At 60.7% G+C, this 56,405-nt stretch carries 55 protein-coding genes and 1 pseudogene (2 of these 56 running past the window's edge); 40 read left to right on the top strand and 16 right to left on the bottom strand.

Annotation, left to right across the window (positions count from 1 at the left end; genetic code table 11):
* The 8 genes from CAF74_RS17325 to CAF74_RS17290 form a co-directional block, all read left to right on the top strand.
* A protein-coding gene (locus CAF74_RS17325; protein ID WP_085605806.1) for a chemotaxis protein CheA crosses the window boundary here: on the top strand, positions 1-1,148 show its 3' portion. 1,123 nt of this gene lie to the left of the window's left edge; 1,148 of the gene's 2,271 nt are visible here — the last part of the coding sequence; its start codon lies off the left edge, out of view; its stop codon occupies positions 1,146-1,148.
* Positions 1,149-1,197: 49 nt separating this feature from the next.
* Positions 1,198-2,334 carry a chemotaxis response regulator protein-glutamate methylesterase gene (locus CAF74_RS17320; protein WP_085747100.1) on the top strand — a complete coding sequence of 379 codons (1,137 nt, stop codon included), beginning with the start codon at positions 1,198-1,200 and terminating at the stop codon, positions 2,332-2,334.
* Positions 2,334-3,074, top strand: coding sequence for a flagellar motor protein (locus tag CAF74_RS17315; protein ID WP_064600715.1), 741 nt, complete (start codon positions 2,334-2,336; stop codon positions 3,072-3,074). The genes CAF74_RS17320 and CAF74_RS17315 overlap by 1 nt, the downstream gene beginning before the upstream one ends.
* A gap of 12 nt (positions 3,075-3,086) precedes the next feature.
* The gene (gene motD / locus CAF74_RS17310; protein ID WP_085747099.1) at positions 3,087-3,977 is read left to right on the top strand and encodes a flagellar motor protein MotD; all 891 of its coding nucleotides are present in this window, start codon (positions 3,087-3,089) and stop codon (positions 3,975-3,977) included.
* A gap of 43 nt (positions 3,978-4,020) precedes the next feature.
* Complete coding sequence (locus CAF74_RS17305) at positions 4,021-4,809, top strand: ParA family protein (protein ID WP_007959220.1); 789 nt, start codon at positions 4,021-4,023, stop codon at positions 4,807-4,809.
* 2 nt (positions 4,810-4,811) lie between these two features.
* Entirely contained in the window at positions 4,812-5,765 is a 954-nt protein-coding gene (locus tag CAF74_RS17300; RefSeq protein WP_085747098.1) for a CheW domain-containing protein, read from the top strand.
* Positions 5,766-5,838: 73 nt separating this feature from the next.
* Entirely contained in the window at positions 5,839-6,324 is a 486-nt protein-coding gene (locus tag CAF74_RS17295) for a chemotaxis protein CheW (RefSeq protein ID WP_007959223.1), read from the top strand.
* Positions 6,325-6,720, top strand: a complete 396-nt coding sequence (locus tag CAF74_RS17290; RefSeq protein ID WP_007959226.1) for a DUF2802 domain-containing protein — start codon at positions 6,325-6,327, stop codon at positions 6,718-6,720.
* 56 nt (positions 6,721-6,776) lie between these two features.
* Here the strand turns inward: CAF74_RS17290 and CAF74_RS17285 are convergent, their stop codons facing one another.
* Together CAF74_RS17285 and CAF74_RS17280 are read right to left on the bottom strand one after the other, a co-directional pair.
* The gene (locus CAF74_RS17285; protein ID WP_085747097.1) at positions 6,777-7,106 is read right to left on the bottom strand and encodes an EscU/YscU/HrcU family type III secretion system export apparatus switch protein; all 330 of its coding nucleotides are present in this window, start codon (positions 7,104-7,106) and stop codon (positions 6,777-6,779) included.
* On the bottom strand, positions 7,103-8,677 hold the full coding sequence (locus CAF74_RS17280; RefSeq protein ID WP_085747096.1) for a flagellar hook-length control protein FliK: 1,575 nt from the start codon (positions 8,675-8,677) through the stop codon (positions 7,103-7,105). The genes CAF74_RS17285 and CAF74_RS17280 overlap by 4 nt, the downstream gene beginning before the upstream one ends.
* A gap of 197 nt (positions 8,678-8,874) precedes the next feature.
* Here CAF74_RS17280 and ccmA point away from each other — a divergent pair, with 197 nt between their 5' ends.
* From ccmA to CAF74_RS17220, 12 genes are all read left to right on the top strand, one after another.
* Positions 8,875-9,510 carry a cytochrome c biogenesis heme-transporting ATPase CcmA gene (gene ccmA, locus CAF74_RS17275; RefSeq protein ID WP_007959232.1) on the top strand — a complete coding sequence of 212 codons (636 nt, stop codon included), beginning with the start codon at positions 8,875-8,877 and terminating at the stop codon, positions 9,508-9,510.
* Entirely contained in the window at positions 9,507-10,175 is a 669-nt protein-coding gene (ccmB, locus tag CAF74_RS17270) for a heme exporter protein CcmB (protein ID WP_011333083.1), read from the top strand. Before ccmA ends, ccmB begins: the two co-directional genes overlap by 4 nt.
* A 78-nt stretch (positions 10,176-10,253) precedes the next feature.
* Complete coding sequence (gene ccmC / locus CAF74_RS17265; protein ID WP_039769743.1) at positions 10,254-11,009, top strand: heme ABC transporter permease; 756 nt, start codon at positions 10,254-10,256, stop codon at positions 11,007-11,009.
* Positions 11,006-11,182, top strand: coding sequence for a heme exporter protein CcmD (ccmD, locus tag CAF74_RS17260; protein ID WP_011333085.1), 177 nt, complete (start codon positions 11,006-11,008; stop codon positions 11,180-11,182). Before ccmC ends, ccmD begins: the two co-directional genes overlap by 4 nt.
* Positions 11,179-11,634, top strand: coding sequence for a cytochrome c maturation protein CcmE (gene ccmE, locus CAF74_RS17255; RefSeq protein WP_011333086.1), 456 nt, complete (start codon positions 11,179-11,181; stop codon positions 11,632-11,634). The genes ccmD and ccmE overlap by 4 nt, the downstream gene beginning before the upstream one ends.
* A 3-nt stretch (positions 11,635-11,637) precedes the next feature.
* A complete protein-coding gene (locus CAF74_RS17250; protein WP_085655456.1) occupies positions 11,638-13,626 on the top strand; it encodes a heme lyase CcmF/NrfE family subunit in 1,989 nt (662 codons plus the stop codon).
* On the top strand, positions 13,623-14,159 hold the full coding sequence (locus CAF74_RS17245) for a DsbE family thiol:disulfide interchange protein (protein WP_085747095.1): 537 nt from the start codon (positions 13,623-13,625) through the stop codon (positions 14,157-14,159). Before CAF74_RS17250 ends, CAF74_RS17245 begins: the two co-directional genes overlap by 4 nt.
* Complete coding sequence (locus CAF74_RS17240) at positions 14,156-14,626, top strand: cytochrome c-type biogenesis protein (RefSeq protein ID WP_011333089.1); 471 nt, start codon at positions 14,156-14,158, stop codon at positions 14,624-14,626. The genes CAF74_RS17245 and CAF74_RS17240 overlap by 4 nt, the downstream gene beginning before the upstream one ends.
* Entirely contained in the window at positions 14,623-15,825 is a 1,203-nt protein-coding gene (ccmI, locus tag CAF74_RS17235; protein ID WP_085747094.1) for a c-type cytochrome biogenesis protein CcmI, read from the top strand. The genes CAF74_RS17240 and ccmI overlap by 4 nt, the downstream gene beginning before the upstream one ends.
* Before the next feature lie 25 nt (positions 15,826-15,850).
* Positions 15,851-16,258, top strand: coding sequence for a hypothetical protein (locus CAF74_RS17230; RefSeq protein ID WP_085611512.1), 408 nt, complete (start codon positions 15,851-15,853; stop codon positions 16,256-16,258).
* 236 nt (positions 16,259-16,494) lie between these two features.
* On the top strand, positions 16,495-16,707 hold the full coding sequence (locus tag CAF74_RS17225) for a type II toxin-antitoxin system HicA family toxin (RefSeq protein ID WP_085611511.1): 213 nt from the start codon (positions 16,495-16,497) through the stop codon (positions 16,705-16,707).
* Positions 16,707-17,111: a type II toxin-antitoxin system HicB family antitoxin gene (locus CAF74_RS17220; RefSeq protein ID WP_011333093.1), complete on the top strand. Its 405-nt coding sequence runs from the start codon at positions 16,707-16,709 to the stop codon at positions 17,109-17,111. Before CAF74_RS17225 ends, CAF74_RS17220 begins: the two co-directional genes overlap by 1 nt.
* 46 nt (positions 17,112-17,157) lie before the next feature.
* Here the strand turns inward: CAF74_RS17220 and CAF74_RS17215 are convergent, their stop codons facing one another.
* Complete coding sequence (locus CAF74_RS17215) at positions 17,158-18,345, bottom strand: MFS transporter (RefSeq protein ID WP_039769755.1); 1,188 nt, start codon at positions 18,343-18,345, stop codon at positions 17,158-17,160.
* A 241-nt stretch (positions 18,346-18,586) separates the two neighbouring features.
* On the opposite strand from CAF74_RS17215, the gene CAF74_RS17210 reads away from it, so the two are divergent.
* Positions 18,587-19,207: a DUF5666 domain-containing protein gene (locus tag CAF74_RS17210; protein ID WP_039769760.1), complete on the top strand. Its 621-nt coding sequence runs from the start codon at positions 18,587-18,589 to the stop codon at positions 19,205-19,207.
* Between the two features lie 55 nt (positions 19,208-19,262).
* Here CAF74_RS17210 and CAF74_RS17205 read toward each other — a convergent pair whose 3' ends face one another.
* From CAF74_RS17205 to gcl, 8 genes are all read right to left on the bottom strand, one after another.
* A complete protein-coding gene (locus CAF74_RS17205; RefSeq protein WP_085747093.1) occupies positions 19,263-20,261 on the bottom strand; it encodes a sulfate ABC transporter substrate-binding protein in 999 nt (332 codons plus the stop codon).
* 104 nt (positions 20,262-20,365) lie between these two features.
* On the bottom strand, positions 20,366-21,190 hold the full coding sequence (locus CAF74_RS17200) for an ion transporter (RefSeq protein ID WP_085747092.1): 825 nt from the start codon (positions 21,188-21,190) through the stop codon (positions 20,366-20,368).
* 21 nt (positions 21,191-21,211) lie between these two features.
* Positions 21,212-22,126, bottom strand: a complete 915-nt coding sequence (locus tag CAF74_RS17195; RefSeq protein ID WP_085747091.1) for an urea transporter — start codon at positions 22,124-22,126, stop codon at positions 21,212-21,214.
* Positions 22,127-22,270: 144 nt separating this feature from the next.
* Entirely contained in the window at positions 22,271-23,686 is a 1,416-nt protein-coding gene (pyk, locus tag CAF74_RS17190; RefSeq protein WP_085710519.1) for a pyruvate kinase, read from the bottom strand.
* Complete coding sequence (locus CAF74_RS17185) at positions 23,683-24,957, bottom strand: glycerate kinase (protein WP_085747090.1); 1,275 nt, start codon at positions 24,955-24,957, stop codon at positions 23,683-23,685. The genes pyk and CAF74_RS17185 overlap by 4 nt, the downstream gene beginning before the upstream one ends.
* A 177-nt stretch (positions 24,958-25,134) precedes the next feature.
* Positions 25,135-26,028 carry a 2-hydroxy-3-oxopropionate reductase gene (locus CAF74_RS17180; RefSeq protein ID WP_085747089.1) on the bottom strand — a complete coding sequence of 298 codons (894 nt, stop codon included), beginning with the start codon at positions 26,026-26,028 and terminating at the stop codon, positions 25,135-25,137.
* 42 nt (positions 26,029-26,070) lie between these two features.
* The gene (gene hyi / locus CAF74_RS17175) at positions 26,071-26,853 is read right to left on the bottom strand and encodes a hydroxypyruvate isomerase (protein ID WP_085747088.1); all 783 of its coding nucleotides are present in this window, start codon (positions 26,851-26,853) and stop codon (positions 26,071-26,073) included.
* An 88-nt stretch (positions 26,854-26,941) separates the two neighbouring features.
* Positions 26,942-28,717 carry a glyoxylate carboligase gene (gene gcl / locus CAF74_RS17170; protein WP_085747087.1) on the bottom strand — a complete coding sequence of 592 codons (1,776 nt, stop codon included), beginning with the start codon at positions 28,715-28,717 and terminating at the stop codon, positions 26,942-26,944.
* A 268-nt stretch (positions 28,718-28,985) separates the two neighbouring features.
* On the opposite strand from gcl, the gene CAF74_RS17165 reads away from it, so the two are divergent.
* Both CAF74_RS17165 and CAF74_RS17160 read left to right on the top strand, forming a co-directional pair.
* On the top strand, positions 28,986-29,426 hold the full coding sequence (locus CAF74_RS17165; protein ID WP_085747086.1) for a heme-binding protein: 441 nt from the start codon (positions 28,986-28,988) through the stop codon (positions 29,424-29,426).
* A 210-nt stretch (positions 29,427-29,636) separates the two neighbouring features.
* On the top strand, positions 29,637-30,095 hold the full coding sequence (locus CAF74_RS17160; RefSeq protein ID WP_064384024.1) for a transposase: 459 nt from the start codon (positions 29,637-29,639) through the stop codon (positions 30,093-30,095).
* A 147-nt stretch (positions 30,096-30,242) separates the two neighbouring features.
* On the opposite strand, the gene CAF74_RS17155 is transcribed toward CAF74_RS17160, so the two are convergent.
* Positions 30,243-30,848 (bottom strand): TetR/AcrR family transcriptional regulator, encoded by a 606-nt coding sequence (locus CAF74_RS17155; RefSeq protein ID WP_007959290.1) that lies wholly within the window; start codon positions 30,846-30,848, stop codon positions 30,243-30,245.
* A 134-nt stretch (positions 30,849-30,982) separates the two neighbouring features.
* Between CAF74_RS17155 and CAF74_RS17150 the strand changes: the two genes are divergently transcribed.
* On the top strand, positions 30,983-31,897 hold the full coding sequence (locus CAF74_RS17150; protein WP_007959291.1) for a DUF808 domain-containing protein: 915 nt from the start codon (positions 30,983-30,985) through the stop codon (positions 31,895-31,897).
* A 64-nt stretch (positions 31,898-31,961) separates the two neighbouring features.
* Here the strand turns inward: CAF74_RS17150 and CAF74_RS17145 are convergent, their stop codons facing one another.
* Both CAF74_RS17145 and CAF74_RS17140 read right to left on the bottom strand, forming a co-directional pair.
* Positions 31,962-32,750: a VacJ family lipoprotein gene (locus CAF74_RS17145; protein WP_085747085.1), complete on the bottom strand. Its 789-nt coding sequence runs from the start codon at positions 32,748-32,750 to the stop codon at positions 31,962-31,964.
* The gene (locus CAF74_RS17140) at positions 32,743-34,041 is read right to left on the bottom strand and encodes a serine/threonine protein kinase (RefSeq protein WP_085747084.1); all 1,299 of its coding nucleotides are present in this window, start codon (positions 34,039-34,041) and stop codon (positions 32,743-32,745) included. The genes CAF74_RS17145 and CAF74_RS17140 overlap by 8 nt, the downstream gene beginning before the upstream one ends.
* 223 nt (positions 34,042-34,264) lie before the next feature.
* Between CAF74_RS17140 and CAF74_RS17135 the strand changes: the two genes are divergently transcribed.
* Positions 34,265-34,636 (top strand): hypothetical protein, encoded by a 372-nt coding sequence (locus CAF74_RS17135; protein WP_085747083.1) that lies wholly within the window; start codon positions 34,265-34,267, stop codon positions 34,634-34,636.
* A gap of 49 nt (positions 34,637-34,685) precedes the next feature.
* On the opposite strand, the gene CAF74_RS17130 is transcribed toward CAF74_RS17135, so the two are convergent.
* Positions 34,686-36,281: a beta (1-6) glucans synthase gene (locus CAF74_RS17130; protein ID WP_085747082.1), complete on the bottom strand. Its 1,596-nt coding sequence runs from the start codon at positions 36,279-36,281 to the stop codon at positions 34,686-34,688.
* Between the two features lie 287 nt (positions 36,282-36,568).
* On the opposite strand from CAF74_RS17130, the gene CAF74_RS17120 reads away from it, so the two are divergent.
* From CAF74_RS17120 to CAF74_RS17110, 3 genes are all read left to right on the top strand, one after another.
* Positions 36,569-37,420: a glycine betaine ABC transporter substrate-binding protein gene (locus CAF74_RS17120; RefSeq protein WP_085747081.1), complete on the top strand. Its 852-nt coding sequence runs from the start codon at positions 36,569-36,571 to the stop codon at positions 37,418-37,420.
* A 230-nt stretch (positions 37,421-37,650) separates the two neighbouring features.
* Positions 37,651-37,962 (top strand): DUF485 domain-containing protein, encoded by a 312-nt coding sequence (locus tag CAF74_RS17115; protein ID WP_007959307.1) that lies wholly within the window; start codon positions 37,651-37,653, stop codon positions 37,960-37,962.
* Positions 37,959-39,617, top strand: a complete 1,659-nt coding sequence (locus CAF74_RS17110) for a cation acetate symporter (protein ID WP_064594474.1) — start codon at positions 37,959-37,961, stop codon at positions 39,615-39,617. The genes CAF74_RS17115 and CAF74_RS17110 overlap by 4 nt, the downstream gene beginning before the upstream one ends.
* A 1,033-nt stretch (positions 39,618-40,650) precedes the next feature.
* Here the strand turns inward: CAF74_RS17110 and gltA are convergent.
* The gene (gene gltA, locus CAF74_RS17105; RefSeq protein WP_007959044.1) at positions 40,651-41,940 is read right to left on the bottom strand and encodes a citrate synthase; all 1,290 of its coding nucleotides are present in this window, start codon (positions 41,938-41,940) and stop codon (positions 40,651-40,653) included.
* A gap of 364 nt (positions 41,941-42,304) precedes the next feature.
* Between gltA and sdhC the strand changes: the two genes are divergently transcribed.
* The 12 genes and pseudogenes from sdhC to CAF74_RS17045 form a co-directional block, all read left to right on the top strand.
* Positions 42,305-42,679, top strand: coding sequence for a succinate dehydrogenase, cytochrome b556 subunit (gene sdhC / locus CAF74_RS17100; protein WP_011333113.1), 375 nt, complete (start codon positions 42,305-42,307; stop codon positions 42,677-42,679).
* On the top strand, positions 42,673-43,041 hold the full coding sequence (gene sdhD / locus CAF74_RS17095; RefSeq protein WP_007977503.1) for a succinate dehydrogenase, hydrophobic membrane anchor protein: 369 nt from the start codon (positions 42,673-42,675) through the stop codon (positions 43,039-43,041). The genes sdhC and sdhD overlap by 7 nt, the downstream gene beginning before the upstream one ends.
* Positions 43,042-43,044: 3 nt before the next feature.
* Positions 43,045-44,817, top strand: a complete 1,773-nt coding sequence (gene sdhA, locus CAF74_RS17090; RefSeq protein WP_085747080.1) for a succinate dehydrogenase flavoprotein subunit — start codon at positions 43,045-43,047, stop codon at positions 44,815-44,817.
* A gap of 11 nt (positions 44,818-44,828) precedes the next feature.
* Entirely contained in the window at positions 44,829-45,533 is a 705-nt protein-coding gene (locus tag CAF74_RS17085; RefSeq protein WP_007959035.1) for a succinate dehydrogenase iron-sulfur subunit, read from the top strand.
* A 253-nt stretch (positions 45,534-45,786) separates the two neighbouring features.
* Positions 45,787-48,618, top strand: coding sequence for a 2-oxoglutarate dehydrogenase E1 component (locus CAF74_RS17080; RefSeq protein ID WP_011333115.1), 2,832 nt, complete (start codon positions 45,787-45,789; stop codon positions 48,616-48,618).
* 42 nt (positions 48,619-48,660) lie between these two features.
* Positions 48,661-49,884 (top strand): 2-oxoglutarate dehydrogenase complex dihydrolipoyllysine-residue succinyltransferase, encoded by a 1,224-nt coding sequence (odhB, locus tag CAF74_RS17075; protein ID WP_085648494.1) that lies wholly within the window; start codon positions 48,661-48,663, stop codon positions 49,882-49,884.
* A 97-nt stretch (positions 49,885-49,981) separates the two neighbouring features.
* A complete protein-coding gene (lpdA, locus tag CAF74_RS17070) occupies positions 49,982-51,418 on the top strand; it encodes a dihydrolipoyl dehydrogenase (RefSeq protein WP_085682946.1) in 1,437 nt (478 codons plus the stop codon).
* Between the two features lie 199 nt (positions 51,419-51,617).
* Positions 51,618-52,784, top strand: coding sequence for an ADP-forming succinate--CoA ligase subunit beta (gene sucC, locus CAF74_RS17065; RefSeq protein WP_007959029.1), 1,167 nt, complete (start codon positions 51,618-51,620; stop codon positions 52,782-52,784).
* Positions 52,784-53,668 carry a succinate--CoA ligase subunit alpha gene (sucD, locus tag CAF74_RS17060; protein WP_007959025.1) on the top strand — a complete coding sequence of 295 codons (885 nt, stop codon included), beginning with the start codon at positions 52,784-52,786 and terminating at the stop codon, positions 53,666-53,668. The genes sucC and sucD overlap by 1 nt, the downstream gene beginning before the upstream one ends.
* A gap of 328 nt (positions 53,669-53,996) precedes the next feature.
* Entirely contained in the window at positions 53,997-55,310 is a 1,314-nt protein-coding gene (brnQ, locus tag CAF74_RS17055; RefSeq protein ID WP_085747079.1) for a branched-chain amino acid transport system II carrier protein, read from the top strand.
* Positions 55,311-55,461: 151 nt separating this feature from the next.
* Entirely contained in the window at positions 55,462-56,199 is a 738-nt protein-coding gene (locus CAF74_RS17050) for a DUF599 domain-containing protein (RefSeq protein ID WP_085608854.1), read from the top strand.
* Positions 56,199-56,405 (top strand): annotated as a pseudogene (locus CAF74_RS17045) (MAPEG family protein); it runs 196 nt beyond the window's last position. Before CAF74_RS17050 ends, CAF74_RS17045 begins: the two are co-directional and overlap by 1 nt.

Raw genomic sequence — 56,405 nt, 5'->3', positions numbered from 1 at the left:
ACACTGCACGTCTCGACGAAATCATGAACATGGTCGGCGAGCTGGTACTGGTGCGTAACCGTCTGGTGCGCCTGGGCTTGAACAGCGGCGACGAGTCGATGCAGAAGGCCGTGTCGAACCTCGACGTGGTCACCGCCGACTTGCAGACCGCGGTCATGAAGACCCGGATGCAGCCGATCAAGAAAGTCTTCGGCCGCTTCCCGCGTCTGGTTCGCGACCTGGCACGCCAGCTCAAGAAAGAGATCAACCTGGAACTGGTGGGCGAAGAGACCGACCTCGACAAGAACCTCGTCGAGGCACTGGCCGACCCGCTGGTCCACTTGGTGCGCAACGCGGTTGACCACGGCATCGAGTCGCCGGAAGAACGTGAAGCTTCGGGCAAGGCCCGTGGCGGCAAGGTGATTCTGGCGGCCGAGCAGGAAGGCGACCACATCCTGCTGTCGATCTCCGACGATGGCAAGGGCATGGACCCGAACGTCCTGCGCGCCATCGCCGTGAAACGCGGTGTGATGGACAAAGATGCCGCCGATCGCCTGAGCGACACCGAGTGCTACAACCTGATTTTCGCCCCGGGTTTCTCGACCAAGACCGAGATCTCCGACGTGTCCGGCCGCGGTGTCGGCATGGACGTGGTGAAGACCAAGATTTCCCAGCTCAACGGTTCGATCAACATCTACTCGACCAAGGGCCAGGGCTCGAAGATCGTCATCAAGGTGCCGCTGACGCTGGCGATCATGCCGACCCTGATGGTGATGCTCGGCAACCAGGCGTTCGCGTTCCCGCTGGTGAACGTCAACGAAATCTTCCACCTCGACCTGTCGACCACCAACGTGGTGGACGGCCAGGAAGTGGTGATCGTGCGGGACAAGGCGCTGCCATTGTTCTACCTCAAGCGCTGGCTGGTCAGCTCTGCCGCTCACGAAGAGCAGCGCGAAGGCCATGTGGTGATCCTTTCGGTGGGCACCCAGCGGATCGGCTTCGTCGTCGATCAACTGGTCGGCCAGGAAGAAGTGGTCATCAAGCCATTGGGCAAGATGCTCCAGGGAACTCCGGGCATGTCCGGCGCCACCATCACCGGTGACGGCCGCATTGCACTGATTCTCGATGTTCCGAGCATGCTCAAGCGTTACGCCGCACGGCGTATTTGAATCCGGGGCGGCGGGGCGACAACGTCCCGCCGCACCTAATGGAGTGTTTATGGCAGTCAAAGTCCTGGTGGTGGACGATTCGGGTTTTTTCCGCCGCCGCGTCTCGGAAATTCTTTCAGCGGATCCGAGCATCCAGGTTGTCGGCACGGCAACCAACGGTAAAGAGGCGATCGATCAGGCCCTGGCCCTCAAGCCGGACGTGATCACCATGGACTACGAGATGCCGATGATGGATGGCATCACGGCCGTGCGGCACATCATGCAGCGCTGCCCGACCCCGGTGTTGATGTTCTCCTCGCTGACGCACGAAGGCGCCCGGGTCACCCTGGATGCGCTGGATGCCGGCGCGGTGGATTTCCTGCCGAAGAATTTCGAAGACATCTCCCGCAATCCGGAGAAGGTCAAGCAACTGCTGTGCGAGAAGGTTCACAGCATCTCGCGCAGTAACCGTCGTTTCAGTGCCTACAGTGCGCCGGCGCCTGCCGCTACACCTGCACCTGCGCCGACTCCGGCAGCAGCGCCGTCGAGCTTTGGCAGCCACAGTGCTCCGGCCCGTCCGGCACCTGCGCCTGCACCGACTCGCGCGCCAGCGGCCAGCGCTTCGTCGCCGGCCCCGAAACGCAAAAACTACAAGCTTGTGGCGATTGGTACATCGACCGGCGGCCCGGTAGCGCTGCAACGGGTTCTGACCCAGTTGCCGGCCAACTTCCCGGCACCGATCGTGCTGATCCAGCACATGCCGGCAGCCTTCACCAAGGCCTTCGCCGAACGTCTGGACAAGCTGTGCCGCATCAGCGTCAAGGAAGCCGAGGATGGCGACATCCTGCGTCCGGGCCTGGCGCTGCTGGCGCCGGGTGGCAAGCAGATGATGATCGATGGCCGTGGCGCGGTGAAAATCCTGCCGGGCGACGAGCGTCTGAACTACAAGCCGTGCGTGGACATCACCTTCGGTTCTGCAGCCAAGTCCTACAGTGACAAAGTTCTGGCGGTGGTACTGACCGGCATGGGCGCCGATGGCCGCGAGGGTGCACGCCTGCTCAAGCAGGGCGGCAGCACGGTCTGGGCTCAGGACGAAGCCAGTTGCGTGATCTACGGCATGCCGATGGCCATCGTCAAAGCTGACCTCGCCGACGCGGTGTACAGCCTGGACGATATCGGCAAGCACATCGTCGAGGCATGCGTCTGATGGATGTTCTAAGCCTTATCGGGATCATCATGGCGTTCGTCGCCATCATCGGCGGCAACTACCTGGAAGGTGGTCACCTCGGCGCGCTGGCCAACGGCCCGGCGGCGCTGATCGTGCTCGGTGGCACCGTCGGTGCCGCGCTGCTGCAATCGCCGATGAGCGCGTTCAAGCGCGCCATGCAGATTCTGGCCTGGATCTTTTTCCCGCCGCGTGTGGATCTGGCCGGCGGTATCGACCGCGTGGTCAACTGGAGCCTCACCGCGCGCAAGGAAGGCCTGCTGGGCCTGGAAGGCGTGGCGGATGCCGAGCCCGACGCCTACTCGCGCAAAGGCCTGCAACTGCTGGTCGACGGCGCCGAGCCGGAAGCGATCCGCAGCATCCTCGAAGTGGATTTCTACACTCAGGAAGCCCGCGATGTCGAAGCGGCCAAAGTGTTTGAAAGCATGGGCGGCTACGCGCCGACCATCGGCATCATCGGTGCGGTGATGGGCCTGATCCACGTGATGGGCAACCTGGCCGATCCGTCGCAACTGGGCAACGGTATTGCGGTCGCGTTCGTCGCTACCATCTACGGTGTAGCCAGTGCCAACCTGATCCTGTTGCCGGTGGCCGCCAAGCTCAAGTCAATCGCGTTGCGACAGTCGCGTTATCGCGAAATGTTGTTGGAAGGGATCTTGTCGATCGCTGAAGGTGAAAACCCACGCTCCATCGAGTTGAAGCTTCAGGGCTTCATGGATTAAGGGACTAACCTCATGGCACGTCGTCGCCAGCATCAAGAGCACGTAAACCATGAACGTTGGCTGGTTTCCTACGCCGACTTCATTACCTTGCTCTTTGCCTTCTTCGTGGTGATGTACTCCATCTCGTCGATCAACGAAGGCAAGTACAAGATCATCTCCGAAGCGCTGATCGGGGTCTTCACCGACTCCGACCGCGCGCTCAAGCCGATCCCGATCGGTGAAGAACGACCGAAGACCGTGACCCCGGCCAAGCCGCTGGTCAAGGACGCCGAACAGGTTGACGCCGGCATCGCCGGGGCCAGCGATCCGCTGAAAAGCATCGCCGATGACATCAGCGCCGCGTTCGGTGACCTGATCTCCTCGAACCAGATGACCGTGCGCGGCAACGAGCTGTGGGTCGAGATCGAACTCAACTCCAGCCTGTTGTTCGGCAGCGGTGATGCGATGCCCAGCGATATCGCGTTCAACATCATCGACAAGGTCGCAGCGATTCTCAAACCGTTCGACAACCCGATCCACGTCGAAGGCTTCACCGACGATCAACCGATCCGCACGGCGCAGTACCCGACCAACTGGGAACTGTCCTCGGCGCGTTCGGCGAGCATCGTGCGCATGCTGGCGATGCAGGGTGTCAACCCTGGCCGCATGGCGTCGGTGGGCTACGGCGAATTCCAGCCGGTGGCCAACAACGCCACCGCCGAAGGCCGGGCGAAGAACCGTCGTGTGGTGCTGGTGGTGTCGCGCAATCTTGATGTGCGCCGCAGCCTGACCGGCACCGGAACCGCCCATGCGCAACCGGATGCCGCGTTGAAGCGTGCTGGCACACAAACTGCACCGACCCCGGTCAAGACGCCGGGACGCGAGAGTGCCGTCAATTCTCCGTCGCCCGCATTAACACGCTGAACCATGTCTCGGCCGAGTATCCCGGCCGGGAGGAACGATCTGAATGAGAGTCTGGGCAGTCGCCAATCAAAAGGGTGGTGTTGGTAAAACCACTTCTTCCATCGCTTTAGCCGGTTTGCTGGCAGAGGCGGGCAAGCGCGTGGTCGTGGTCGATCTCGACCCGCACGGCTCGATGACCAGCTATTTCGGTTACGACCCCGACAGCCTGGAACACAGCAACTACGACCTGTTTCTGCACAAGGGCAGCGTGCCGCAAGGCCTGCCGGGCCAGCTGCTGCTGTCGACCAGCGATGAACGCATTTCCCTGTTGCCGTCGAGCACCGCGCTGGCCACCCTCGAGCGCCAGTCGCCGGGGCAGAGTGGCCTGGGTCTGGTGATCGCCAAGAGTCTGGCGCAGCTGTGGCAGGACTTCGATTACGCGATCATCGACAGCCCGCCGTTGCTCGGCGTGTTGATGGTCAACGCCCTGGCCGCGAGCCAGCAACTGGTGATCCCGGTGCAGACCGAGCACCTGGCCGTCAAAGGCCTGGAGCGTATGGTCAATACCCTGGCGATGATCAACCGCTCGCGCAAACAGGCGCTGCCGTTCAGCATCGTGCCGACCCTGTTCGACCGCCGCACTCAGGCGTCGATGGGCACCTTGCGCGTGCTGCGTGACAAATTCCCCGACGAGATATGGCAGGGTTACATCCCGGTCGATACCCGTCTGCGCGACGCCAGTCGTGCCGGTGTCACCCCTTCGCAGTTCGACGGCAAGAGCCGTGGCGTGCTGGCTTACCGCGCGCTGCTCAAGCATCTGCTGGCGCAGCAACTCGTTCCGCAGGTGGCTTGAGCATGAATCGGCCGATCAAGCTGACGTCGAAGCCGCAACTGGCGCTGCAGTCCTATCTGGACGGCTTGCTGCAGGAAGTGCCGGACGAGGTCGAGCAGCAAATCGCAGCCCCGGTCGAGGTGGTCGAGACCGCCGCGGCGCTCGATGAATTCCAGGCCGCCGTGCTTGAAGAGCAGGCCCGGGATGCGCAAAAAGCCGCCCGGCCGATCGCCCCGGTTGCAGCGCCTGCCGCTGTAGTAGCGAAGGCGCCTGCGACGTTGATCAAAGAGCCTGAGCCGGTGCGCGTGGTATCGACCCTGGCGCCGCTGCTGCAAACCCAGCTTCTGCAAACGCCTCCGGCTCCCGTAGTCCCAGAGCCAGAATCTGAAGCACCTGCGCCAGCCCCGGTCGAACCAACCCTGGTTGCGCCGCTGGTGGAAGTGCATCTGCCGCCCAGCAACACGCCGCCACCGGTAGAAACCGACGGTCGTCCAGCCTGGGCTTCGGAAGCGTTCGAATGCCTGCTGTTCGACGTCGCCGGGTTGACCCTGGCCGTGCCGCTGGTGTGCCTGGGCTCGATCTATTCGCTGGCCGGCCATGAGCTGACGCCGCTGTTCGGTCAGCCGGAATGGTTCCTCGGGATTCTGCCGAGCCAGGCCGGCAACCTGAAGGTGCTGGACACCGCACGCTGGGTCATGCCGGATCGCTACCGCGATGATTTCCGTCAGGGCCTGCAATACGTGATTTCGGTGCAGGGTTACGAGTGGGGCCTGGCGGTGCATCAGGTCAGTCGCTCGTTGCGTCTGGACCCGAATGAAATCAAATGGAGAAGTCACCGGGGTCAGCGGCCATGGCTCGCCGGGACGGTGATTGAACACATGTGCGCCTTGCTCGATGTTTCCGCACTGGCCGAGTTGATCGCCAGCGGTGGGGCAAAGCACATGTCCGGCAGTAAGCCGAACCACAAACCGACATAAAGACAGTACCGGCATTCAAATGCCGGCGAACGAAACACACACCGCCAGGCGCGGTTTTTCGAGGGGCTAGGGTATGAACGACAAGGCTACGGCGGCAAAGGGTTCCGAAGATCCGATCCTGCAATGGGTGACCTTCAAGCTGGACAACGAAACCTACGGCATCAACGTGATGCGCGTTCAGGAAGTCCTGCGCTACACCGAGATCGCTCCGGTTCCGGGTGCGCCAAGCTACGTGCTGGGCATCATCAACCTGCGCGGCAACGTGGTGACCGTGATCGATACCCGTCAGCGCTTCGGCCTGATGAGCGGTGAGATCAGCGACAACACCCGTATCGTCATCATCGAAGCCGACAAGCAAGTGGTTGGCATCATGGTCGACAGCGTGGCCGAAGTGGTTTACCTGCGTCAGTCGGAAATCGAAACCGCACCGAACGTCGGTAACGAAGAGTCGGCCAAGTTCATCCAGGGCGTGTGCAACAAGAACAACGAGTTGCTGATCCTGGTCGAGCTGGACAAGATGATGAGCGAAGAAGAATGGTCGGAACTGGAGAACATCTGATTGATTCTCGAGGTAGCGGTCATTGTCCTGTTCCTGTTCTGGGCAGGCACGCTGGCGATGTTTCTGGCGTACATCAAGGCGCAGCGGGTGATCGCTGCGCAACAGGCCCAAGGCGATGCGCTGCGTGATCAGCGTATCAAGGACCTGGCCAAGCGTGTCGACGATTACCAGAACGGCAACGTGCGCATGGGCGAAGCCCTGCACGAACTGCGCTCGGTCGTCGGTCCGATCCCGGACAAACTCGCCCAGCTCGAGCAGCGCGATCCATCCAGCCTGTCATTCGCCCAGGCGGCGAAACTGGTGGGGATGGGCGCGAGTGTCGATGAGCTGACCCAGTCCTGCGGGTTGACCCAGGCTGAGGCGGAGTTGATGCGCAAGCTGCACAGAAGCAGCTAAAAGCTTCAGGTGGGAACGAAAAAACGCAGTCATCGATGACTGCGTTTTTTTTGCCTTCAGTAATCGTCGCCGCGTTCGGTGACGTCTTTCTCGACCATCGGTGCATCCGGGTTGTGTCCCGCCGGGAACTTGCCCTTGAGGTTCCAGGCGAACGCGATGATCTCGGCGATCGTGCGGTACAGCTCTTCGGGGATGCTGTCGCCCAGTTCCATCCGCGCCAGCAACTTCACCAGTTCGGCGTTTTCGTAGATCGGCACTTCACAGTCGCGGGCGATCCGCAGGATTTCTTCGGCCAGTGCTTCGTCGCCCTTGGCGGTGAGGGTCGGGGCGTGGCTGCCGTCGTATTTGAGGGCGATGGCCTGGCGTGGAGCGGTGGTGTCATTCATGCGGTTTCGTCGACCCAGCGGTGTTCGAGGCGGGTTTGGATGCCTTGCGGCGGGGTGCCGAGGTGGCAGTCGATGTCGCCGACGTTCAGCCCGGAATCCAGCAGGCGCTGGCGCAGTGCAGTCAGATTGCTTTCGATCAGGCTCGCGGTGTACGGCCGCTCGGCCCATAGCTGACTGGACAGGCTGCCGCTGATCAATTGCGCCTGAATCTGCATCGGCCCCAGCGGTTCCATGTCGAACGCCAGATCGACGCGCCACAGTTGCTGCTTCGGTTCCCGCTCATCGCGGCGCTGTTCGTTGGCTTCCTGTTTCTCCGGTGCTTCTTCGCGCTGGAACTTGACCTGCAACGGCACGATGTCCTGCAGGTTGCGCATCGGGATTTCCAGTTGCCAAGTGCTGAGCAGGCGGCCGTCGTCGGTCACGCCAGTCTGTTCCAGGCTCGACAGCTGATGGCTTTGCAAGCGCGACACGGCGGCTGCGGCGAGGCGCAGCAAATGTTCCAGATCGCCTTCACCTTCCAGACTTTGCAGCAGGCGGTCGGGCAGCGGAAAACTGCTCGGCACCGGTTTCGCGCTGACCTGGCCGAGCATGCCGAGGGCGTTGCGCACGAAACTCGGCAGCGCCTGGGCCAAGGTGTTGGCGGCGATAATTGCGTTCAGGTTGGTGTTGCCGGGCAGGCCGGGTGTGAGCTGGGCGATCAGCTTGAGCAGATCGGCTTTCATGTCCGGGGCCAGTGTCGGGTTCTGTCCGGTCAGCAGTTTGGTTTCGAGGAACACGCCGCTGTTGGCCAGCGCCTGGGCCAGACCTTTTGGGGTGCTCAGTTGCTGCACGTCCGGCAGGTTGGCGAGCAGTTTGTCCACGGCGGCACGCAAATCCTGGGAGGTCTGATCGGTGGCGGGGGGCAGGCTCTGGAGCATTTTCAGCAAGCCGTCGAGCGAGCCCTGACGGCTTTGCTGACTGACCAGTTGCTGGCTGACCGCCAGTTGTTCCTGGCGATTGCTCAGCGGCAGGAACTTCAGGGTTTGCGAGTCCTGCACCAGCGCCGACAGCAAGGTGCCGATACGCAACGGTTGCGGGCTGTCGATGCTCAGGGTGGTGCCGCTCAACGCGGTGTTGAGCAGGCTGACCATCGAGCGATACACCGTCGGTTGCCCCGGCACCTGCGGCAAGACCTGAGCCGTCAGCACCTTGCCTTGTAGCAGCGTGCCGACCGGCAGTTGCGCGGTGTCGATGCGGGTGAGGGTGGCGACGCTGCTGGCGATGGCCTGTTGCACGGTGATCGCCAGATTGCCCGCCGACGGCTGGGTGATCGCCAGGCTGGTGCCCTGAGGCAGCGGCAGATTGCTGGTCGCCTGCACGGTGGTCTGACGGCCGCTGTCCAGCGTCACCTTGAGCAGCAACTGAAAGGTCTGATCCGCCTGCTTGAGCGACAACACCTCGGCCTTGGCGCTCTGGCCGGCGGCAATCAGCCCGTCGACCGGCGTCAGCAACTTCAGCAGCTCACCCACCTGCGGGCGAACGGTCGCCGGGGTGGTGGGCGGGAGCGGGAGGATGTTCATTTCGCCTGTCATACGCGGACACAACCTGAGGAAAATGCACTCTGGAGAGAGGATGGCGACATGTATAATGCCGCCCGTCGTTCCAGGAGTGGCGAAAACATTGCAATTGTTTGACGCAGCTCTCTAGATCGAGCCGTCAATGCATCTATGCTGCAACTCTTTAACGGCCGCGCCAGAGCCGACTTGAACCGTATAAGGCCCGTGAACCCTTGACCAGTCCTGTCCTGCAAACCGTTGCCCTCGCGTGTGAACGTGATCTCAGACTGCTCTTCGACAATCTCGAATTGAGACTGGCCAGTGGCGATATGGTGCAGATCAGCGGCCCCAACGGCAGCGGCAAGACCAGCCTGCTGCGTTTGCTGGCCGGTTTGATGCAGCCGACCGACGGTCAGGTACTGCTCAACGGCAAGCCGCTGGGCGAGCAACGCAGCGAGCTGGCGCGCAACCTGCTGTGGATCGGCCATGCCGCCGGGATCAAGGATCTGCTCACGCCGGAAGAAAACCTCGCCTGGCTCTGCGCCCTGCATCAACCCGCCGAACGCGACGCGATCTGGCAGGCCCTGGCGGCGGTTGGATTGCGCGGTTTCGAGGATGTTCCCTGCCACAGTCTGTCCGCCGGCCAGCAGCGCCGCGTGGCATTGGCGCGGTTGTATCTGGACAGCCCGCCGTTGTGGATTCTCGACGAACCGTTCACCGCCCTCGACAAACAGGGCGTGGCACAGCTTGAAGAACACCTGGCCGGGCACTGCGAACGGGGAGGGCTGGTGGTGCTCACCACGCACCATACGCTGAGCCGGATGCCGGCCGGTTATCGCGACATCGATCTGGGGAATTGGGCGGTATGAGTGTGTTCGGCCTGCTGGTTGCCCGTGAATCCCGACTGCTGTTCCGTCGCCCGGCGGAGCTGGCCAATCCGCTGATTTTCTTCGCCATCGTCATCGCGCTGTTCCCGCTGGCCGTCGGACCGGAAACTCAAGTATTGCAAAACTTGTCCCCGGGGTTAGTCTGGGTGGCGGCACTTTTGTCGGTCCTGCTCTCGCTGGACGGGCTTTTCCGCAGTGATTTCGAAGATGGCTCCCTTGAACAGTGGGTCCTTTCGCCGCACCCCCTGCCACTTCTGGTATTGGCCAAGGTGCTGGCACACTGGCTTTTTTCCGGGCTGGCACTGGTTTTGCTCTCGCCGTTACTGGCGTTGATGCTCGGGTTGCCGGCTGCGTGTCTGCCGGTTTTGCTGCTTTCGTTGCTGCTGGGAACACCGGTGCTGAGCTTGCTCGGCGCGGTGGGCGCGGCGCTGACGGTCGGTCTGAAACGCGGTGGCCTGTTGCTGGCGCTGCTGATTCTGCCGTTGTACATCCCGGTGTTGATCCTCGGCAGTGGCGCCTTGCAGGCGGCGTTGCAGGGCATGCCGGCGCTTGGTTATCTGTTGTGGCTTGGCAGCCTGACCGCCCTGGCGATAACCCTGACACCTTTTGCAATAGCGGCTGGCCTGAAGATCAGCGTCGGCGAATAATGAGGTCTGGTTAAAATTTAACCAGCAAAGACCCTGAGACTGCTCACACCGATGAGCGGCACCCGTGATGGAAACAGTATGAACTGGACCTGGTTTCACAAGCTCGGCTCGCCCAAGTGGTTCTACGGCATCAGCAGCAAGTTTTTGCCGTGGTTGAGCCTCGCCGCGTTGTTGCTGATCTGCGTTGGCGTCATCTGGGGCCTGGCCTTCGCGCCGCCGGACTATCAGCAAGGCAACAGCTTTCGCATCATCTATATCCACGTGCCCGCCGCGATGCTCGCTCAGTCGATCTACGTGATGCTGGCGGTGTGCGGGGTGGTCGGGCTGGTGTGGAAGATGAAACTGGCCGATGTCGCCCTGCAGTGCGCCGCACCGATCGGTGCGTGGATGACCGCCGTGGCGCTGGTCACCGGGGCGATCTGGGGCAAACCGACCTGGGGTTCGTGGTGGGTCTGGGACGCGCGTCTGACCTCGATGCTGATTCTGCTGTTCCTGTATTTCGGCGTGATCGCGCTGGGCAACGCCATCAGCAACCGCGACAGCGCCGCCAAGGCCTGCGCGGTGCTGGCCATCGTCGGCGTGATCAACATTCCGATCATCAAATACTCGGTGGAGTGGTGGAACACTCTGCACCAGGGCGCGACCTTCACCCTCACCGAAAAACCGGCGATGCCCGTCGAGATGTGGCTACCGCTGCTGCTGACGGTGCTGGGTTTCTACTGTTTCTTCGGCGCCGTGCTGTTGCTGCGCATGCGCCTTGAAGTGCTCAAGCGCGAAGCCCGCGCCAGTTGGGTGAAAGAAGAAGTGCAGAACAGCCTGGAGGCCGCTCGATGAGTTTCGCGTCATTCGGCGACTTCCTCGCCATGGGCCATCACGGCCTGTATGTCTGGTCGGCCTACGGCATCTGTCTGGCGGTACTGATCCTCAACGTGGCGGCGCCGATCGCGGCCCGCAAGCGTTATCTGCAACAAGAGGCGCGTCGTCTGCGCCGGGAGAACGGCAAGTGAATCCGCTGCGTAAAAAGCGTCTGATCATCATCCTGGCAATTCTGGTCGGGGTCGGCGCTGCCGTCGGCTTGGCCCTGAGCGCCCTGCAGCAGAACATAAACCTGTTTTACACCCCGACCCAGATCGCCAACGGCGAAGCGCCGCAGGACACCCGCATCCGCGCCGGCGGCATGGTCGAGAAGGGCTCGCTGCAACGCTCCACGGATTCGCTGGACGTGAAATTCGTGGTCACTGACTTCAACAAGTCCGTGACCATCACCTACCGTGGAATCCTGCCGGATCTGTTCCGTGAAGGGCAGGGCATCGTCGCACTGGGCAAGCTCAACGCCGATGGCGTGGTAGTCGCCGATGAAGTACTGGCCAAGCACGACGAGAAATACATGCCGCCGGAAGTGACCAAAGCCCTGAAGGACAGCGGCCAATCCGCGCCAACCCCTGCGAAGGAGGGTTGATCGATGACATCCAGCATTTTCATTCCTGAGTTGGGCCATCTGGCCATGATCCTCGCGCTGTGTTTTGCGCTGGTGCAGGCCGTGGTGCCGTTGCTCGGTGCCTGGCGCGGCGACCGTCTGTGGATGGGGCTCGCCCAACCGGCGGCGTGGGGGCAGTTCGCATTTCTGCTGTTCGCCTTCGGTTGCCTGACCTACGCCTTCATGACCGACGATTTCTCCGTGGCTTACGTCGCGATGAACTCCAACAGCGCGCTGCCGTGGTACTACAAGTTCAGCGCGGTGTGGGGCGCCCACGAAGGGTCGCTGCTGCTGTGGGCGTTGATCCTTGGCGGCTGGACCTTCGCCGTGTCGGTGTTCTCCCGGCAACTGCCGCAAGTGATGCTCGCTCGCGTGCTGGCGGTGATGGGCATGATCAGCACCGGTTTCCTGCTGTTCCTGATCCTCACCTCGAACCCGTTTTCGCGGATCCTGCCGCAGATCCCGGCCGACGGTCGTGACCTCAACCCATTGCTGCAGGACATCGGCCTGATCGTGCATCCGCCGATGCTCTACATGGGCTACGTCGGTTTCTCGGTGGCGTTCGCCTTCGCCATCGCCGCGTTGCTCGGCGGTCGTCTCGATGCCGCGTGGGCACGCTGGTCGCGTCCGTGGACCATCGTCGCCTGGGCCTTCCTCGGCATCGGCATCACCCTCGGTTCGTGGTGGGCTTACTACGAACTCGGCTGGGGTGGCTGGTGGTTCTGGGACCCGGTGGAAAACGCCTCCTTCATGCCATGGCTGGTGGGCACGGCGCTGATTCACTCGCTGGCGGTCACCGAGAAACGTGGCGTGTTCAAGAGCTGGACGGTGTTGCTGGCCATTGCCGCGTTCTCCCTGAGCCTGCTCGGCACCTTCCTCGTGCGTTCCGGCGTGCTGACCTCGGTGCACGCGTTTGCCTCCGATCCTGAGCGCGGCGTGTTCATCCTGATCTTCCTGCTGTTCGTGGTCGGTGGTTCGCTGACCCTGTTCGCATTGCGCGCTCCGGTGGTCAAGAGCCAGGTCGGCTTCAACCTGTGGTCGCGGGAAACCCTGCTGCTGGGCAATAACCTGGTGCTGGTGGTGGCAGCGTCGATGATCCTGCTCGGCACCCTGTATCCGCTGATTCTCGACGCGATCAGCGGCGCCAAGCTGTCGGTCGGCCCGCCGTACTTCAACGCGTTGTTCATTCCGTTGATGGCGCTGTTGATGCTGGTGATGGCGGTCGGCGTGATCGTGCGCTGGAAAGACACCCCGGTGAAATGGCTGGTCAGCATGCTGACCCCGGTGCTGCTGGGCAGCGTTGCGCTGGCGGTGGTAGCCGGCGTCGCCTACGGCGATTTCAACTGGGCCGTCATCGCGACGTTCCTGCTCGCGGCCTGGGTGTTGCTGGCCGGCGTGCGCGACATCTTCGACAAGACCCGCCACAAAGGTCTGATCAAAGGCCTGCCGACCCTGACCCGCAGTTACTGGGGCATGCAGATCGCCCACCTCGGTATCGCCGTCTGTGCGCTGGGCGTGGTGTTGTCGAGCCAGAACAGTGCCGAACGCGACCTGCGTCTGGCACCGGGCGAGTCGATGGATCTGGCCGGTTATCAGTTCGTGTTCGAAGGCGCCAAGCACTTCGAAGGCCCGAACTTCACCTCCGACAAGGGCACCGTCCGGGTGATCCGCAACGGTCAGGAAATCAGCGTGCTGCACCCGGAAAAACGTCTGTACACCGTGCAGAACTCGGTGATGACCGAGGCCGGGATCGACGCCGGTTTCACCCGTGACCTCTACGTCGCTTTGGGTGAACCGCTGGGCGATGGCGCCTGGGCAGTGCGGGTCCACGTCAAACCGTTCGTGCGCTGGATCTGGTTCGGCGGCCTGCTGACCGGTTTCGGTGGTTTGCTGGCGGCGCTGGATCGGCGTTATCGAGTGAAGGTCAAAGCCAAAGTGCGTGAAGCGCTGGGCATGGAAGGAGCCGCTGCATGAGACGTTGGTTGATGCTGGTGCCATTGGCGATTTTCCTGCTGGTGGCCGTATTCCTTTATCGCGGTCTGTATCTGGATCCGGCGGAGCTGCCGTCGGCGATGATCAACAAGCCGTTCCCGGAGTTTTCGCTGCCGGCGGTGCAGGGCGACAAGACCCTGACCCGCGCCGACATTCTCGGCAAACCGGCACTGGTCAACGTCTGGGGCACCTGGTGCATTTCCTGCCGGGTCGAGCACCCGGTGCTGAACAAACTCGCCGAGCGCGGCGTGGTGATCTACGGGATCAACTACAAGGACACCAACGCCGATGCGTTGAAGTGGCTGGCCGAATTCCACAATCCGTATCAACTGGACATCCGCGACGACGAAGGCTCGCTGGGCCTGAACCTGGGTGTCTACGGTGCGCCGGAAACCTTCTTCATCGACGCCAAGGGCGTCATCCGCGACAAGTACGTCGGCGTAATCGACGAGCAGGTCTGGCGCGAAAAACTGGCGGCCAAGTATCAGGCGCTGGTCGACGAGGCCAAGCCATGAAGCGCTTTTTAGCTGCCATGGTGTTGGGCTTGAGCCTGGCCGGTGTGGCCCACGCCGCCATCGACACCTACGAGTTCGCCAAAGAAGGCGATCGCGAGCGTTTCCGCGAGCTGACCAAGGAACTGCGCTGCCCCAAGTGCCAGAACCAGGACATCGCCGACTCCAATGCACCGATTGCCGCCGACCTGCGCAAAGAGATTTTCCGCATGCTCGGCGAGGGCAAGGACAATCAGCAGATCATCGACTTCATGGTCGATCGCTACGGTGATTTCGTCCGCTACAAACCGGCGCTCAATGCCAAGACCGCGTTGCTCTGGTTCGGCCCGGCCGGCCTGTTGCTGGGTGGCTTCGTGGTGATTGCCGTGATCGTCCGCCGCCGTCGCGGGCAACGCGCCGAGACGCCGCAATCGCTGTCCCCTGAAGAGCGTCAGCGCCTCGACCAACTGTTGGATAAAAACCAAGAATGATTGATTTCTGGCTTGCCGCAGGGCTGTTGCTTCTGGTCGCCCTGAGTTTTCTGCTGATCCCCGTCCTGCGTGAACGTCGCGCCCAGCGTGAAGAGGATCGAACCGCCCTCAACGTAGCGCTGTATCAGGAACGCGTCGCCGAACTGCAATCGCAGCAGGCCGAAGGCGTCCTCGATGCTGCGCAAATGGACAGTGGCCGTGCCGAAGCGGCCCGTGAGTTGCTTGCCGACACTGAAGGTGTGGCGCCGGCGCGGGTTTCGCGTCTGGGCAAGCCGTTGCCGCTGCTGGCAGCCGTGCTGGTGCCGGTGTTGGGACTCGGTCTGTATCTGCATTTTGGCGCGAGCGACAAGGTCGAACTGACCCGCGAGTTCGCCCAGGCGCCGCAGTCGATGGAAGAGATGACCCAGCGTCTGGAGCGCGCAGTTGCCGCACAACCGGATTCGGCTGAAGGCGTGTATTTCCTCGGTCGTACCTACATGGCTCAGGATCGCCCGGCGGACGCGGCGAAGATGTTCGAACGTGCCGTCAATCTCGCCGGTCGCCAGCCGGAACTGCTCGGCCAGTGGGCGCAGGCCCAGTACTTTGCCGACAACAAAAAATGGTCGGACAAGGTTCAGGCCCTGACCGACGAAGCGCTGAAAGCCGATCCGAAGGAAGTCACCAGCCTCGGCCTGTTGGGCATCGCCGCGTTCGAAGGCGAGCGTTATCAGGAAGCCATCGACTACTGGAACCGTCTGCTGGCGCAACTGCCGCCACAGGACAAATCCCGCGAGGCCCTGCAGGGCGGCATCACCCGCGCCACCGAAAAGCTGCAGGCCAGCGGTGGCAAGGTCGCCTCGGCGCCAGCAGCGAAAGCGGCGGCGTTGTTGAAAGTGCGTGTGGATCTGGCCAGCGAGCTCAAAGCCAAGGTGCAACCGGGTGACAGCGTGTTCATTTTTGCCCGCGCCACCTCGGGCCCGCCGGCACCGCTGGCAGCCAAGCGCCTGACCGTCGCCGATCTGCCGGTGACTGTCGAACTGGGCGATGCCGACGCGATGATGCCGCAATTGAAACTGTCGAACTTCCCCGAAGTCCAACTGGTTGCGCGCATCTCCCGTGCCGGTGAGCCGACCGCCGGTGAGTGGGTCGGTCGCAGCGGGCCTCTGGCCAGCAGCACCACCGCGCCGCAGACACTGACCATCGACAGCCCGGACAAATAGCCGGAACCAACAGGAAAGTACCGCCATGAACGCCATCGCCCGAATCACAGTCCTCACACTGGCCCTGGGCTTGAGCGCATGTGCGGTGCAACGACCGGAGCCGACCACCAGGCTGCCGCCTATCCCGCCGTCACAACCCAGCCCGACCCCGTCGACCAGCCCGACGCCGAGCAAGCCCGGCATCCCGGCCAAACCCGCCAAACCTGTCCCGCGCACCTCCGCCAGCTTCGCCCCGCCCCCTGGCGGCAACAGCCACTGGGACCAGAAACTGGGCGTTTACGTGCTCGACGACCAGACCAACACCTTCTACCGTCAGCGCACCTACTACCGCTGGAACAACGGCTGGAGCCGCTCGATCAGCCCCAACGGCCCGTGGGAAGAAACCAACATCCACGGCGTACCGGCGGGACTGGGCAAGCAGTTCGGGGAGTAATGAAAAACGGCGATCTCAGGATCGCCGTTTTGCTGTCTGGGGTGATGAGCAATGCCTCACTCGTATCCTGTCATCAACGCCTGAGCTTGCTTTGCGAGAAGCGCCAATGCCAGCTCGCTGGGGCAGTGCATCAATCACATGCTGCAAAACAACCGAACGTCGTGCTGCGAATTTCTGTGCTTGAGTAAAGATAACTCTAGGGTTACTTTTGTTAAGCCGAAGCAAGGAGGCGGTTGGTGCAGAGCAGGTTATTGATCAAGGAGCTGGAGGAGGCAGGCTGGACGCTGGACCGGATAACCGGCAGCCACCACATCTTCACGCACCGTTACAACCCATACACGATTCCCGTCCCGCATCCGAAAAAGGATTTGCCGGTCGGGACGGTCAAGAGCATCAGGAGGCGTGCCGGGTTGTACAACCCGCCAGCCAGTTACAGAGGAGATCCGTAATGCAATACCCAATCTGCATCGAATGGGGTGACGAGAACACCGCCATCGGGATTCAGATCCCCGATATTCCCGGCGCGATTACTGCCGGAGATACGTTTGAGGATGCCTACAACGCGGCCGTCGAGATTGCCCACATCATGCTGCAGGAGATTGCGGCCGATGGCGACTCGATTCCGATGCCGACTTCGGCGGCCACCCATCGCAACAACCCGGAGTTTGCCGACATGGGCTGGGGCATGCTCGAGCTGGACATCTCGCCGTACATGGGCAAGACCGAAAAGGTCAATGTGACGTTGCCGGGCTATGTCATCCAGCGCATTGACCGCTACGTGCGTGAACACAATGTCAAAAGCCGCTCCTCTTTTCTGGCGGATGCCGCCATGGAAAAACTGGTTCGGCATTGAGCCTCGAGCACTGTCGGATCAGCGATCCGGCAGTGCTTTTCAGAGTCTAGGCCGTTGCCAGAACAGGCTTCTGCGAAGCACTCAAAAACCGCACAAGCGCCAGCAGCGGGAACGCGCTGCCAACAATCACGATCCACAACCAGCCGCCATGCTCGTACACCGCACTCGCCACTGACGAGCCGAAGGCGCCGCCGACGAAGATGCTGGTCATGTACAGCGCGTTGAGGCGGCCGCGGCTTTTGGCGTCGAGGGAGTAGACCGCGCGCTGGCCGAGCACCATGTTCATCTGCACGCAGAAATCGAGCACCACGCCGGTCACGGCCAGGCCGATCACGCTGTAGGCCGGGTGGATGAAGGCGGGCAGGAAGCTCAGGCTGGCGAACAGCATGGCCAGCAACGAAGCGATGCGGGTGTGGCCGGCGTCGGCCAGGCGTCCGCTGATCGGGGCGGCGATGGCACCGATGGCGCCGACCAGGGCGAAGATCGCGATTTCACTCTGGGACAGGCCATGGTTGCGCGCCAGTTCCAGCGGTACGGCGGTCCAGAACAGGCTGAAGGTGGCGAACATGCAAGCCTGATAAAACGCCCGCTGACGCAGCACCGGTTGTTTGCGCAGCAGCGTCCACAACGAACCCAGCAACTGGCCGTAGGAGGCGCTGTGATCCGGCTGGCGCTTGGGCACAGTCAGCGCCAGAACCACGCTGATCGCTGCCATCAAGGCTGCGGCGATCATGAACATCGCCCGCCAGCCGAGATGGTCGGCGACCACGCTCGACACTGGCCGCGCCAGCAGAATCCCCAGCAGCAAACCGCCCATGATCCCGCCGACCACCCGGCCACGGGATTCTTCCGGCGCCAGATGAGCCGCCAATGGAATCAACACCTGCACCGACACCGAGCTGAACCCCACCAGCAACGAAATCAGCAGGAACACATTCGGTTGATCGGTAAACGCCGCACCCAGCAGGCTGGCAATTGCCACCACGGTGGTGATGATCATCAACCGGCGGTTTTCCAGCAGGTCCGCCAGCGGCACCAGGAAGAACAGGCCCAGCGCATACCCGATCTGGGTCAGCGACACGATGAAGCTGGCCATGGTGTCGGTCAGGCCGATGTCTGGCGCGATGAGGCCGATGATCGGCTGGGCGTAGTAGATGTTGGCAACGATGGCGCCGCAGCAGAAAGCGAACAGCAGCACCATGCCTCGGGTCATTGTGTGAGTTGTGGCGGTCATAGGGTTTCTCGATCCAGCGAAAAGGAATGCGGTGAGGCTAAGGGACGGGCCGAGCCGGCAGTAGAGGCTTCTGATCGATATCAGTTATTCCGTTGCGGAACAGGTGGCGCCGAACAATCCATTGTTCATCGGCGAACCTTGCGTCCGACCGTTGAGCGTCGATGATACATTCACTTACATCTTGTTCGATAGCGTGCTTATGTTGTGACCGGGTTTCAGCATTCATCAACGGAGGATTGCGATGTTTCGTCAGTTGCTTCGCCACACCACAACGATTGCCCTGATCAGTCTGCTCGGCGCCACGGCCGTGCAGGCCGCCGAAGCGCCCGGCATGCGCATGGGCGTGCGCGGCGAGATCACCGGGGTCAGCCCCGACTCGCTCAAGGTTCACGTCAACAGCGGTGAAAACGTCGTGATCCAGTTGACCCCGGACACCAAGGTCCGCGCGGTCACCCTGGCCAACATCGAAGACATCAAGCCCGGCAGCTACATCGGCTCGGCCGCCATTCCCCAAGAGGATGGCACGCTCAAGGCGCTGGAGGTTCACGTGTTCCCGCCAGAGCTGGCCGGCAGCGGCGACGGTCATCGGCCGTTCGACCTGGCCAAGGGCAGCAGCATGACCAACGGCAGCGTCGGCGATTTGGTGGTGAGCAACGGCCGGGTGCTGACCGTCAACTACAAGGGCGGCCAGCAGAAGATCCTGGTGCCGGAGGACGTGCCGATCGTCAACCTGACGCCGGGTGATCGCAGCCTGCTCAAGGTCGGGGTGAAGATCGTCACCTTCGTGACCCAGAGCGCGGATGGCACGCTGACTGCGCAATCGATCTCGGCGGGCAAGGATGGCGTCAAGCCGCCGATGTAGCCGGCCACAAAAAAGGCGACCTCTGCAGGTCGCCTTTTTCATGTCAGCTCAAGCCTTACTGGCCGCTGTAGATCTGGTCGAAGATCCCGCCATCGTTGAAGTGGGTCTTCTGCACGGTGCGCCAGTCGCCGAAGGTCTTCTCGACCGACAGGAAGTCGACTTTCGGGAAACGGTCGGTGTACTTGGCCAGCACCGCCGGGTCACGTGGACGCAGGTAGTTGGCGGCCGCGATTTCCTGACCTTCCGGCGACCACAGGAACTTCAGGTATTCCTCGGCAGCGGCGCGGGAGCCTTTCTTCTCGACCACTTTGTCGACCACCGACACTGGCGGCTCGGCTTCGGCGGAGACGCTCGGGTAGATGACTTCGAACTGGTCGCGGCCGAACTCGCGGGCGATCATTTCGGCTTCGTTTTCGAAGGTCACCAGCACGTCGCCGATCTGGTTGGTCATGAACGTGGTGGTCGCGGCGCGGCCACCGGTATCCAGCACCGGTGCCTGTTTGAACAGCTTGCCGACGAAGTCCTTGGCCTTGTTCTCGTCACCGCCGTTTTTCAGCACGTAGCCCCAGGCCGACAGGTAGGTGTAGCGGCCGTTGCCCGAGGTTTTCGGGTTCGGCACGATAACCTGCACGCCGTCCTTGAGCAGGTCCGGCCAGTCTTTCAGGGCTTTCGGGTTGCCTTTGCGCACGATGAATACGGTCGCGGAGGTGAATGGCGCACTGTTGTTCGGCAGACGGGTGACCCAGTCCTTCGGCACCAGTTGGCCGTTGTCGGCCAGGGCGTTGATGTCGGTGGCCATGTTCATGGTGATCACGTCAGCCGGCAAACCGTCGATCACGGAGCGAGCCTGTTTGCTCGAACCACCGAAAGACATCTGCACCGTGATGTTTTCGTTGTGTTCGGCCTGCCAGTGTTTCTGGAACGCAGTGTTGTAGTCCTTGTAGAAATCGCGCATCACGTCGTAGGACACGTTGAGCAGGGTCGGTGCGGCCTGAGCCACGCTGCCGAAGGCAAGACCTGCGGCGAGAAGTGAGGCGCCAAAGAGTTTTTTCACTGCGCATTCCTTGTTCTGTGGGGGTGTTTTTACAAAGATGAGGCCATTTGCCAGCGACTATAGCGGGGCGCGCATAGTCGTTTAAAGATTAAAAAGAACTTTGCTTATTCTATTTTCTTGAATAACTGATTGCCGCAGCGCGAACAGAATGCCGCGCCGCTTTCATGGCTCTTTTTCTGGCAAACCGGGCAGTCGTGTTGCAACTGTTCACCACGCATCGCATTGGCCAGTTCGGCGGTGAAGATTCCGGTGGGTACCGCGATGATCGAGTAACCAGTGATCATCACCAGCGACGAAATCACCTGGCCCAATGGAGTCTTCGGCACGATGTCGCCGAAGCCGACGGTGGTCAGGGTCACGATAGCCCAATAGATGCCCTTGGGAATGCTGGTGAAGCCGTGTTCCGGGCCTTCGATCACGTACATCAACGTACCGAACACCGTTACCAGTGTGCAGACGCTCACCAGAAACACCACGATCTTCTGCTTGCTGCCGCGCAGCGCCGACATCAGGTAGTTGGCTTGTTTGAGGTAGGGACTGAGTTTGAGGACGCGGAAAATTCGCAGCATACGAATGATCCGGATAATCAGCAGGTACTGCGCATCGCTGTAGTACAGCGCGAGAATGCCCGGCACGATCGCCAGCAGATCCACCAATCCATAAAAACTGAAGGCATAGCGCAGCGGTTTGGGCGAGCAGTACAGACGCAGAATGTACTCGCCGGCAAAGATGATGGTGAACCCCCACTCGATATACGCCAGCACATCGGCGTAATTGCGGTGAACGCTGTCGATGCTGTCGAGCATCACGATCACCAGGCTGGCCAGAATGATCAGCAGCAGAATGCCGTCGAAACGTCGCCCGGCGGGGGTGTCGCTCTGGAAAATCATGACGTAAAGCTGTTCACGCCAGTGCTGGTTACTGTCCATGGATCACGCCTGAATCAAAGATCAGCGCAGCCTAGGTTGATTCTCCCCGTGAGCGCAAGGCGCGCCGTTGATCTGCGGTTGCTGCATCAGGCGAATGCCGGTGCGCAGCAGCCAGCAGGCAAGAATGAACGGTGCAGTGAGAGTCGCCAGACCCAGGGCACTGAACAGCGGCGTCAGCAGCAGCGCCAGGCCGATGCCGAACAGCGGCAGCCACGGTTGCTGGCGCTGGGCGCTGAAGGCGAGGGCGGCGAGCACCGCGTTGTAGCCACCCAACCCCAGCAACGCGACCTGGCTGTCGTGGTGCAACAGACTGGAACCCAGACCGATTACCGAAGCCAGCAGCGCCCAGGCAAAGGCCCGGCGATCGGCGATCAGCAAACCGGCGGCGATCAATCCACCGGCCAACGGATGGTCGAGGAACATCACCTGACCGAAGCCTTTCAGGGCGGCACCGAGCAGGTTCACGGTGTTCAGCTCAAGCGCCGGAGCCGGCGTCGAAGGCTCGGCGAAACACAGGAACACCCAGCTCAGCAGCACGAACGGCGCGGTGTAGGCGGGCAGGTACTCGGTGAGGCGTGCGCGCTTGAGCCATTGCTGCGTGATCATCGCGCTCAGACCGCCGGCCGCCAGAATCAGCGGCGGCAGCATCGGCGACCAGGGGAAATACAGGCTCAGCAACAGACCGACCAGCACGCCGTTGTAGCTGAACAGTCCGGCCTGGCGATCCGCCTTGGCGTAGTTGCGCCGTTGCGCGGTGAGCAAACCGGCGACCGCGCCCAGCAGCGCGCCGGCAAACAGCACCGGCGCGGTGAATAAAATGGCCAGAAGGCACAGGAGTCCACACAGCGGATGACGCTGGAGGAAGATTTGACTGAAGCCGTTGAGCAAGGCCTCGGCCCAGTCAGGGCAGTGGGTGTTGAAATGATTGGCAGGCATGTCTGGAGAATCTGGGCAGTGGGAAAATCAAAAGGTCTTGCTTGAAGCGGTGGCGAGGAGCTCGTGCCCGGTGAATGCGGTGTCTCTTGTGGAAACCGTCATGCCGGGCGGCGGGAGCACGCTCCCTCGCCACACAGGTGTTGCTTAAATCAATGTTTCGATCCGCAGCGAATTAGTCGACCCCGGCTGCCCGAACGGCACACCCGCGGTGATCAGCAACGTATCGCCACGCTCGGCCATTCCTTGCGCCTGAGCGATTTCCAGCGCGGTCGAGCACACTTCATCCACCTGACGCAGGCGATCATTGACCACCGAATGAATGCCCCACGCCACGCTCAACCGGCGCGCGGTCTGCAGGTTCGGCGTCAGGTTGAGGATCGGCGCTTTTGGCCGCTCCCGCGCCGCACGCAGACTCGATGCCCCGGACTCGCTGTAGTTGACCAGCACCGCCACCGGCAGCACGTTGCTGATCCGGCGAATCGCGCAGCTGATGGCATCGGACACGGTCGCTTCGGCTTTCGGCCGGCTGACGTCGAGTTGGGTCTGGTAGTCCGGACCGTTCTCCACCTGACGGATGATCTTGCTCATCATCTGCACGGCTTCCAGCGGGTACTCGCCGGATGCGGTTTCGGCCGACAGCATCACCGCATCGGCGCCTTCGGCTACGGCGTTGGCGACGTCGGTGACTTCAGCGCGGGTCGGCGCCGGCGAGAAGCGCATCGACTCGAGCATCTGCGTCGCCACCACCACCGGTTTGCCGAGCTGGCGGCACGTGGTGATGATGTTTTTCTGGATCTGCGGCACGCTCTCGGCCGGCACTTCCACGCCCAGGTCGCCGCGAGCCACCATGATCGCGTCGCTCAGTTCGGCGATCTCGCGCAGTTGCTCGACGGCCGACGGCTTCTCGATTTTCGCCATCAGGAACGCCTTGTCGCCGATCAGTTCGCGGGCCTCGATGATGTCTTGCGGGCGCTGCACGAACGACAGCGCGACCCAGTCCACACCCAGCTCCAGACCGAAGCTCAGGTCGCGACGATCCTTGGTGGTCAACGGGCTCAGGTCGAGCACCGCTTGCGGCACGTTCACGCCTTTGCGGTCCGACAGTTCGCCGCCGTTGAGCACGGTGGTGTCGATCGCGTCGGAGTATTTGGTGACGACGCGCAGACGCAGTTTGCCGTCATCGAGCAGCAGATCCATCCCGGCTTCCAGCGCGGCGATGATCTCCGGATGCGGCAGGTTAACCCGGCGTTCGTCGCCCGGTGTTGCGTCCAGATCGAGGCGGAAGGCCTGACCGCGATGCAACTGAACCTTGCCGTCAGCGAACTTGCCGACCCGCAGTTTCGGCCCTTGCAGGTCCATCAGGATCCCGAGCGGGTAGTTGAGCTGGCGCTCGACTTCGCGGATCCACTGATAGCGCTTGGCGTGGTCGGCGTGATCGCCGTGGCTGAAGTTGAGGCGGAAGATATTGACCCCGGCCTCGACCAGCTCGCGGATGTCTTCGATGCCGTCGACGGCAGGCCCGAGGGTGGCGAGGATTTTGACCTTTTTATCAGGCGTCATGATTTAGAGCTCTCGAGGATCAGGATGGCGCGGAAGTCGTTGACGTTGGTGCGGGTCGGCTCGGTGACGATCAGCGCATCGAGCACCTCGAAGTAGCCGTAGCCGTTGTTGTTATCCAGCTCGTCGCTGGCGCTCAGGCCCAGGGCGGCGGCGCGGGCGTAGCTGTCCGGGGTCATGATCGCGCCGGCGTTGTCTTCCGAGCCGTCGATGCCGTCGGTGTCACCGGCCAGCGCATAAACGCCGGGCTGGCCCTTGAGGCTGTCGGTGAGGCTGAGGAGGAATTCGGCGTTGCGGCCGCCACGGCCATTGCCGCGCACGGTCACCGTGGTTTCACCGCCGGAGAGAATCACGCACGGCGCTGCCAGCGGCTGGCCGTGATGAATGATCTGGCGCGCGATGCCGGCGTGGACTTTCGCCACTTCGCGGGATTCGCCTTCCAGGTCGCCGAGGATCAGCGTGCTGAAACCGGCCTGACGGCATTTCACTGCCGCGGCATCCAGCGATTGCTGAGGGCGGGCGATCAACTGGAAGTGACTGCGGGCCAGGCTCGGATCGCCGGGTTTGACGGTTTCCGATTCAGGGCTTTGCAGCCAGGTGCGCACTGAGGCCGGAATCTCGATGCCGTAGCGCTTGATGATCGCCAGCGCTTCGGCGCTGGTGCTCGGGTCGGCCACGGTCGGGCCGGAGGCGATGACCGTGGCGAGGTCGCCCGGTACATCGGAAATCGCGTAGGTATAAACAGTCGCCGGCCAGCAGGCCTTGCCCAGGCGTCCGCCCTTGATCGCCGAGAGGTGCTTGCGCACGCAGTTCATCTCGCCGATGGTCGCGCCGGATTTGAGCAGGGCTTTGTTGATCGATTGTTTGTCGGCCAGGGTGATGCCTTCGGCCGGCAGCGCCAGCAGGGCAGAGCCGCCGCCGGACAACAGGAAGATCACGCGGTCGTCTTCGGTCAGGTTGCTGACCAGTTCCAGCACGCGTTTGGCCACGGCCAGACCGGCAGCGTCCGGTACCGGGTGCGCGGCTTCGACCACTTCGATTTTTTCGCACGGGGCGCCGTGACCGTAGCGGGTCACCACAAGGCCCGAGACTTCACCTTCCCAGCAGCGCTCGACCACTTGCGCCATGGCAGCGGCAGCCTTGCCGGCGCCGATGACGATCACGCGACCTGTGCGATCAGCCGGCAGATGCGCTTCGAGGACCTGGTTCGGATGGGCCGCGTCGATGGCTGTGGCAAACAGCTCGCGCAGCAGTTGTTGCGGATCGACCGACATGGCGGGCTCCCAATCTTATTGTTCTTGGTTAGTGCAGGTGATCGTTCCCACGCTCTGCGTGGGGATGCCTCAATGGACGCTCTGCGTCCGCTTCGGAAGGGACGCGGAGCGTCCCGGGCTGCATTCCCACGCAGACGGTTCGACGCCTCGACGTGGGAACGAGCGACGGGGCAGGGCTTACTTCTTGTCGCGAATCGAGAAGTTGGCCATGTGTTCCAGGCCCTTGATCAGCGCCGAGTGGTCCCAGTTGCTGCCACCGATGGCCGCGCAGGTGCTGAACACTTGCTGGGCGTTGGCGGTGTTCGGCAGGTTGATGTTCAGCTCCTTGGCGCCTTGCAGGGCCAGGTTCAGGTCCTTCTGGTGCAGGCTGATGCGGAAGCCCGGATCGAAGGTGCCCTTGATCATGCGCTCGCCGTGCACTTCGAGGATCTTCGAGGAGGCGAAACCGCCCATCAGCGCTTCACGCACCTTGGCCGGATCGGCACCGTTTTTCGAAGCGAACAGCAGGGCTTCGGCGACAGCCTGAATGTTCAGGGCAACGATGATCTGGTTCGCCACCTTGGCGGTCTGACCGTCGCCATTGCCACCGACCAGGGTGATGTTCTTGCCCATGGCCTGGAACAGCGGCAGTGCGCGTTCGAAGGCATCGGCATCGCCACCGACCATGATGCTCAGGGTCGCGGCTTTGGCACCGACTTCACCACCGGACACCGGGGCGTCGAGGTATTGCGCGCCTTTCTCGTTGATCTTCGCAGCGAAAGCCTTGGTGGCGGTCGGCGAGATCGAGCTCATGTCGATCACGACCTTGCCTTTGCCGATGCCGGCCGCGACGCCGTCGGCGCGGAACAGCACGTCTTCGACCTGCGGGGTATCCGGCACCATGACGATGATGAATTCGGCTTCTTGAGCCACGTCACGCGGGTTGGCCAGAGCGACGGCGCCAGCGGCGACCAGGTCGGCAGGGGCGGCGTCGTGGTGCGCCGACAGGAACAGGCTGTGACCGGCTTTCTGCAGGTTCGCCGCCATTGGGTGGCCCATGATGCCGGTGCCGATGAATCCGATTTTAGCCATGAGAAATTCCTCTTGTTTTTGTCTTGCTCAAGCAAATAGGGGTCAGATCGCGTTGTGGGTCTTCAGCCAGCCGAGGCCTGCTTCAGTAGTGGTCAGCGGTTTGTACTCGCAACCGACCCAGCCCTGATAACCGATGCGATCGAGGTGTTCGAACAGGAAGCGGTAGTTGATCTCGCCAGTGCCCGGCTCGTTGCGGCCCGGGTTGTCGGCCAGTTGCACATGGTTGATCTCGGCCAGGTGCGATTGCAGGGTGCGGGCCAGATCGCCTTCCATGATTTGCATGTGATAGATGTCGTATTGCAGGAACAGATTGGCGCTACCGACCTGCTCGCGAATCGACAGGGCCTGCGCCGTGTTGTTCAGGTAGAAGCCCGGGATGTCGCGGGTGTTGATCGCTTCCATCACCAGTTTGATGCCCACGGCTTGCAGCTTGTCGGCGGCGTACTTGAGGTTGGCGACGAAGGTCTTTTCAACAGTGGCATCGTCCACGCCCTGCGGACGGATACCGGCCAGGCAGTTGACCTGGGTGTTGCCCAGAACCTGTGCGTAAGCGATGGCCAGATCGACCCCGGCACGGAACTCGTCGACCCGGTCCGGCAGGCACGCGATACCGCGCTCGCCCTTGGCCCAGTCGCCGGCCGGCAGGTTGAACAGCACTTGGGTCAGACCGTTGGCGTCGAGTTTGGCCTTGATTTCGGCAGAGCTGAAATCGTACGGGAACAGGTACTCGACACCGCTGAAGCCAGCCTTGGCGGCGGCGTCGAAACGGGCAAGGAAATCCTGTTCGGTGAACAGCATGGACAGGTTGGCTGCGAAACGCGGCATGGTGGTCTCCTAAAACAGTTTTGACACGGTTGGTCAGACTGAACGCGATCAAGTCCCCTCTCCCGGAGGGAGAGGGAGCCGGTTACGTTCAGTCGAGCAACGAAATCGCCGTAGGCGCATCGTTGCCGACCAGCGCCAGGTCTTCGAATTCGTTGACGGCGTTGATCTCGGTCCCCATGGAGATGTTGGTCACACGCTCCAGAATGATCTCGACGATCACCGGCACCTTGAACTCTTCGATCAGCTCTTCGGCCTTGCGCAGGGCAGGGGCGATGTCAGCCGGTTCGAACACACGCAGCGCTTTACAGCCCAGGCCTTCGGCGACTGCGACGTGGTCGACACCATAACCGTTGAGTTCCGGCGCGTTCAGGTTATCGAAGGACAGCTGCACGCAGTAGTCCATATCGAACCCGCGCTGGGCCTGACGGATCAGACCCAGGTACGAGTTGTTCACCACGACGTGGATGTACGGCAGTTTGAACTGAGCGCCGACCGCCAGTTCTTCGATCATGAACTGGAAGTCATAGTCCCCCGACAGGGCCACGACTTTACGGTTCGGATCGGCCTTCACCACGCCCAGCGCTGCCGGAATGGTCCAGCCCAACGGGCCGGCCTGGCCGCAGTTGATCCAGTGACGCGGCTTGTAGACGTGCAGGAACTGCGCGCCGGCAATCTGCGACAGACCAATGGTGCTGACGTAGCAGGTGTCCTTGCCGAACACCTGGTTCATTTCTTCGTAAACGCGCTGCGGCTTGACCGGCACGTTGTCGAAGTGGGTCTTGCGATGCAGGCTGGCCTTGCGCTGCTGGCAGTCCTGCAGCCAGGCAGAACGGTTTTTCAGCTTGCCGGCGGCTTGCCATTCACGGGCGACTTCGATGAACACGGTCAGCGCGGCTGCGGCGTCGGAAACGATGCCCAGGTCCGGGGTGAACACGCGGCCGATCTGGGTCGGTTCAATGTCGACGTGAATGAACTTGCGGCCTTCGGTGTAAACGTCGACCGAACCGGTGTGACGGTTGGCCCAGCGGTTGCCGACGCCCAGTACCACGTCGGATTTCAGCATCGTGGCGTTGCCGTAGCGGTGCGAAGTCTGCAGACCGACCATGCCGACCATCAGCGGGTGATCGTCAGGAATGGTGCCCCAGCCCATCAGGGTCGGGATTACTGGAATGCCGGTCAGCTCGGCGAACTCGACCAGCAGTTCGCTGGCGTCGGCGTTGATGATGCCGCCGCCGGCGACCAGCAATGGACGCTCGGCCTGGTCCAGCATCGCCAGGGCTTTTTCGACTTGCACACGGGTCGCGCTCGGCTTGGCCAGCGGCAGTGGCTGGTAAGCGTCGATGTCGAATTCGATTTCAGCCATCTGCACATCGAACGGCAGGTCGATCAGCACCGGGCCCGGACGGCCGGAGCGCATTTCGTAGAAGGCTTTCTGGAAGGCGTAAGGCACCTGGCCCGGCTCCAGAACGGTGGTCGCCCACTTGGTCACCGGCTTGACGATGCTGGTGATGTCGACGGCCTGGAAGTCTTCCTTGTGCATACGGGCGCGGGGGGCTTGCCCGGTGATGCAGAGGATCGGGATCGAGTCCGCGGAGGCGCTGTACAGACCGGTGACCATGTCGGTACCGGCCGGGCCGGAAGTACCGATGCACACGCCGATGTTGCCGGCCTTGGTGCGGGTGTAGCCCTCGGCCATGTGCGAGGCGCCTTCAACGTGGCGAGCGAGGACGTGATCGATGCCACCGACTTTCTGCAAGGCGGAGTACAGCGGGTTGATTGCAGCGCCTGGAATGCCAAAAGCGGTATCAACCCCTTCACGGCGCATCACCAGAACGGCGGCTTCGATTGCTCTCATTTTGCTCATGGTTTTGTGCCTCTTTACGTTTTGTAATTGTATACAAGTGGCTTTGCGCAGAGTGTATTCACGGCGGACGGCGCAGGTCAATCCATTTTCTCAAGCGCCTGTTTCATTCGTCGGAAGCCTTTTCTGCTGTGGCTTTTCGTCGCATGGGGCGCTTTTCGAGAATTATTGTATACAAAAAAATAATTCATTGTGTTCTATTTGTTGCATCGGGCTGCGGCAGAAAAGCGCAGCCCAACGACTTTCCCAATAACAAAATGAGGACGGCACCATGAGCGCTTTAACCTTGAAAGTCGCAGTCAAGCTGGTCAACGAAGCCATCAATGCAGGGCGGGGCATCTCCGCCGCGCCGCTGACCATCGCGGTACTGGATACCGGCGGCCATCTGGTCACCTTGCAACGCGAAGACGGCGCCAGCCTGCTGCGCCCGAACATCGCCATCGGCAAAGCCTGGGGCGCCATCGCGCTGGGCAAGGGCTCACGCCTGCTGGCGCTGGACGCGCAACAACGCCCGGCGTTCATCGCCGCACTTAACAGCATGGGGCAGGGCAGCGTCGTGCCGGCACCGGGTGGTGTGCTGATTCGTGATCAGGCGGGGAACGTGCTGGGTGCGATCGGCATCAGCGGCGATCTGTCGGATATCGATGAGCAGGTGGCAATCAAGGCCGTGGAGGCCCTGGACCTGCGGGCGGATGCGGGGGTGGCTGCGTGATTTGCGGCGTTTGATCGAAAGTCATCGCTGGCAAGCCAGCTCCCACACATTGTGCGTTGCATTCAAACTCTGCGAACGGCACCAAACCCTGTGGGAGCTGGCTTGCCAGCGATGGCGGCCTGACTGACACATCAAGAAAAAAGACTTACCCAGTCAAACAGCACACTGAGGTCTAGCCTTCTGATGAACTCATCATGAAGGGGCAACGGATTGCCTGATCTTCCTGCTTCGCATCGGCTGCGAACCGGTCGCTATGCCGAGCCGAATCAAATCTATTTACTGACTTCAAACACTCTTGATCGAGAACCGATCTTTGCCGATTTCGCGTTGGGCAGACTGGTTGTTCATCAACTTCGTCGCGCACAGGACCACGGAATGGCGAAATCGTTGGCGTGGGTTGTGATGCCCGATCATTTTCACTGGCTGGTCGAGCTGGAAAATTGCTCTCTCCGCAAACTGATGCGCGAGACCAAATCCCTGATTGCGCGAGAGGTGAATCTGCACAGTGGCAGACATGGGCCGTTATGGCAGCAGGGTTACCATGACCGGGCGTTGAGGCGGGAAGATGACTTGGTGAAAATGGCACGGTATGTAGTGGCCAACCCTTTGCGCGCTGGGCTGGTGGGTAAAATCGGCGACTATCCGCTGTGGGATGCAGTTTGGCTTTAGCAACTTTGAACCGAGTTGCCTTCATCGCTGGCAAGCCAGCTCCCACAGGGGATTTGTGTTGTTTGCTAAATCTGAATTCAGCACAGAAACCTGTGGGGGCCCCGGTGCGACGATTCGACTTGCTCGAGATAGTCGCACCGCGAATTTTCAGTCCGGCTCGCAGCCCTTGAGCACCAACCGGATGATGGTTTGTGCTGCCGCTTCATAGTCGGCTTCGTCGAGCTTGTCCTTGCCGGTGACGGCGGAGATCTGCCAGTCGAAGTCGGCGTAGGTCTGGGTTGCGGCCCAGATGCTGAACATCAGGTGGTTGGGGTCGATCGGGGCGATCTGGCCGCGGTCGATCCAGGTCTGGATGCAGTCGATGTTGTGCTTGGCCTGGCCGTTGAGCTGCTCGACCAGGTCGGCGCTCAGGTGCGGGGCGCCGTGCATGATTTCGCTGGCGAACACCTTGGAGGCGAAAGGCAGGTCGCGGGAGATGCGGATCTTCGAGCGGATGTAGCCGCTCAGCACTTCGCTCGGTACGCCGTCCGGGTTGAACGGGGTCGAGGCCTGCAGGATCGGCACGATGATACTTTCCAGCACCTCGCGGTAGAGGTTTTCCTTGGACTTGAAGTAGTAATAGACGTTGGGCTTGGGCAGTCCTGCCTTGGCGGCGATGTCGCTGGTTTTGGTGGCAGCGAAGCCCTTGTCGGCAAACTCTTCACTGGCTGCACGCAGGATCAGTTCTTTGTTGCGCTCGCGGATTGTGCTCATAAACCCGGTGGTTCCTTGCCTGTTCTGGCGGTTGCGCATGGTAGCACCGGCCTCGCGCGGCGCTCAACAATGCCCCGTGTGGCCTGCAGTCGCGGTATGCTGCGCGGCATTATTCACATAAGGAAACAAGATTCATGGCAGGAAGCAGTTTGCTGGTGCTGATCGACGACATCGCCACCGTTCTGGACGACGTTGCGTTGATGACCAAAATGGCTGCCAAGAAGACCGCCGGCGTGCTCGGCGACGACTTGGCGCTCAACGCCCAGCAGGTCTCCGGCGTACGCGCGGAGCGGGAAATTCCCGTCGTTTGGGCGGTGGCCAAGGGCTCGTTCGTCAACAAACTGATTCTGGTGCCGTCGGCGCTGGCGATCAGTGCGTTCGTGCCGTGGCTGGTGACGCCGCTGCTGATGGTCGGTGGCGCCTACCTGTGTTTCGAGGGTTTCGAAAAGCTCGCGCACAAGTTCCTGCACAGCAAGGCCGAAGACGAGGCCGAGCATGCGCAACTGGTCGAGGCCGTGGCTGATCCGGCAACCGATCTGGTGGCGTACGAGAAGGACAAGATCAAAGGCGCGATCCGCACCGACTTCATCCTCTCGGCGGAAATCATCGCCATCACCCTCGGCACCGTGGCCGATGCTTCGCTGACCCAGCAAGTGATCGTGATGTCGGGCATCGCCATTGTCATGACCGTGGGCGTTTACGGCCTGGTGGCCGGTATCGTCAAACTCGATGACCTCGGTCTGTGGCTGACTCAGAAGCCCGGCCAGATGGCCAAAAGTATCGGCAACGGCATCCTGCGCGCCGCGCCCTACATGATGAAAAGCCTGTCGGTAATCGGCACCGCAGCGATGTTCCTGGTCGGTGGCGGCATCCTGACCCACGGCGTGCCGGTGGTGCATCACTGGATCGAAAGCGTCGGCGCAGCGGCCGGTGGCGCCGGGTTTGTGGTGCCGATGCTGTTGAACGGCGTGGCGGGGATCATCGCGGGTGCGGTGGTGCTGGCGGGCGTGTCCGTGATCGGCAAAGTCTGGAAAGCGCTGAAGGGTTGAATCCTGAGGCAAACAAAAAGGCCATTCGACTCGCATCGAATGGCCTTTTTTGTGGCCGGCGTTTTTACTCGGCGATCTGCAACTTGCGCGACTCGGTGTAGACGTAGCGCACCTTCTCGTACTCGAACGGTGAGTTCAGCTGACCGTAGCGGAAGCTGGTCTGGTAACGCTTGTCGATGCCACGCAGTACCCACACTTCCGGATGGTTGGAGCTGACTTCCGAGACGTTGAGGAAGTTGATCGCGGACTCGGCGGTGTAGTCCACGGCCAGACCTGCAGTATCCCGCAGATTCGACGGGCCGAGGATCGGCAGCACGAAGTAGGCGCCGCCCGGTACGCCGTAGAAGCCCAGGGTCTGGCCGAAGTCTTCGTTCTGACGCGGCAGGCCCATGGCGGTGGCCGGATCCCAGAGCCCGGCGATGCCGATGGTGGTGTTGAGCAGCAGGCGCGCGGTGGTTTCCATCGAGCGCTTGCCCTTGAACTGCAACAGGCTGTTGACCAGGTTCGGCACGTCGCCAATGTTGTTGAAGAAGTTGCTCACGCCGGTGCGCACGAAGCTCGGAGTGATGTAGCGATAGCCATCGACCACCGGCAGGAACACCCATTGGTCAAAGCGGTAGTTGAAGTGGTAGACGCGGCGGTTCCACTCTTCCAGCGGGTCGTAGACGTTCAGCGCGTTGAGGGTCGAGCGCTCGAACTCGCGCTGATCCAGCCCCGGGTTGAACTTGAGTTTGGACAGCGGCTCCTTGAAGCCGTCGCTGTCGATGACCACCGGTGCATTGGCTTTGCTGTTGTCGGCCTGGGCCATACCTGCACTGAGGAGCGCTGCAATCAGCAGGAGATATTTAGCCACGGAAGAACTCCAGCATGGCGTCGCTGTTGACGCGGTAGTTAAGGTTGCCGCAATGGCCGCCCAGCGGGTAAACGGTCAGGCGATCGCCGAAGGTGCGGCGCAGGAAACCGAGGTCGCCCGGGCCGAGGATCACGTCGTCGGCGTTGTGCATGACGGCGATTTTCGGGCTGTCGTGCAGGTAATCCTTCAATGCGTACAGGCTCACCTGATCGATCAGTTGCAGCAGGCTGCCGCCGTCGGTGCGGGCGCGCCACATCGGGATTACCTGTTCGGTGAGGTAGCAGTCGAAGTCGCATTGCAGCGCACGCTTGAGGAACGGCGTGAGGCTGGTGCCTTCGGTGATCGGGAATTTCGGCGGGGTGATCAGGCCGCGACGGTTGATCAGGTCCGAAGTGAACGCGATATCCGCCGCCGAGAAGCGGAACGAAGTGCCGATCAGCATCGCCATCTGCTCGTTGCTCAGGTGCTGCTTGGACTGCTGGAAGTCGTAGAGCAGCGCATCGTTGAGGTCGATGTAACCCTTCTGCTGGAAGTAACGGGTCAGTTTGCTCAGCACCAGTTCATAGAAGGTGGTGCTGTTGTTGATGCCCTTGACCTCGGTCTGCACCAGCTTGTCGAGGTTGGTGATCGAGGTGTAGAGGTTGACCGGCGGATTCAGCAGCAGGACTTTCTTGAAGTTGAAGCTGCGGCGGGTTTCATCCAGGTGGGCAACGAACGCCGCGTCCAGCGCGCCGAGGCTGTAGCCGCTGAGGTAATAGTCGGTGACCGGCAGTTTCGGGTTCTGCGCCCGCACGGCCTGCATCACCCGGTACATGTCTTCGGCGTCTTCCTTGGTCACGCCGGGGGTGGCGAAACGCGAGGCGGCGCTCATGAAGTCGAAGCTGGTCGGCGATGACAGCTGCACCACGTGGTAGCCAGCCTTGTAATAAAGCTTCTTCAGGTATTCGTTGAGCGTGCTGTCGTAGCGCGCGCCGGTGCCGGCGATCAGGAAGATCAGCGGCGCGGCCTTGTCCTGGGTGGCGATGCGGTAGGTGAGTTTTTTCACCGGCCAGAAATTGTCCGGCAGGATGAATTCGCGCTCGGGGCGCAGGGTGACGCTGCGATCGGCCTGATCGATGTCGTCATCCAGTGGCAGTTCAGGGCGCAAGTCCGGCGGCGTGGTGGCGATGGTCGCCTCGAACGGATTGGTCAGGGGATAGCCATAGCTGGCGGCGTCGATATCCACCGCCAGCGCGGACGCACTCAGAATAAGGCCGCCAAACAGGGCGGCGAAGCGCAAGGAACGGAGCATGACTAGATCCCTTAGAGGAAGGTGCCGAATGAGGTTCGCAGGCTATGACCACCGGGTTTGCGCCAAAGTGCCATGCCACGGCACCAAACTGACGGAATTCGGAGTAATAGTAGCCGGACGATACACTTTGCAAGGAAGGAATGACCAGTTAAGAGTTGTTAGTCCTTGCGTATGCGCGGCGGCAGATTAAGCTGGCCGCCGATTTCATCGATTGGAGTGTTCCATGTCCCGCCGCTTGCCCGTGATTCTGCTGCTCGTTCTGTTGCCGTTGTGGCTGGCCGCCAGTTATGGCGCGCGTTATGGCTTCATGGAAGATGCGCAGTGGGTGGGCATCTGCGTGGATGAGGCGAGCCGCTGGGAATGCTCGGTGCGCTCGAACCTGGGCCTGATGATTCATTTCCAGATGCTGGGCTGGGCGGCGGTCGCGGCTGCGGTGATCGGTTTTGTCGTGCCGGGATGGGCAGGGTGGTGGCTGGCGGTGCTGGCGCTGGTGTTCGGGTTGCCGGCGCTGGCGCTGTACAACACGACGCTGGCGGTGTTTGCGGTGGTGATTGCCGGGTTGCGACTGGTGCGGGAATCGCGCGACGCCAAGTAGTCATGCATCGCGGGCTCGCCCGCGATGCAATGCTTTCAGATGCTGAAGGTCAGCCCTTGCGAGCCCGCAGGCAGCGCCAAAGTGCAGCCACCATCAACACGCTGACCAGCGCCCAGCCCCACGCCTGCTGATTCTGCAGTCCTTCACGGAACAACTGCGGCGCAATGCCGGGGCCGATTATGAATGTCAGCAGGGCGATCTCCCGACGGGCCACGGGCACCGGGCGGCACAGGTAAACCAGCGCCGGCAGAATGAACGCCACGCTCGGAAAGCTGCGATAGCGCGGATCGAACACCAGCTCCAGCATCATCACGGCAGCGGCGAAACCGGCTGCCGCCACCAGCCAGCCGGCCCGTCGCTCGAAAGCGTTGAACGCCTGTTCACGCCAGCCACTGCGGGCGCTCAAGGTCAGCGCGGCATGGGCCAGCACCAACAGATTCAGAGCCGTCAGCAACCCGACCCACAGCCATTCGCTGGCAAATCGCGTGGTCACCCGGGCCAGATCACCCCAGGCACCAATCGAGCAGGCGGCGAGGGCGCCGAGCAGCGGCAGGATCAGCGCCGAACGCGTCGTACGAACCCGACCACCCAGCAGCAGTGTTCCGAGGAAAATCAGTCCACCGACCGCCAGCCACTGCGACCAGTAGGGTACGTTCGACACTGGACCGGCCAACACGCCCTTGTCCTGGCGATTCGCATCGAACAGCCCCCAGTAACCGCCGACCGCGCCTTCGCTGCCGCGCTTCCACGGCTGGTCGAACGCTTCGATCAGGTTGTAACGCCAGCCTTCCTGTTCGGCGAGGGTGACAAAACCACGAATGAACTTGGCCTCGTTGACCCGGCTCGGCAGCGCGGTCTCACGCTGGCGGCCTTCGCTCGGCCAGCCGGTTTCGCCAATCATCACGTCTTTTGGGGCGAACTTGTTGCCGAACACCTGACGCACTTCGGCCACATGATGCAGGGCCGCGTCGATGTTCGATGGATCGTCTTCCCAGTACGGCAGCAAGTGAATGGTCAGGAAATCCACCGCCGGCGCGACTTCCGGGTGCTTGAGCCAGAATTCCCAGACATCGGCGTAGGTCACCGGCTGCTTGATGTGGCTCTTGACCTTGTTGATCAGCTTCACCAACTGGGTCGCGGTGACCTCTTTGCGCAGCAAGGCCTCGTTGCCGACGATTACGGCGCTGACCACGTCCGGGTTGGCGTTGGCCGAGGCAATCAGCAGATCGACTTCCTTCTCGGTGTCCACCGGATTGCTGTTGACCCACGCGCCGATCATCAACTTCAAACCGTGCTTGCGCGCCAGATCCGGCAGCGCTTCGAGGCCCGTCATTGAGTAGGTGCGGATGCATTCGAAACGGGTGGCGAGCAGGGCGAGGTCGGCGTCCATGCGCTCCGGGCGCAGCTTGAACGGCACGTCGAACGGCGACTGGTCCTTGTCGAACGGGGTGTAGGAGGCGCATTGCAGCTTGTGGCTCGGGGTGGCGACGTCCGGCAGGATCACCGGTTTGCCGAGGCCGTACCAGAAACCGCACAGGGCAAACAGCCCGAGCAGGCAGGCGAACACATAAGGAAGAAAGGGGAAGCGGGAAGTCGCGGACATGGTCAGGCCGAGTGGCTGCAAAGCGACGCATGTTACCTGCATTTATAAGCAGGTTGGTGGCCCGCACGATTTTGACATGCAAAGTTCGGGCGGATTGTCTGGCGCCAAATATCCTGACGCAGTTAATGGCTTTCTGATGTCGTTTCTCGTTGCTTCGAGGTCGCTGGCAGAGCAGGTCTTAACGGGCGTCAGGTTGATGATCGGACTCATCAGTACTCCGCTGATGATCTAACGAGTTTGCGGTCAGGCGTGATGGGGGCGCTGTGCACCATAACAATACGTTGACGATGCCCGGCATTCGTCGGGCGCAGCATTTCGGGGAAGTAACGATGAAGATGCGACGACTTTTAGGCGCAGGTGCCGCTTTGGTGCTTGCGATGAGCTCCACTTTCGCCAGCGCTGAAAAACAGACCCTGAACATCGGTTACGTTGACGGCTGGTCCGACAGCGTCGCGACCACCCACGTGGCGGCCGAAGTGATCAAGCAGAAACTCGGCTACGACGTGAAACTGCAAGCCGTCGCTACCGGCATCATGTGGCAGGGCGTTGCCACCGGCAAACTCGACGCCATGCTCTCGGCCTGGCTGCCGGTGACCCACGGCGAATACTGGACCAAGAACAAGGATCAGGTCGTCGATTACGGTCCGAACTTCAAGGACGCGAAAATCGGTCTGATCGTGCCGGAGTACGTCAAGGCCAAGACCATCGAAGACCTGAAAACCGACGACTCCTTCAAAAAGCGCATCGTTGGCATCGACGCCGGTTCAGGCGTGATGCTCAAGACCGATCAGGCGATCAAGGATTACGACCTGACCGGCTATCAACTCAAGGCCAGTTCCGGCGCCGGCATGATTGCCGAGCTGACCCGTGCCGAGAAGAAAAACGAATCCATCGCCGTCACCGGCTGGGTGCCGCACTGGATGTTCGCCAAGTGGAAACTGCGCTTCCTCGACGACCCGAAAGGCGTGTACGGCGCGGCTGAAACCGTGAACAGCATCGGCAGCAAGGAACTGGCGACCAAGGCGCCGGAAGTGGCCAAGTTCCTGAAGAACTTCCAGTGGGCTTCGAAAGACGAAATCGGCGAAGTCATGCTGGCGATTCAGGACGGTGCAAAACCTGACGCAGCGGCCAAGGATTGGATTGCCAAACACCCGGAACGTGTTGCCGACTGGACCAAGTGATTTAAGCCGAAGCGTCTAATCTGCGCTTCCCGGGGCCGCCCGACATGACAGTCGGGCGGCCTTTTTTGTTTGCCCACTATTAATAAGCAGCGTTGGCCGTTTTCGGCTTGTCTGGAAATTGGCAAAAACGTCATGGCGTTCTACTACTAAGGTCGTCTGGAACCCGGCTCGCAGCCGCATACAGTGGATATGTTCCAAAAATAAAAATCTGTGCTGCGAGGATAAAAACAATGAACGACAGCATTTACCTCTCGATTCAGAACAGCCCGCGCTTCAAGGAGCTGGTCAAGAAAAGAGAAAGGTTCGCCTGGATACTCTCGGCGATCATGCTCGGGCTCTACTCCGGCTTCATCCTTCTGATCGCGTACGGGCCGCAAGTGCTCGGCACGAAAATCAGTCCTGAATCGTCCATCACCTGGGGCATCCCGATCGGTGTCGGACTGATTATCTCGGCCTTTATCCTGACCGGCATTTACGTGCGCCGCGCCAATGGCGAGTTCGACGACCTGAACAACGCGATTCTCAAGGAGGCTCAGCAATGATCCGGCGTCTACTGGCTCTTTTGAGCATCGCAGCGTTCGCTCCAGCCGTCTGGGCCGCTGACGCCCTGACCGGCGAAGTCCACAAACAACCACTCAACGTTTCCGCGATCGTCATGTTCGTCGCGTTCGTTGGCGCAACCCTGTGCATCACTTACTGGGCGTCCAAACGCAACAACTCGGCGGCCGACTACTATGCGGCGGGCGGCAAGATCACCGGTTTCCAGAACGGTCTGGCGATTGCCGGTGACTACATGTCGGCGGCGTCCTTCCTGGGTATTTCCGCGCTGGTGTTCACCTCCGGCTACGACGGCCTGATCTACTCGATCGGCTTCCTGGTGGGCTGGCCGATCATTCTGTTCCTGATCGCCGAGCGTCTGCGTAACCTGGGCAAATACACCTTTGCCGACGTGGCGTCCTACCGCCTCGGGCAAACCCAGATTCGCACCCTGTCTGCCTGCGGTTCGCTGGTGGTGGTGGCGTTCTACCTGATCGCGCAAATGGTCGGTGCCGGCAAGCTGATCCAGCTGCTGTTCGGTCTCGACTACCACGTTGCGGTGATTCTGGTCGGTATCCTGATGTGCATGTACGTGCTGTTCGGCGGCATGCTGGCGACCACCTGGGTGCAGATCATCAAGGCGGTGCTGTTGCTGTCCGGTGCCTCGTTCATGGCGCTGATGGTGATGAAGCACGTCAACTTCGACTTCAACACCCTGTTCTCCGAAGCCATCAAGGTTCACGCCAAGGGCGAAGCGATCATGAGCCCGGGCGGTCTGGTCAAAGATCCGATCTCGGCGTTCTCCCTGGGTCTGGCGCTGATGTTCGGTACCGCCGGCCTGCCGCACATCCTGATGCGCTTCTTCACCGTTAGCGACGCGAAAGAAGCCCGTAAGAGCGTGCTGTACGCGACCGGTTTCATTGGCTACTTCTACATCCTGACCTTCATCATCGGCTTCGGCGCGATCCTGCTGGTCAGCACCAACCCGGCCTTCAAAGATGCGGCGGGCGCTCTGCTCGGCGGCAACAACATGGCAGCGGTGCACCTGGCCAACGCCGTGGGCGGCAGCGTGTTCCTCGGCTTCATCTCGGCGGTGGCGTTCGCGACCATTCTGGCAGTAGTGGCCGGTCTGACTCTGGCCGGTGCTTCGGCGGTGTCTCACGACCTGTACGCCAGCGTGATCAAGAAGGGCAAGGCCAACGAGAAGGATGAGATCCGCGTTTCGAAGATCACCACCATCGCACTGGGCGTTCTGGCCATCGGCCTGGGCATCCTGTTCGAAAGCCAGAACATTGCGTTCATGGTGGGTCTGGCGTTCTCCATCGCGGCGAGCTGCAACTTCCCGGTGCTGCTGCTTTCGATGTACTGGAAGAAGCTGACCACCCGTGGCGCCATGATTGGCGGCTGGTTGGGTCTGGTGAGTGCGGTGGGTCTGATGATCCTTGGCCCGACCATCTGGGTGCAGATTCTGCATCATGAGAAGGCGATCTTCCCTTACGAGTATCCGGCGTTGTTCTCGATGATCATTGCGTTTATCGGGATCTGGTTCTTCTCCGTTACCGACAAGTCGGCGGCGGCTGAGAACGAGCGTGCGGCGTTCTTCCCGCAGTTTGTGCGTTCGCAGACTGGGTTGGGGGCTAGTGGGGCGGTTTCGCACTGAGGCTTTGTAAGTTGAGTTGAATGGAAAATGCCCTGGTCGAGAGATTGGGGCGTTTTTTTGTGGGCGGTTATCGGGCTTTCTTTGGGGTGGTTTTGGTTTGTGTGTATATCCGTTGCTGCGGTAACGGCTTCTTAGGGTTCCGCCCTTACGGCGGGTCACTTTTGGCAAACGCCCCAAAAGTAACCAAAAGGTCTTTAACCCTGACGTACGGCCCCTCGCTAAGGCTCGGGGTTCCTTCGCTCCGGGATCGATCCGGGGGCATCGCCTACGGTTTGCTTCGCTGCACCTCCTCTCGATGCATGCGGCTGCGCCGCACGGTCGCTGCGCTCCCACCCCCGGATCAATCCCTCCACTCAGCCTGCCGACGGGCCCTGCGATCAAAAGCGGTACTCGAGCTAACGCTCATCGTGTTGAGTGGTGAGGGGCGGGTGTTCGGCTTTGGTTTTGTGGTGGGTTTACCCCTCACCCCAGCCCTCTCCCCGAGGAGAGGGGGCCGATTTTTGTGCTTTTCAAAACTTGAGTTCGACTCGGTATTGCACGTCGGCGTAGCTCTGCCATACACCTCGATCAGTTCCCTCTCCCTACGGGCGGTCCGACGTTTCGGGAGGGATAGGGTGAGGGGGGGGCTCTTGATCTGGCTTTTGCTCTGGCTTTTGATTTTTTGCCCCTTCGGCAGGCCGAGCGGAGGTGTCCATCAGGGGGGAGGCGCGCAGCGCCGTGCGGCGAAGCCGCATACATCGAGAGGAGGTGCAGCGAAGCAAACCGTAGGCGATGCCCCCTGATGGACACCGTAGCGAGGGAACACTGAGCCTAAGCGAAGTGCCGTACGCCGGGGCTCAGCCTTTTTGGTTACTTTTTCGGCGTTTGGAAAAAGTGACCCGCCGTAAGGGCGGAACCCTAAGAAGCCGTTACCGCAGCAACGGATATACACCCAATCCAAAGATCGCAAAAAAACCGCAAAAACAAAAAACGGCCCCCATTCTCATGGAGGCCGTTCCCGGTACAACGCTAAGAGGCTATCGCAAGACAGCTCTTATTTGCGGTCTTCCAGCTTGGTGATATCCCGCGACTCGTAGCCAGTGTAAAGCTGACGCGGACGGCCAATCTTGTACGGGCTGGAGAGCATTTCCTTCCAGTGCGAAATCCAGCCGACAGTACGTGCCAGGGCGAAGATCACAGTGAACATGCTGGTCGGAATGCCGATCGCCTTGAGGATGATCCCCGAGTAGAAGTCGACGTTCGGGTACAGCGAGCGCTCGATGAAGTACGGATCGGTCAGAGCGATCTCTTCCAGACGCATGGCCAGTTCGAGTTGCGGATCGTTCTGGATGCCCAGTTCCTTCAACACTTCGTCGCAGGTCTGCTTCATTACAGTCGCGCGAGGGTCGCGGTTCTTGTAGACGCGGTGACCGAAGCCCATCAGCTTGAACGGATCGTTCTTGTCCTTGGCCTTGGCGATGAACTTGTCGATGTTCGAAACATCGCCGATTTCATCGAGCATGGTCAGCACGGCTTCGTTCGCACCGCCGTGGGCAGGGCCCCACAGTGCGGCGATGCCGGCGGCGATACAGGCGAACGGGTTGGCACCCGAAGAGCCCGCCAGACGCACGGTGGAGGTCGAAGCGTTCTGCTCGTGGTCGGCGTGGAGGATGAAGATCCGGTCCATGGCCTTGGCGAGTACCGGGCTGATCGGTTTGATCTCGCACGGGGTGTTGAACATCATGTGCAGGAAGTTTTCCGCGTACGACAGATCGTTGCGCGGGTACATCATGGGTTGGCCCATGGAGTACTTGTAAACCATCGCGGCCAGGGTCGGCATCTTGGCAACCAGGCGGATCGCGGAGATTTCGCGATGCTGCGGGTTATTGATGTCGAGGGAGTCGTGGTAGAAGGCCGAGAGGGCGCCGACTACACCACACATGACGGCCATCGGGTGGGCGTCACGGCGGAAGCCGTTGAAAAAGGTTTTCAGCTGCTCGTGAACCATGGTGTGGTTCTTCACGGTGCCGACGAACTGGGCCTTTTGCTCTGCAGTCGGCAGTTCGCCGTTCAGCAGCAGGTAGCAGGTTTCCAGGTAGTCCGACTTTTCAGCCAGCTGTTCGATCGGGTAGCCGCGGTGCAGCAGGATGCCGTTGTCGCCGTCGATATAGGTGATCTTCGATTCGCAGGAAGCGGTCGACATGAAACCGGGGTCGAAAGTGAAGCGGCCCGTGGCCGTCAGGCCCCGAACATCGATAACATCGGGACCAACGGTGCCGGTTAAAATGGGCAGCTCGACGGGGGCTGCGCCCTCGATGATCAACTGCGCTTTTTTGTCAGCCATGTGGCCTCCTATTTATGCTTGAAATCATCAGACAGACCCCCCACGCAGGGCCCGCACCACTATAGTGAGATAAATTCGAATGTCAATTTGCCTAAAGTCTTGCTCCAGAAGGCTTTAACCGTACTTTTTCCTCGAAATTGCCTGCCATTTACGCCTTTTATACGACTTGTGCAATCCGCTATTGGGGGTAGGCGATTGCGTTGTCATTAGTAGCCTAACTGTCTATACTCGGCGACCGACCGCCAAGGGCTTTTGGGCTTGCTTTCATTGGGGGTCGCATCCCTGGGTGGTGGTTACCTGACCAGTGCACTCCCCAACAACTTTGCCCTGATTGTTAGGGGCTCTTCAGTGTGAAAAAAAAGCCGTGAAAAGCCAACGACCTGTAAACCTAGACCTAAGGACCATCAAACTCCCCATCACCGGCGTTACGTCGTTTCTTCACCGTGTTTCCGGCATCATCCTCTTCCTGGGCCTTGGCATCATGCTCTATGCATTGGGCAAATCCCTGGGTTCCGAGGAAGGTTATGTCGAGGTGAAGGCATGCTTGACCAGCCCGCTGGCCAAGTTCGTAGCATGGGGCCTCCTGTCCGCTCTTCTGTATCACCTGGTTGCCGGTGTGCGCCACTTGATCATGGACATGGGCATCGGTGAGACGCTGGAAGGCGGCCGCCTGGGCTCGAAACTGATCATCGCCGTTTCCGTGGTGCTGATCGTTCTGGCAGGAGTTTGGATATGGTAACCAGCGTTACAAACCTTTCGCGTTCGGGCCTCTATGACTGGATGGCACAGCGTGTGTCTGCGGTCGTTCTCGCGGCTTATTTCATATTCCTGATCGGCTACCTCGCCGCGAACCCGGGCATTGGCTACGACCAATGGCACGGCCTGTTCGCCCACAACGGAATGCGTATCTTCAGTCTGCTGGCACTGGTTGCCCTGGGCGCTCACGCCTGGGTCGGCATGTGGACCATCGCGACCGACTACCTGACGCCAATGGCGCTGGGCAAGTCCGCGACTGCAGTACGTTTCCTTTTCCAGGCAGTATGCGGCGTCGCGATGTTCGCTTACTTCGTCTGGGGTGTGCAGATTCTCTGGGGTATCTGATTCATGGCTAACATTCCAACGATTTCTTTCGACGCCATCATTATTGGTGGCGGCGGTGCCGGCATGCGCGCAGCGCTGCAACTGGCACAGGGCGGTCACAAGACTGCGGTGATCACCAAGGTTTTCCCGACCCGTTCGCACACTGTGTCCGCGCAGGGCGGCATCACATGCGCCATCGCGTCGGCCGACCCGAACGATGACTGGCGCTGGCACATGTACGATACCGTCAAGGGTTCCGACTACATCGGTGACCAGGACGCTATCGAATACATGTGTCAGGAAGGCCCGGCTGCCGTTTTCGAGCTGGACCACATGGGTCTGCCGTTCTCGCGTACCGAGCAAGGCCGTATCTACCAGCGTCCGTTCGGCGGTCAGTCGAAGGATTACGGTAAAGGCGGGCAGGCTGCCCGTACCTGCGCCGCTTCCGACCGTACCGGTCACGCGCTGCTGCACACCCTTTATCAGGGCAACCTGAAAGCCGGTACCACGTTCCTGAACGAGTACTACGCTGTCGACCTGGTGAAAAACCAGGAAGGCGAATTCGTCGGTGTGATCGCGATCTGCATCGAAACCGGTGAAACCACCTACATCCGCGCCAAAGCCACCGTACTGGCTACTGGCGGTGCAGGTCGTATCTATGCATCCACCACCAACGCCCTGATCAACACCGGTGACGGCGTCGGCATGGCTCTGCGTGCTGGCGTGCCGGTACAAGACATCGAAATGTGGCAGTTCCACCCGACCGGCATCGCCGGCGCCGGTGTGCTGGTTACCGAAGGTTGCCGTGGTGAAGGTGGTTACCTGATCAACAAGCACGGTGAGCGTTTCATGGAGCGTTATGCTCCGAACGCCAAAGACCTTGCCGGTCGTGACGTTGTTGCCCGTTCGATGGTTAAGGAAATCATCGCCGGCAACGGTTGCGGTCCGAATGGCGACCACGTGATGCTCAAACTCGACCACCTGGGCGAGGAAGTGCTGCACAGCCGTCTGCCAGGCATCTGCGAACTGTCGAAGACTTTCGCCCACGTTGACCCGGTTGTTGCGCCGGTTCCGGTTGTTCCGACTTGCCACTACATGATGGGCGGCGTTGCCACCAACATTCACGGCCAGGCGATCACCCAGGACGCCGAAGGCGTGGATCAGATCATTCCTGGTCTGTTCGCGGTAGGTGAAGTGGCTTGCGTATCGGTTCACGGTGCCAACCGTCTGGGCGGCAACTCGCTGCTCGACCTGGTGGTATTCGGCCGCGCTGCCGGTCTGCACCTGGAGAAGGCGCTGACCGACGGCATCGAATACGACGACGCTACCGAAGCCGACATCGACGCTGCCCTGGCGCGTCTGAACGCCCTGAACAACCGTACCGACGGCGAAGATGTCGCTACCCTGCGTCGCGAGCTGCAAAGCTGCATGCAGAACTACTTCGGTGTATTCCGTACCGGCGAATACATGCAGAAGGGTATTGCCCAGCTGGCCGATCTGCGCAAGCGCATCGCCAATGTGAAGATCAACGACAAGTCGCAGGCGTTCAACACTGCACGTATCGAAGCGCTGGAACTGCAAAACCTGCTGGAAGTGGCTGAAGCTACTGCCATCGCTGCCGAAGTACGTAAAGAGTCCCGCGGCGCTCACGCCCGTGAAGACTTCGAAGACCGTGACGACGAAAACTGGCTGTGCCACACCCTGTACTTCCCGGGTGAGAAACGCGTCGCCAAGCGTGCCGTGAACTTCTCGCCGAAGACTGTTCCGACTTTCGAACCTAAAGTCCGGACTTATTAAGGGTGACCGCCATGTTGCAAGTCAGTGTTTATCGTTACAACCCTGATCAGGACGCTGCGCCGTTCATGCAGGAATTCCAGGTCGATACCGGTGGTAAAGACCTGATGGTGCTGGACGTGCTCGCCCTGATCAAAGAGCAGGACGAAGGTTTCTCCTATCGTCGCTCCTGCCGTGAAGGCGTCTGTGGCTCCGACGGCATGAACATCAACGGCAAGAACGGCCTGGCGTGCATAACGCCGCTGTCCGCTGTCGTCAAAGGTAACAAGCTGATCGTTCGTCCGCTGCCAGGTTTGCCGGTTATCCGTGACCTGGTTGTCGATATGAGCATCTTCTACAAGCAATACGAGAAGGTTAAGCCATTCCTGCAGAACGACACGCCGGCTCCGGCCATCGAGCGTCTGCAGTCCCCTGAAGAGCGTGAAAAGCTCGACGGTCTGTACGAGTGCATCCTGTGCGCCTGCTGCTCGACCTCTTGCCCGTCCTTCTGGTGGAACCCGGACAAGTTCCTGGGTCCAGCTGCACTGCTGCAAGCGTACCGCTTCCTGGCAGACAGCCGTGATACCAAGACGTCCGAGCGTCTGGCGTCCCTCGATGACCCGTTCAGCGTCTTCCGCTGCCGGGGCATCATGAACTGCGTCAACGTATGTCCGAAAGGCCTGAACCCGACTAAGGCCATCGGTCACATCCGTAACATGCTGCTTTCGAGCGGCGTGTGATTCAGCTGCTGTAACCGCTGTACCCGCAGAGGGCTTAGGCGCGGGCTTCAACCCGCGCCATGGCTATAACCAGAGCAGCAGCCATAAGCTGCGGCTCTTATTTTGAAGAAATGAGACAAGCAGGGGCATCCGGGCTGGTACCCGGACTATCAGTGTGATCCTAAGTGGCTTGTTTTGGTCGCTGCATTCGGACTTCTGCAAGCTTGCTCGGTGTCGGCACCGATGGTGTTCCCCTAACCGAGGGTGACCAAGCATGCAAGAAAGCGTGATGCAGCGCATGTGGAACAGCGCCTACCTTTCAGGTGGAAACGCTGCCTATGTGGAAGAGCTCTACGAGCTCTACCTGCACGACCCTAACGCTGTGCCAGAAGAGTGGCGCACCTACTTTCAGAAGCTGCCTGCCGACGGCAGCTCTGCCACCGATGTTTCGCACTCCACAATTCGCGATCATTTCGTGCTGCTGGCAAAGAACCAGCGCCGCGCCCAACCGGTTTCCGCCGGCAGCGTGAGCAGTGAGCACGAGAAGAAGCAAGTTGAAGTGCTGCGATTGATCCAGGCCTACCGTATGCGTGGCCACCAGGCAGCCCAGCTTGACCCGCTGGGGCTGTGGCAGCGTCCTGCACCTGCAGACCTGTCGATCAATCACTACGGCTTGACCAATGCCGATCTTGATACGACCTTCCGTGCCGGCGACCTGTTCATCGGCAAAGAGGAAGCGAGCCTACGCGAAATTCACGAAGCGTTGCAGCAGACATATTGCCGCACCATCGGCGCTGAATTTACGCACATCACCGATTCCGAGCAGCGCCAGTGGTTCCAGCAGCGTCTGGAAAGCGTGCGTGGCCGTCCGGAATATTCCGCGGACATCAAGAGCCACCTGCTCGAGCGCGTGACGGCCGGTGAAGGCCTGGAAAAATACCTGGGCACCAAATACCCGGGCACCAAGCGTTTCGGTCTGGAAGGCGGCGAAAGCCTGATTCCGATGCTCGACGAACTGATCCAGCGTTCCGGTTCCTACGGCACCAAGGAAGTCGTCATCGGCATGGCCCACCGTGGCCGTCTGAACGTACTGGTCAACACCTTCGGCAAGAACCCGCGCGAGCTGTTCGACGAGTTCGAAGGCAAGAAGAAGGTCGAGCTGGGTTCCGGTGACGTTAAATACCACCAGGGCTTCTCGTCCAACGTAATGACCACCGGCGGTGAAGTTCACCTGGCCATGGCGTTCAACCCGTCCCACCTGGAAATCGTTTCCCCGGTGGTCGAGGGTTCGGTTCGCGCCCGTCAGGATCGTCGCAACGACCCTACCGGTGAGAAGGTTCTGCCGATCTCCATCCACGGTGACGCGGCATTCGCCGGTCAAGGCGTGGTGATGGAAACCTTCCAGATGTCGCAGACCCGCGGTTTCAAGACCGGCGGTACCGTGCACATCGTGATCAACAACCAGGTTGGTTTCACCATCAGCAACCCGCTGGACTCGCGTTCCACCGAGTACGCGACCGACGTTGCGAAAATGATCCAGGCGCCGATCCTCCATGTGAATGGTGATGATCCGGAAGCCGTATTGTTCGTGACCCAGCTGGCCATCGACTACCGCATGCAGTTCAAGCGTGACGTGGTGATCGACCTGGTCTGCTACCGCCGTCGCGGCCACAACGAGGCCGACGAGCCGAGCGGCACCCAGCCTCTGATGTATCAGCAGATCACCAAGCAGCGCACCACCCGTGAGCTGTACGCTGATCGTCTGACCCAGGCCGGTGTGCTGGACGCAGAGCGTGTTCAGGCGAAAGTCGACGAATACCGCAACGCGCTGGACAACGGTCTGCACGTAGTGAAATCGCTGGTCAAAGAGCCGAACAAAGAGCTGTTCGTGGACTGGCGTCCGTATCTGGGCCACGCCTGGACTGCGCGTCACGACACTCGTTTCGACCTCAAGACCCTGCAGGAACTGTCCGCCAAGCTGCTGGAAATTCCGGAAGGCTTCGTGGTTCAGCGCCAGGTCGCGAAGATCTACGAAGACCGTCAGAAGATGCAAGCCGGCGGCCTGCCGATCAACTGGGGTTACGCCGAAACCATGGCGTACGCGACCCTGGCGTTTGAAGGTCACCCGATCCGCATGACCGGTCAGGACATCGGTCGCGGTACGTTCTCGCACCGTCACGCTGTGCTGCACAACCAGAAAGATGCCGGTACCTACATTCCGCTCAAGCATCTGTATGAAGGTCAGCCACGCTTCGACCTGTACGACTCGTTCCTGTCGGAAGAAGCCGTACTGGCGTTCGAATACGGTTACTCGACCACCACGCCGAACGCGCTGGTGATCTGGGAAGCCCAGTTCGGCGACTTCGCCAACGGTGCACAGGTCGTTATCGACCAGTTCATCACAAGCGGCGAGCACAAGTGGGGCCGTCTCTGCGGTCTGACCATGCTGCTGCCACACGGCTACGAAGGTCAGGGCCCTGAGCACAGCTCGGCACGTCTTGAGCGTTACCTGCAGCTGTGCGCCGAGCACAACATTCAGGTGTGCATGCCGACCACTCCGGCCCAGATCTACCACTTGCTGCGCCGTCAGGTGATTCGCCCGCTGCGCAAGCCATTGGTCGTTCTGACTCCAAAGTCGCTGCTGCGCCACAAACTGGCCATCTCGACCCTGGAAGATCTGGCCGAAGGTTCGTTCCAGACCGTTATCCCGGAAATCGATGCCCTGGACCCGAAAAAGGTCGAGCGCGTTGTTCTGTGCAGCGGCAAGGTTTACTACGACCTGCTGGAAAAACGTCGTGCCGAAGGCCGCGAAGATATCGCCATCGTGCGTATCGAGCAGCTGTACCCGTTCCCTGAGGACGACTTGAAAGAAGTCCTGGCTCCTTACACCAACGCCAAAGCGGCCGTGTGGTGTCAGGAAGAGCCGATGAACCAGGGCGCCTGGTACTGCAGCCAGCACCACCTGCGTCGCAGCATCAGCAACCTCAACAAATCTCTCGTACTCGAGTACGCGGGCCGTGAGGCTTCTGCTGCCCCAGCATGTGGTTACGCATCGATGCACGCCGAGCAGCAGGAACAACTGCTGCAAGACGCGTTTACCGTTTAACGCCTTCGCGCACCTGAAACCGAATTTAAGGAACCACAGATAATGGCTATCGAGATCAAAGCCCCCACTTTCCCGGAATCGGTTGCCGATGGCACCGTTGCCACCTGGCACAAACAACCGGGCGACGCCGTCAAGCGTGACGAACTGATCGTCGACATCGAAACCGACAAAGTCGTACTGGAAGTGCTGGCTACCGCCGACGGCGTGCTGGGCGCAATCGTCAAGGGCGAGGGCGAAACCGTCCTGTCCGACGAAGTGCTGGGCTCCATCGTTGAAGGCGGCGCTGCTGCTGCCGCCCCGGCTGCCGCTGCTGCTCCGGCCGCAGCCGCCGCTGCACCTGCTGCCGCTGATGGCGAAGACGACCCGATCGCCGCTCCTGCCGCGCGCAAGCTGGCTGAAGAGAACGGCATCAACATCGCTTCCGTTGCCGGCACCGGCAAAGGCGGTCGCGTGACCAAGGAAGACGTGGTTGCAGCCGTTGCTGCCAAGAAAGCCGCTCCGGCTGCCGCGCCTGCCAAGGCTGCTGCTCCGGCCGCCGCCGCTCCTGTGTTCGCCGCTGGCGACCGCATCGAGAAGCGCGTTCCGATGACTCGCGTTCGTGCCACCGTTGCCAAGCGTCTGGTTGAAGCTCAATCGAACATGGCGATGCTGACCACTTTCAACGAAGTCGACATGACCGAAGTCATGGCCCTGCGTTCGAAGTACAAGGACCTGTTCGAGAAGTCCCACAACGGCGTACGCCTGGGCTTCATGTCGTTCTTCGTGAAGGCTGCCACCGAAGCGCTGAAACGCTTCCCGGCGGTCAACGCTTCGATCGACGGCAACGACATCGTTTACCACGGTTATGCCGACATCGGCGTCGCAGTTTCCAGCGACCGTGGCCTGGTAGTTCCGGTTCTGCGTAACGCCGAACACATGAGCCTGGCTGAAATCGAAGGCGGCATCGCCACCTTCGGCAAGAAAGCCCGTGACGGCAAACTGTCGATGGACGAAATGACCGGCGGCACCTTCACCATCACCAACGGTGGTACCTTCGGTTCGATGATGTCGACCCCGATCGTCAACCCGCCGCAGGCAGCGATTCTGGGCATGCACAACATCATCCAGCGTCCGATGGCCATCAACGGTCAGGTCGTGATCCGTCCGATGATGTACCTGGCACTGTCCTACGATCACCGTCTGATCGATGGCAAAGAAGCTGTAACCTTCCTGGTGACCATCAAGAACCTGCTGGAAGATCCGGCTCGTCTGTTGCTGGATATCTGATAGAAGCAGTCACGCGCTGCAAGCTTCAAGCTGCGGGAAAACGCAGCCTGGCTTGCAGCGCGCGGCTTGAAGCTTTTCGCTAAAGAGGATTTTTTGAATGTCGCAGAAATTTGACGTAGTAGTGATCGGTGCGGGCCCTGGCGGCTACGTGGCTGCCATCAAGGCCGCGCAACTCGGCCTGAGCACTGCCTGCATCGAGAAGTACACCGATGCTGAAGGCAAGCAAGCCCTGGGCGGCACCTGCCTGAACGTAGGCTGCATTCCTTCCAAGGCGCTGCTGGACAGCTCCTGGAAATACAAGGAAGCGAAAGAAAGCTTCAATGTCCACGGTATCTCGACCGGCGAAGTCAAAATGGACGTCGCTGCGATGGTTGGCCGCAAGGCTGGCATCGTCAAGAACCTGACCGGCGGTGTTGCCACCCTGTTCAAGGCCAACGGCGTAACTTCGATCCAGGGCCACGGCAAACTGCTGGCTGGCAAGAAAGTCGAAGTCACCAAGCCGGACGGCTCGGTTGAAGTCATCGAAGCCGAAAACGTCATCCTGGCTCCAGGCTCGCGTCCGATCGACATTCCACCGGCTCCGGTCGATCAGAAAGTCATCGTCGATTCGACTGGCGCACTGGAATTCCAGACCGTACCCAAGCGTCTGGGCGTGATCGGTGCTGGCGTGATCGGTCTGGAACTGGGTTCGGTCTGGTCGCGTCTGGGTGCAGAAGTAACTGTCCTGGAAGCACTGGACACCTTCCTGATGGCAGCGGACACCGCTGTTTCCAAGGAAGCGCTGAAAACCCTGACCAAACAGGGTCTGGACATCAAACTGGGCGCTCGCGTAACCGGCTCGAAAGTGAACGGCGACGAAGTCGTTGTGAACTACACCGACGCCAACGGCGAACAGACCATCACTTTCGACAAGCTGATCGTAGCCGTTGGTCGCCGTCCGGTGACCACTGATCTGCTGGCTGCCGACAGCGGCGTGACCCTGGACGAGCGCGGTTTCGTGCACGTTGACGATCACTGCGCCACCACCGTACCGGGCGTTTACGCTATCGGTGATGTGGTTCGCGGCATGATGCTGGCTCACAAGGCCTCGGAAGAGGGCATCATGGTTGTAGAGCGCATCAAAGGCCACAAGGCCCAGATGAACTATGACCTGATCCCTTCGGTTATTTATACTCACCCGGAAATCGCATGGGTCGGTAAAACCGAGCAGGCCTTGAAAGCTGAAGGCGTTGAAGTTAACGTCGGCACCTTCCCGTTCGCAGCATCCGGCCGTGCCATGGCCGCCAACGATACCGGTGGTTTCGTCAAGGTCATCGCCGATGCCAAGACTGACCGCGTATTGGGCGTGCACGTGATTGGCCCGAGCGCCGCAGAACTGGTTCAGCAGGGCGCGATCGGTATGGAATTCGGCACCAGCGCTGAAGACCTGGGCATGATGGTTTTCTCCCATCCGACCCTGTCTGAAGCCTTGCACGAAGCAGCTTTGGCAGTGAATGGCGGCGCCATCCACATTGCCAACCGCAAGAAGCGTTAAGACACAATAAGAAACCACGGCGGTACGGCCCGTCGTGAGCCTTGCGTGCAAGACTCACCGCGGAATGTCCGCTGGACGCAGCCTTGCGTAGCTGCACCGGGTATCCGGAAAGGCTACGCAAGCAGCAGTCACAGGTGGCGCGGCACTCATAAAGAGCGCAGCGCCGAATGCGCAGTACCTAACGAAGACGGTAAAAAGCATGAATCTTCACGAGTATCAGGGTAAGCAGCTGTTCGCTGAATACGGCCTGCCAGTTTCCACTGGTTTCGCAGTAGACACCCCGGAAGCAGCAGCAGAAGCTTGCGACAAAATCGGCGGCAACGAGTGGGTTGTCAAAGCCCAGGTTCACGCCGGTGGTCGCGGTAAAGCGGGCGGCGTCAAGCTGGTTCGCAGCAAAGAAGACGCCAAAGCCTTCGCACAGCAGTGGCTGGGCAAGCGTCTGGTGACTTACCAGACTGACGCCAACGGCCAGCCAGTCACCAAGATCCTGGTTGAATCGTGCACTGATATCGCTAAAGAGCTGTACCTGGGCGCTGTCGTTGACCGTTCGAGCCGTCGCATCGTGTTCATGGCTTCCACCGAAGGTGGCGTGGACATCGAGAAAATCGCTCACGACACTCCAGAAAAAATTCTGAAAGCCACTATCGATCCACTGGTTGGCGCTCAGCCATTCCAGGGTCGCGAGCTGGCATTCCAGCTGGGTCTGGAAGGCAAGCAGGTTGCTCAGTTCGCCAAGATCTTCGTAGGTCTGGCCAAGCTGTTCAAGGATCACGACCTGGCTCTGCTGGAAGTGAACCCGCTGGTGATCAAGGCTGACGGCGATCTGCACTGCCTGGACGCCAAGATCAACATCGACGCCAACGCAATGTACCGTCAGCCTAAGCTGAAGACTTTCCACGATCCGTCGCAGGACGATCCGCGCGAAGCGCACGCTGCCAAGTTCGAACTGAACTACGTAGCGCTGGAAGGCAACATCGGCTGCATGGTGAACGGTGCCGGCCTGGCCATGGGTACCATGGACATCGTCAACCTGCACGGCGGCAAGCCAGCCAACTTCCTCGACGTAGGCGGTGGTGCTACCAAAGAACGCGTAACCGAAGCTTTCAAAATCATTCTGTCCGACAGCAATGTCGCTGCAGTACTGGTTAACATCTTCGGCGGCATCGTTCGTTGCGACATGATTGCCGAAGGCATCATCGGTGCAGTGAAAGAAGTCGGCGTGAAAATCCCGGTTGTTGTTCGTCTTGAAGGCAACAACGCTGAACTGGGCGCTAAAGTACTGGCAGAAAGCGGTTTGAACATCATCGCTGCTACCAGCCTGACCGACGCTGCTCAACAAGTCGTTAAAGCTGCGGAGGGCAAGTAATGAGCGTCCTGATCAATAAAGACACCAAAGTAATCTGCCAGGGCTTCACCGGTGCGCAGGGTACTTTCCACTCCGAGCAAGCCATTGCCTACGGCACCAAAATGGTTGGCGGCGTGACTCCAGGCAAAGGTGGCACCACTCACCTGAACCTGCCTGTGTTCAACACCGTGAAAGAAGCTGTAGAAGCCACTGGCGCCACCGCCAGCGTCATCTACGTTCCGGCTCCTTTCTGCAAGGACTCGATCCTGGAAGCTGCTTTCGGCGGCATCAAGCTGATCGTCTGCATCACCGAAGGCATTCCTACCCTGGACATGCTGGACGCCAAAGTTAAGTGCGACGAACTGGGTGTTACCCTGATCGGCCCTAACTGCCCAGGCGTGATCACCCCAGGCGAATGCAAGATCGGCATCATGCCAGGTCACATTCACTTGCCAGGCAAGGTCGGTATCGTTTCCCGTTCCGGCACCCTGACCTACGAAGCTGTGAAGCAGACTACTGACGCCGGTTTCGGTCAGTCGACTTGCGTCGGCATCGGCGGTGACCCGATCCCGGGTTCGAACTTCATCGACATCCTGAAGCTGTTCCAGGAAGACCCGAAGACCGAAGCGATCGTAATGATCGGCGAGATCGGCGGTTCGGCTGAAGAAGAAGCGGCTGCCTACATCAAGGCACACGTGACCAAGCCGGTTGTTTCCTACATCGCTGGTGTGACTGCTCCTCCGGGCAAGCGCATGGGCCATGCTGGCGCAATCATCTCCGGCGGCAAAGGCACTGCAGACGAGAAGTTCGCTGCTCTGCAAGACGCAGGCGTGAAAACCGTGCGTTCGCTGGCAGACATCGGCAAGGCCCTGGCCGAGCTGACTGGTTGGGAAGTGAAGAAGTAAGCTTCGGCTGACTTCTCTGCTCCAGCAACAAAGGCCACCTTAGGGTGGCCTTTGTCGTTTCTGGCGTTCGGGTGGACGATGGCAATTTATAAGCACTCACCCAATAACATGCAAAAACGCGACACAGAAACGTCGCGTATCGGATAGTTCGCCCTCTAACAGTGCGTTTGTCGGGCAAATTCGTTAGGCTAGCCGCCATTTTGCGTCTGCCGCCCACAAGGCATGCAACGCGCTAAACGGGTCAGTCTTATACGGATTGACAGCATTTCCCTAACCCCACAGGGAAATCCCCCTCTAAATTCCGATTCAGTAGTGTGGTATTTCCTTAATGAAAGTTTTGAAAGGTCAGGACATCCTGGCACTTGGCTTTATGACATTCGCCCTGTTCGTCGGGGCCGGCAACATCATCTTCCCGCCTATCGTCGGTTTGCAGTCCGGGCCAAACGTCTGGATGGCGGCGCTGGGCTTCCTGATCACGGCGGTCGGTCTGCCGGTGGTCACTGTGGTCGCACTGGCCAAGGTTGGTGGCGCAATGGACGCCCTGAGCAGCCCGATCGGCAAGATCGCCGGTGGTGTACTGGCTGCAGCGTGCTATCTCGCGGTCGGTCCGCTGTTCGCCACCCCGCGTACCGCGACCGTTTCCTTTGAAGTGGGGCTGGCGCCGTTGACCGGCGAGAGCCCGCTGGCACTGTTCCTCTACAGCTCGGTGTACTTCCTGCTGGTGTTCTTCATTTCGCTCTACCCTGGGCGTCTGCTGGACACCGTCGGTCGCTTCCTCGCGCCGCTGAAGATCATCGCCTTGGCTGTGCTCGGCATCGCCGCATTCGCACTGCCGGCCGGTGATATCGGTGTGGCTACCCCGGAATATGTCGCAGCACCGTTCTCCCAAGGGTTCATCAATGGTTACCTGACCATGGATACCCTCGGCGCGCTGGTGTTCGGCATCGTCATCGTCAACGCGATCCGCTCCCGTGGCGTCGAGTCGCCGGCGCTGATCACCCGTTACGCGATCATCGCCGGGCTGATTGCCGGTGTCGGTCTGGCGCTGGTGTATGTCAGCCTGTTCCGTCTGGGTTCCGGCAGCCATGAAGTGGCGGCGGGCGCGACCAACGGCGCGGCAGTGCTGCACGCTTACGTGCAACACACCTTCGGTTCGCTGGGCAGTGGCTTCCTTGCCGTGCTGATCTCCCTGGCGTGCCTGGTGACCGCTGTCGGCCTGACCTGCGCCTGTGCCGAATACTTCAGCCGCGTACTGCCGCTGTCGTACAAGACCCTGGTGATCATCCTGGCGGCGTTCTCGCTGCTGGTGTCCAACCTGGGCCTGACCAAGCTGATCGCGTTCTCGATCCCGGTGCTGACCGCAATCTACCCGCCGTGCATCGTGCTGGTGGCGCTGAGCTTCTGTGCAGGGTTCTGGCATGAGCAGAGCCGCATCATGGGCCCGGTGATGCTGGTGTCGTTCGTGTTCGGCACCATCGATGCGTTGAAAGGCGCCGGTCTGGCGGACTGGATGCCATCGCAATTGGCCCACCTGCCGCTGAGCGAGCAAGGTCTGGCGTGGCTGGTGCCGTGCGTGATGACCCTGGTGGTTGCCGTGGTTTGCGACCGCCTGCTGGGCAAGCGCGCCGAAGCACTCGCCTAAGATTGCCGGGCCGCCACGAGCGGCTGCCGAGCGATTAAACAGAAATGCCCCGTATCAATCGATACGGGGCATTTTTTATGGGCTTCAGGCAGTGTCTTTTTCCCTCGACTAACGTCGAAGGGGAGCCGAAATCTTCATCACAGGGAATTGCATGTCGTTCATCCAAGCCAACCTGATCCACCTGCTGGCCGCGCTCTGGTTTGTCATCTGCTGGGGCGGTTACACCCGTTATGCCACCTGGAAGGCCCGTGACACCGCGTGCCTGGCCAGCGTGCTGCATCTGTACCGCGAAGACTGGATGCGCCGCATGCTGCTGCGTGACAACCGTATTGCCGACGCCAGCGTGATCGGCAACCTGGAGCGCAACGCCTCGTTCTTCGCCTCCAGCACGCTGATTATCCTGGCGGGCATCCTGACCGTGCTCGGCGCGTCCGAGCGCGCGGTGTCGCTGCTGGCGGACATTCCGATGGTGCAACAGGCCTCGCAGGGCATGTCGGAGATCAAGTTGCTGTGCCTGGCGCTGGTGTTTGTCTATGCCTTCTTCACTTTCAGCTGGTGCATGCGCCAGTACAACTTCGCCGCCATTCTGGTCGGCTCGGCCCCGATGATCGGTGAGCGGCAAGTGTCGGAGCAGGAGCGCAAGGCGTTCGCCTCGCGGGCGGCTCGAGTGATTTCGATGGCGGCCAACCAGTTCAACTTCGGTCTGCGTTCCTATTACTTCGGCATGAGCATGCTGGCGTGGTTCGTCAGCCCGTGGCTGTTCATGTTGATGAGCGCCGGTGTGGTGCTGGTGTTGTATCGCCGGGAGTTTCATTCCGACGTGCTCGATGTAATGGTCTATACCCCTACAGAGGCGCCATTGCCCGAAGCGAACAAAGAGGCCGCTTGATGAGTATTCCGTTCTGGTGTGTGTTTATCAGTGCATTGTTGATCTACGTGGCGCGGATGCCGGTCGGCAAGGCCATGAAAGAGCAGGGCGGTTACAACAACCATCTGCCGCGTCAGCAACAGGCGCAGCTTACCGGTTACGGCGCCCGTGCGCTGGCGGCGCATCAGAACAGCATCGAAGCGTTCATCCTGTTTGCGGTTGGCGTG

This window comes from Pseudomonas sp. R45(2017), from assembly GCF_002112305.1.
Classification (GTDB): Bacteria; Pseudomonadota; Gammaproteobacteria; order Pseudomonadales; family Pseudomonadaceae; genus Aquipseudomonas; species Aquipseudomonas paraglycinae.
Note: the sequence above shows the minus strand (reverse complement) of the source record. Positions and strands in the feature narration are given on the sequence as shown.

Bases quoted from the DNA above. Each gene is read 5' to 3' on its own strand.
- CAF74_RS17085 (WP_007959035.1), top strand. From the start codon at position 44,829: ATGTTGCAAGTCAGTGTTTATCGTTACAACCCTGATCAGGACGCTGCG.
- CAF74_RS17250 (WP_085655456.1), top strand. From the start codon at position 11,638: ATGACATCCAGCATTTTCATTCCTGAGTTGGGCCATCTGGCCATGATC.
- gltA (WP_007959044.1), bottom strand. From the start codon at position 41,940: ATGGCTGACAAAAAAGCGCAGTTGATCATCGAGGGCGCAGCCCCCGTC.
- odhB (WP_085648494.1), top strand. From the start codon at position 48,661: ATGGCTATCGAGATCAAAGCCCCCACTTTCCCGGAATCGGTTGCCGAT.
- hyi (WP_085747088.1), bottom strand. From the start codon at position 26,853: ATGCCGCGTTTCGCAGCCAACCTGTCCATGCTGTTCACCGAACAGGAT.
- CAF74_RS17315 (WP_064600715.1), top strand. From the start codon at position 2,334: ATGGATGTTCTAAGCCTTATCGGGATCATCATGGCGTTCGTCGCCATC.
- CAF74_RS17305 (WP_007959220.1), top strand. From the start codon at position 4,021: ATGAGAGTCTGGGCAGTCGCCAATCAAAAGGGTGGTGTTGGTAAAACC.
- ccmI (WP_085747094.1), top strand. From the start codon at position 14,623: ATGATTGATTTCTGGCTTGCCGCAGGGCTGTTGCTTCTGGTCGCCCTG.
- CAF74_RS17115 (WP_007959307.1), top strand. From the start codon at position 37,651: ATGAACGACAGCATTTACCTCTCGATTCAGAACAGCCCGCGCTTCAAG.
- CAF74_RS17050 (WP_085608854.1), top strand. From the start codon at position 55,462: ATGTCGTTCATCCAAGCCAACCTGATCCACCTGCTGGCCGCGCTCTGG.
- CAF74_RS17180 (WP_085747089.1), bottom strand. From the start codon at position 26,028: ATGGCTAAAATCGGATTCATCGGCACCGGCATCATGGGCCACCCAATG.
- CAF74_RS17240 (WP_011333089.1), top strand. From the start codon at position 14,156: ATGAAGCGCTTTTTAGCTGCCATGGTGTTGGGCTTGAGCCTGGCCGGT.
- CAF74_RS17080 (WP_011333115.1), top strand. From the start codon at position 45,787: ATGCAAGAAAGCGTGATGCAGCGCATGTGGAACAGCGCCTACCTTTCA.
- CAF74_RS17220 (WP_011333093.1), top strand. From the start codon at position 16,707: ATGCAATACCCAATCTGCATCGAATGGGGTGACGAGAACACCGCCATC.
- CAF74_RS17110 (WP_064594474.1), top strand. From the start codon at position 37,959: ATGATCCGGCGTCTACTGGCTCTTTTGAGCATCGCAGCGTTCGCTCCA.
- CAF74_RS17210 (WP_039769760.1), top strand. From the start codon at position 18,587: ATGTTTCGTCAGTTGCTTCGCCACACCACAACGATTGCCCTGATCAGT.
- CAF74_RS17215 (WP_039769755.1), bottom strand. From the start codon at position 18,345: ATGACCGCCACAACTCACACAATGACCCGAGGCATGGTGCTGCTGTTC.
- CAF74_RS17150 (WP_007959291.1), top strand. From the start codon at position 30,983: ATGGCAGGAAGCAGTTTGCTGGTGCTGATCGACGACATCGCCACCGTT.
- CAF74_RS17300 (WP_085747098.1), top strand. From the start codon at position 4,812: ATGAATCGGCCGATCAAGCTGACGTCGAAGCCGCAACTGGCGCTGCAG.
- ccmD (WP_011333085.1), top strand. From the start codon at position 11,006: ATGAGTTTCGCGTCATTCGGCGACTTCCTCGCCATGGGCCATCACGGC.
- CAF74_RS17245 (WP_085747095.1), top strand. From the start codon at position 13,623: ATGAGACGTTGGTTGATGCTGGTGCCATTGGCGATTTTCCTGCTGGTG.
- CAF74_RS17140 (WP_085747084.1), bottom strand. From the start codon at position 34,041: ATGCTCCGTTCCTTGCGCTTCGCCGCCCTGTTTGGCGGCCTTATTCTG.
- CAF74_RS17295 (WP_007959223.1), top strand. From the start codon at position 5,839: ATGAACGACAAGGCTACGGCGGCAAAGGGTTCCGAAGATCCGATCCTG.
- CAF74_RS17320 (WP_085747100.1), top strand. From the start codon at position 1,198: ATGGCAGTCAAAGTCCTGGTGGTGGACGATTCGGGTTTTTTCCGCCGC.
- CAF74_RS17230 (WP_085611512.1), top strand. From the start codon at position 15,851: ATGAACGCCATCGCCCGAATCACAGTCCTCACACTGGCCCTGGGCTTG.
- sucD (WP_007959025.1), top strand. From the start codon at position 52,784: ATGAGCGTCCTGATCAATAAAGACACCAAAGTAATCTGCCAGGGCTTC.
- CAF74_RS17130 (WP_085747082.1), bottom strand. From the start codon at position 36,281: ATGCAGGTAACATGCGTCGCTTTGCAGCCACTCGGCCTGACCATGTCC.
- CAF74_RS17120 (WP_085747081.1), top strand. From the start codon at position 36,569: ATGAAGATGCGACGACTTTTAGGCGCAGGTGCCGCTTTGGTGCTTGCG.
- CAF74_RS17165 (WP_085747086.1), top strand. From the start codon at position 28,986: ATGAGCGCTTTAACCTTGAAAGTCGCAGTCAAGCTGGTCAACGAAGCC.
- brnQ (WP_085747079.1), top strand. From the start codon at position 53,997: ATGAAAGTTTTGAAAGGTCAGGACATCCTGGCACTTGGCTTTATGACA.
- CAF74_RS17155 (WP_007959290.1), bottom strand. From the start codon at position 30,848: ATGAGCACAATCCGCGAGCGCAACAAAGAACTGATCCTGCGTGCAGCC.
- gcl (WP_085747087.1), bottom strand. From the start codon at position 28,717: ATGAGCAAAATGAGAGCAATCGAAGCCGCCGTTCTGGTGATGCGCCGT.
- sdhA (WP_085747080.1), top strand. From the start codon at position 43,045: ATGGCTAACATTCCAACGATTTCTTTCGACGCCATCATTATTGGTGGC.
- CAF74_RS17135 (WP_085747083.1), top strand. From the start codon at position 34,265: ATGTCCCGCCGCTTGCCCGTGATTCTGCTGCTCGTTCTGTTGCCGTTG.
- CAF74_RS17195 (WP_085747091.1), bottom strand. From the start codon at position 22,126: ATGCCTGCCAATCATTTCAACACCCACTGCCCTGACTGGGCCGAGGCC.
- CAF74_RS17285 (WP_085747097.1), bottom strand. From the start codon at position 7,106: ATGAATGACACCACCGCTCCACGCCAGGCCATCGCCCTCAAATACGAC.
- CAF74_RS17185 (WP_085747090.1), bottom strand. From the start codon at position 24,957: ATGTCGGTCGATCCGCAACAACTGCTGCGCGAGCTGTTTGCCACAGCC.
- ccmC (WP_039769743.1), top strand. From the start codon at position 10,254: ATGAACTGGACCTGGTTTCACAAGCTCGGCTCGCCCAAGTGGTTCTAC.
- sdhD (WP_007977503.1), top strand. From the start codon at position 42,673: ATGGTAACCAGCGTTACAAACCTTTCGCGTTCGGGCCTCTATGACTGG.
- lpdA (WP_085682946.1), top strand. From the start codon at position 49,982: ATGTCGCAGAAATTTGACGTAGTAGTGATCGGTGCGGGCCCTGGCGGC.
- pyk (WP_085710519.1), bottom strand. From the start codon at position 23,686: ATGACGCCTGATAAAAAGGTCAAAATCCTCGCCACCCTCGGGCCTGCC.
- CAF74_RS17200 (WP_085747092.1), bottom strand. From the start codon at position 21,190: ATGGACAGTAACCAGCACTGGCGTGAACAGCTTTACGTCATGATTTTC.
- motD (WP_085747099.1), top strand. From the start codon at position 3,087: ATGGCACGTCGTCGCCAGCATCAAGAGCACGTAAACCATGAACGTTGG.
- ccmB (WP_011333083.1), top strand. From the start codon at position 9,507: ATGAGTGTGTTCGGCCTGCTGGTTGCCCGTGAATCCCGACTGCTGTTC.
- CAF74_RS17280 (WP_085747096.1), bottom strand. From the start codon at position 8,677: ATGACAGGCGAAATGAACATCCTCCCGCTCCCGCCCACCACCCCGGCG.
- sucC (WP_007959029.1), top strand. From the start codon at position 51,618: ATGAATCTTCACGAGTATCAGGGTAAGCAGCTGTTCGCTGAATACGGC.